The sequence below is a fragment of the Ramlibacter humi genome, from assembly GCF_004681975.1.
Classification (GTDB): Bacteria; Pseudomonadota; Gammaproteobacteria; order Burkholderiales; family Burkholderiaceae_C; genus Ramlibacter; species Ramlibacter humi.
The window spans coordinates 1-56665 of record NZ_SMLK01000002.1; the positions used below are offsets into that span (position 1 = coordinate 1).

Here is a 56665-nt window from a genome sequence, read left to right on the forward strand (position 1 = left end):
AAGGCCTGCGCTTCGCCATCCGCGAAGGCGGCAAGACCGTGGGCGCCGGCGTCGTCGCCAAGATCATGGAATAAGGCCGAAAGGCCGCGGAGGGGTATAGCTCAATTGGCAGAGCGTCGGTCTCCAAAACCGAAGGTTGGGGGTTCGATTCCCTCTGCCCCTGCCACCTGAAAGGTGGCGAGCGGCCCGCAAGGGCCCCCGGAAAACCAAGCCCGTCCGCGTGACGGGCTTCACCGTCTGTAGAAGGCGGTGGATTTGAAGCAGGAAACCAGCCTTTCATGGCCACTTCGCAAGTTGAAACCGTTTCCACGGGCGCCGACAAGGCCAAGCTCGGGGCGGCGATCGCCCTGGTGATCGCGGCCATCGCGGGCTTCTACCTGCTCGGCCGCCAGGGCCAGGCGGTCCAGTGGGGCGTGCTGGTGGTGGGTCTCGTCGCCGCGGTCGCCGTCTTCATGACGGCGGAACAGGGCAAGGCCCTCGTGGCGTTCGGCCGCGACTCCTGGAAGGAAGTGCGCAAGGTCGTCTGGCCCACGCGCAAGGAAGCGATCCAGATGACGGCCTACGTGTTCGGCTTCGTCGTCATCATGGCCCTGTTCCTCTGGCTGACCGACAAGTCCCTGGAGTGGCTGTTCTACGACCTGATCCTGGGCTGGAAGCATTAAATGAGCGACACCGACACCACCCCCGAAGGCGCCGAGCAGGCCGCCCCCGCCAAGCCGGTCAACCCCGACCTGCGCTGGTACGTGGTGCATGCCTATTCCGGCATGGAGAAGGCCGTCGAGCGCAACATCCGCGAGCGCATCAACCGCGCCGGCATGCAGGACATGTTCGGCGAGATCCTGGTGCCCACCGAGGAAGTCGTCGAGATCAAGAACGGCCAGAAGCGCACGTCCGAGCGCCGCTTCTACCCCGGCTACGTGCTGGTGCAGATGGTGATGAACGACGACACCTGGCACCTGGTCAAGCACACCAACAAGGTCACCGGCTTCGTCGGCGGCGCCAAGAACCGCCCCGCCCCCATCTCGGAAGAAGAGGTCGGCAAGATCCTCGGCCAGATGGAAGAAGGCGTGGAAAAGCCGCGCCACAAGGTCGAATTCGTGGTGGGCGAGTACGTGCGCGTCAAGGACGGCCCGTTCACCGACTTCAACGGCACGGTCGAGGAAGTCAACTACGAGAAGAACAAGGTACGGGTGTCCGTCACCATCTTCGGCCGCGCGACGCCGGTCGAACTCGAATTCAGCCAGGTCGAGAAGACCTGACCGGTCTCACGATCCGCGTTTCACGGCTCGCGCGGGTTTCAAGGAAGCAAGAGCTGCAACCCCGGGGAGCCGAGGCCTGAGTGCCGAGGCGTTATCACCCGCAAGGAGTAAGAAACCATGGCGAAGAAAATCGTCGGTTTTGTCAAGCTGCAAGTGCCGGCTGGCAAGGCCAACCCGTCGCCCCCGATCGGCCCCGCGCTGGGCCAGCGCGGCCTGAACATCATGGAGTTCTGCAAGGCGTTCAACGCGCAGACCCAGGGTGTGGAGCCGGGCCTGCCGCTGCCGGTGGTGATCACCGCCTACGCGGACAAGAGCTTCACGTTTATCATCAAGACCCCCCCGGCCACGACGCTGATCAAGAAGGCGATCAAGCTGGACAAGGGCTCCAAGACCCCGCACACCGACAAGGTCGGCAAGATCACCCGCGCCCAGCTCGAGGAGATCGCCAAGACCAAGCTGAAGGACATGAACGCCGCCAGCATCGACGCGGCGATCAAGACCCTGGCGGGCTCGGCCCGTTCCATGGGCGTCACGGTGGAGGGCGTGTAAATGGCCAAGCTGACCAAGAAGCAGAAGTCCCTCGAAGGCAAGGTCGACAGCAACAAGCTGTACGCCATCGGCGACGCCATTGCCATCGTCAAGGAAGCCGCTACCGCCAAGTTCGATGAGTCCATCGACGTGGCCGTGCAGCTGGGCATCGACGCCAAGAAGTCCGACCAGGTCGTTCGCGGCGCCGTCGTGCTGCCCAACGGCACCGGCAAGACCAAGCGCGTGGCCGTGTTCGCCCAGGGCGCCAAGGCCGAAGAAGCCAAGGCCGCCGGCGCCGACGTGGTCGGCATGGACGACCTGGCTGCCCGCGTGAAGGCCGGTGACATGCCGTTCGACGTGGTGATCGCCGCCCCCGACGCGATGCGCGTGGTGGGTACGCTGGGCCAGATCCTGGGTCCGCGCGGCCTGATGCCGAACCCGAAGGTCGGCACCGTGACCCCGGACGTCGCCACGGCGGTGAAGAACGCCAAGGCCGGCCAGGTGCAGTTCCGCGTCGACAAGGCCGGCATCGTGCACGGCACCATCGGCCGCCGTTCGTTCGACGCCGACAAGCTGCAGGGCAACCTGGCGGCGCTGATCGACGCGCTGAACAAGGCCAAGCCGGCGTCCAGCAAGGGCATCTACCTGAAGAAGGTGGCCGTGTCCTCGACCATGGGCGTGGGCGTCCGCGTGGACACCCAGTCGCTGGCGGCGCAGCAGGCGTAAGGAATTCCGGCCGGCCCCGAAAGGGGCGGGCCGGTGCGGTGGGCTGCCGGGCTCGCAAGGATCCGGCAGGCCATCGAAGACCGTTGGCGCGGGGCGACCCGCTTAATCGCAAGGCCCCCGGGCTTCGCGGCCAACGCAGATGGCGATCCCGCCGAGAGAAAGTTCGAAAGAGTTTCCTCGAGGTTTGGTCGCTGCATGAAGGGCGTGCCGTCCGCGCCCGCGAGGGCGAGGCGGCGCATTTGATAGGAGTAGACCTTGAGTCTGAATCGCAGTGAGAAGCAAGCGGTCATCGAAGAGGTGACCGGCCTCGCCGCTAAAGCTCAAACGCTGGTGATGGCGGAATACCGCGGCATCACGGTCGCCGACATGACGAAGCTGCGCAACGAAGCGCGCAAGCAGGGCGTCAGCCTGAGTGTTCTGAAGAACACCCTGGCCCGCCGTGCTGTCGCTGGCAGCGCCTTCGAAGTCGTCGGTGAGCAGATGACCGGCCCGCTGATCTACGGCTTCTCCGTGGACGCCGTGGCCGCCGCGAAAGTGGTGGCCGATTTCGCGAAGACCAACGACAAGCTGGTCATTCGCGGCGGTGCCTACGGTGGCAAGGCCCTGGACGCCAACGCGGTGAAGCAGCTGGCCAGCATTCCCACCAAGGAAGTGCTGCTGGCCCAGCTGTGCGGGCTGCTGAAGTCGCCGATCTCCCGCACCGCCGTGGTGCTGGGCGCGCTGGCGAAGAAGAAGGAAGAGGCGGCGGCTGCCTGAGCGGCAGCGGCCCACGTGTACCAACTTATCGAGGAATAGAGAAATGGCATTCGACAAAGACGCATTCCTGACCGCGCTGGACTCCATGTCGGTCATGGAACTGAACGACCTGGTCAAGGCGATCGAAGAGAAGTTCGGCGTGTCCGCCGCCGCGATGGCCGCTCCGGCCGCCGGTGGTGGCGGTGGCGGCGCCGCTGCCGCCGCGGAAGAGAAGACCGAATTCACGGTCCAGCTGGTGGAAGCCGGCGCGCAGAAGGTGGGCGTCATCAAGGCCGTGCGTGAAATCACGGGCCTGGGCCTGAAGGAAGCCAAGGACCTGGTCGACGGCGCTCCGAAGCCCGTCAAGGAAGGCATGAACAAGGCCGACGCCGAAGCTGCCAAGAAGAAGCTGGAAGAAGCCGGCGCCAAGGTCGAACTCAAGTAATTCGCCCCTGGACCGGAGGCTGGAGGCGCCCGAAAGGGCCTCCAGCCTTTGGTGCTTCTAGGACGGTGCCCTGAACGCACCTGAAAAGGCTGGGACAATCTCCGGTTCCCCAGCTTTTTCAAGTGTCTTCTGACCCCGACTGCAGAAGATGCCTTGGTTCGGGCCGCGTGCAACGCGCGGCCGTCCGCCATGGTTGGTAGTGGCCAACCCGCCAAGCAACGCCCCATCTCCCGCGAGGAGTCCCGCGAGGAATGAGGCGCGACAGTTGCGAAAGTGCTCATTCGCCCGGAGATCGCATGGCCTACTCTTACACCGAACGCAAGCGCATCCGCAAAAGCTTCGGCAAGCGCGACAGCGTGCTCGAAGTGCCGTACCTGCTGCAGATGCAGAAGGACGCCTACACCGCCTTCCTGCAGGCGGATCTCGCTCCCCAGAAACGCACCGTCGAGGGCCTGCAGGCCGCGTTCGACGCCGCCTTCCCCATCGTCTCGCACAACGGCTTTGTCGAGATGAAGTTCATCGAATACAACCTGGCCAAGCCGGCGTTCGACGTGCGCGAATGCCAGACGCGCGGCCTGACCTTCGCGTCGGCCGTGCGCGCCAAGGTGCAGCTGATCATCTACGACCGCGAGTCGTCCACGCCGCAGAGCAAGGTGGTCAAGGAAGTGAAGGAGCAGGAGGTCTACATGGGCGAGGTGCCCCTGATGACCGACAAGGGCTCGTTCATCATCAACGGCACCGAGCGCGTCATCGTCTCGCAGCTGCACCGCTCGCCGGGCGTGTTCTTCGAGCACGACAAGGGCAAGACCCACAGCTCGGGCAAGCTGCTGTTCAGCGCCCGCATCATCCCCTACCGCGGCAGCTGGCTGGACTTCGAGTTCGACCCGAAGGACATCCTGTACTTCCGCGTCGACCGCCGCCGCAAGATGCCGGTGACGATCCTGCTGAAGGCCATCGGCCTGACCCCCGAATCCATCCTGGCGAACTTCTTCGTCAACGACAACTTCCGCCTGATGGACAGCGGCGCGCAGATGGAGTTCGTGCCCGAGCGCCTGCGCGGCGAAGTGGCCCGCTTCGACATCACCGACAAGTCCGGCAAGGTCGTGGTGGCCAAGGACAAGCGCGTCACCGCCCGCCATACCCGTGAGCTGGAGCAGACCGGCACCACGCACATCAGCGTGCCCGAGGATTACCTCATCGGCCGCGTCGTGGCTCGCGCCGTCGTCGACCAGGACACCGGCGAGATCATTGCCAAGGCCAACGACGAGCTGACCGAAGCGCTGCTGAAGAAGCTGCGCACCGCCGGCGTGCAGGACCTGCAGGTCATCTACACCAACGAACTCGACCAGGGCCCGTACATCAGCCAGACCCTGCGCATCGACGAAACGGTGGACGAGTTCGCCGCCCGCGTCGCCATCTACCGCATGATGCGCCCCGGCGAGCCGCCGACCGAAGACGCGGTGCAGGCCCTGTTCCAGCGCCTGTTCTACAACCCGGACACGTACGACCTGTCGCGCGTGGGCCGCATGAAGTTCAACGCCAAGGTCGGCCGCGAAGAGAGCACCGGCCCGATGGTGCTGACCAACGAGGACATCCTCGCCGTCGTCAAGATCCTGGTGGACCTGCGCAACGGCCGCGGCGAAGTGGACGACATCGACCACCTGGGCAACCGCCGCGTGCGCTGCGTCGGCGAACTGGCCGAGAACCAGTACCGCACCGGTCTCGCCCGCATCGAGAAGGCCGTGAAGGAACGCCTCGGCCAGGCCGAGCAAGAGCCGCTGATGCCGCACGACCTGATCAACTCCAAGCCGATCTCCGCGGCGCTCAAGGAGTTCTTCGGCGCGTCGCAGCTGTCGCAGTTCATGGACCAGACCAACCCGCTGTCCGAGATCACGCACAAGCGCCGCGTGTCCGCCCTCGGCCCGGGCGGCCTGACGCGCGAGCGCGCCGGTTTCGAAGTGCGCGACGTGCACGTCACGCACTACGGCCGCGTGTGCCCGATCGAGACGCCGGAAGGCCCGAACATCGGCCTGATCAACTCGCTGGCCCTGTACGCCCGCCTGAACGAGTACGGCTTCATCGAGACGCCGTACCGCCGCGTGCGCGACGGCAAGGTCACGATGGAGATCGACTACCTGTCGGCCATCGAGGAAGGCAAGTACGTCATCGCCCAGGCCAACGCGGTGCTGGACGACCAGGGCCGCCTCACCGGCGAGCTGGTCTCCGCGCGTGAACGCGGCGAATCCATCCTGGTCGGCGCCGACCGCATCCAGTACATGGACGTGTCGCCGGCGCAGATCGTGTCGGTGGCCGCCTCGCTGGTGCCCTTCCTGGAGCACGACGACGCGAACCGCGCGCTGATGGGCGCCAACATGCAGCGCCAGGCGGTGCCGGTGCTGCGTCCCGAGAAGGCTTTCGTCGGCACGGGCATCGAGCGCGTGTCGGCGGTGGACTCCGGCACGGTGGTCACGGCCAACCGCGGCGGCGTGGTCGACTACGTCGACGCCACCCGCATCGTGGTGCGCGTCAACGACGACGAAGCCCAGGCGGGCGAAGTCGGCGTGGACATCTACAACCTGATCAAGTACCAGCGTTCCAACCAGAACACCAACATCCACCAGCGCCCCATCGTCAAGCGCGGCGACAAGATCGCCAAGGGCGACGTGGTGGCCGACGGCGCTTCCACCGACCTCGGTGAGCTCGCGCTCGGCCAGAACATGCTGGTGGCGTTCATGCCCTGGAACGGCTACAACTTCGAGGACTCGATCCTGATCAGCGAGCGCGTCGTCGCCGACGACCGCTACACCTCGATCCACATCGAGGAACTGGTCGTGATGGCCCGCGACACCAAGCTGGGCGCCGAGGAAATCACCCGCGACATCCCGAACCTGTCCGAGCAGCAACTCAACCGCCTGGACGAGAGCGGCATCATCTACGTGGGTGCCGAAGTCATGCCCGGCGACACGCTGGTGGGCAAGGTCACCCCTAAAGGGGAAACCACGCTGACGCCGGAAGAGAAGCTGCTGCGCGCCATCTTCGGCGAGAAGGCTTCGGACGTGAAGGACACGTCGCTGCGCGTCGACCAGGGCTCGCAAGGCACGGTCATCGACGTGCAGGTGTTCACCCGCGAAGGCATCCAGCGCGACAAGCGCGCCCAGCAGATCATCGACGACGAACTCAAGCGCTTCCGCCTGGACCTGAACGACCAGCTGCGCATCGTCGAGGCCGACGCTTTCGATCGCATCGAGAAGCTGCTGAACGGCAAGGTCGCCAACGGCGGCCCGCAGAAGCTGGCCAAGGGCACCAAGATCGACAAGGCCTACCTCCAGTCGATCGAGAAGTACCACTGGTTCGACATCCGCCCGGCGGAAGACGACGTGGCCGCGCAGCTGGAGTCCATCAAGAACTCCATCGAGCAGCAGCGCCACAACTTCGATCTCGCGTTCGAAGAGAAGCGCAAGAAGCTGACGCAGGGCGACGAGCTGCCCGCGGGCGTGCTGAAGATGGTCAAGGTGTACCTGGCCGTCAAGCGCCGCCTGCAGCCCGGCGACAAGATGGCCGGCCGCCACGGCAACAAGGGCGTGGTGTCCAAGATCGTCCCGGTCGAGGACATGCCCTACATGGCCGACGGCACGCCGTGCGACATCGTGCTCAACCCGCTGGGCGTGCCTTCGCGCATGAACGTGGGCCAGGTGCTGGAAGTGCACCTGGGCTGGGCCGCCAAGGGCATCGGCCAGCGCATCGGCGACATGCTGCAGCAGGAAGCCAAGACGGCCGAGGTGCGCAAGTTCCTCGACGAGCTGTACAACAAGTCGGGCCGCAAGGAAGACCTGCCGTCGATGACCGACGAGCAAGTCACCGAGATGGCCGGCGAGCTGGCCAAGGGCGTGCCCTTCGCCACGCCGGTGTTCGACGGTGCCTCCGAAGGCGAGATTCGCAACATGCTGCAGCTGGCGTTCCCCGAGGACATCGCCAAGCGCAAGGGCCTGACGGCCACGCGCACGCAGGCGTACCTGTACGACGGCCGCACCGGCGACCAGTTCGAGCGCGCGGTCACCGTCGGCTACATGCACGTGCTGAAGCTGCACCACCTGGTGGACGACAAGATGCACGCCCGCTCCACGGGCCCCTACAGCCTGGTCACCCAGCAGCCGCTGGGCGGCAAGGCGCAGTTCGGCGGCCAGCGCTTCGGCGAGATGGAAGTGTGGGCGCTGGAAGCCTACGGCGCTTCCTACACGCTGCAGGAGATGCTGACCGTGAAGTCCGACGACGTGCAGGGCCGCACCAAGGTGTACGAGTCCATCGTCAAGGGCGAGCACGCCATCGACGCCGGCATGCCGGAGTCGTTCAACGTCCTGGTCAAGGAGATCCGCTCCCTGGGCCTGGACATGGAACTCGAGCGTTCTTAATCCAGGGAAAGGTCAAGACACATGAAATCCCTACTCGACCTGTTCAAGCAGTTCACTCCGGACGAGCACTTCGATGCCATCAAGATCGGCATGGCCTCGCCGGAGAAGATCCGCTCGTGGTCCTTCGGTGAAGTCAAGAAGCCGGAGACCATCAACTACCGCACCTTCAAGCCGGAGCGCGATGGCCTGTTCTGCGCCAAGATCTTCGGCCCGATCAAGGACTACGAGTGCCTGTGCGGCAAGTACAAGCGCCTGAAGCACCGCGGCGTGATCTGCGAGAAGTGCGGCGTCGAAGTCACCCAGACCAAGGTGCGCCGCGAGCGCATGGGCCACATCGACCTGGCCGCGCCCTGCGCGCACATCTGGTTCCTGAAGTCCCTGCCTTCGCGCCTGGGCCTGGTGCTGGACATGACGCTGCGCGACATCGAGCGCGTGCTGTACTTCGAAGCCTACGTGGTCACCGACCCCGGCATGACCCCGCTGAAGAAGTTCGGCATCATGTCCGAGGACGACTACGACGCCAAGCGCAAGGAATACGGCGATGAGTACGTCGCCAAGATGGGCGCCGAAGGCATCAAGGACCTGCTGATGGGCATCGATCTCGACATCGAGATCGAGAAGCTGCGCGGCGACCTGACCGGCTCGGAAGTGAAGGTCAAGAAGAACGCCAAGCGCCTGAAGGTGCTGGAAGCGTTCAAGAAGTCGGGCATCAAGCCCGAGTGGATGGTCATGGACGTGCTGCCCGTGCTGCCGCCGGACCTGCGTCCGCTGGTGCCGCTGGACGGCGGCCGCTTCGCGACGTCCGACCTGAACGACCTGTACCGCCGCGTCATCAACCGCAACTCGCGCCTGCGCCGCCTGCTGGAGCTGAAGGCTCCGGAAATCATCGCGCGTAACGAGAAGCGCATGCTGCAGGAAGCCGTGGACAGCCTGCTGGACAACGGCCGCCGCGGCAAGGCGATGACGGGCGCGAACAAGCGCGCCCTGAAGTCGCTGGCCGACATGATCAAGGGCAAGAGCGGCCGCTTCCGCCAGAACCTGCTGGGCAAGCGCGTCGACTACTCGGGCCGTTCGGTCATCACCGTGGGCCCGACCCTCAAGCTGCACCAGTGCGGCCTGCCCAAGCTGATGGCGCTGGAACTGTTCAAGCCGTTCATCTTCTCGCGCCTGGAAGCCATGGGCATCGCCACCACCATCAAGGCGGCGAAGAAGGAAGTGGAAGCCGGCACGCCCGTGGTGTGGGACATCCTTGAGGAAGTCATCAAGGAACACCCGGTGATGCTGAACCGCGCGCCGACGCTGCACCGCCTGGGCATCCAGGCCTTCGAGCCGATCCTGATCGAAGGCAAGGCGATCCAGCTGCACCCGCTGGTCTGCGCGGCGTTCAACGCCGACTTCGACGGCGACCAGATGGCCGTGCACGTGCCGCTGTCGGTGGAAGCGCAGATGGAAGCCCGCACGCTGATGCTGGCGTCCAACAACGTGCTGTTCCCCGCCAACGGCGAGCCGTCCATCGTGCCGTCCCAGGACGTGGTGCTGGGCCTGTACTACACGACCCGCGAGCGCATCAACGCCAAGGGCGAAGGCATGATCTTCGCCGACGTCGGCGAAGTGGTGCGCGCCCTGGACGCCGGTGAAGTCGAGTTGACCGCGAAGATCAGCGTCCGCCTGACCGAGTGGACCAAGGACAAGGCCAACGGCGAGTTCGCGCCGTCCACCAGCCTGGTGCAGACCACCGTGGGCCGCGCGCTGCTGTCGGAAATCCTGCCCAAGGGCCTGCCGTTCTCCAACATCAACAAGGCGCTCAAGAAGAAGGAGATCAGCAAGCTGATCAACGTGTCCTTCCGCAAGTGCGGCCTGAAGGAGACCGTGGTCTTCGCCGACAAGCTGCTGCAGAACGGTTTCCGCCTCGCGACCAAGGCCGGCATCTCGATCGCCATCGACGACATGCTGGTGCCGCCGCAGAAGGCCGAGATCATCGGCCGCGCCGAGAAGGAAGTGAAGGAGATCGAGCAGCAGTACGTCTCGGGCCTGGTCACCGCCGGCGAGCGCTACAACAAGGTGGTGGACATCTGGGGCAAGGCCGGCGACGAAGTGTCCAAGGTCATGATGGCCCAGCTGGCCAAGCAGAAGACCACCGACCGCAACGGCAAGGAAGTGGAGCAGGAGTCGTTCAACTCCATCTACATGATGGCCGACTCCGGCGCCCGCGGTTCCGCCGCCCAGATCCGCCAGCTGGCGGGCATGCGCGGCCTGATGGCCAAGCCGGACGGCTCGATCATCGAGACGCCGATCACGGCCAACTTCCGCGAAGGCCTGAACGTGCTGCAGTACTTCATCTCCACCCACGGCGCCCGCAAGGGCCTCGCGGACACGGCGCTGAAGACCGCGAACTCGGGCTACCTCACGCGCCGCCTGGTGGACGTGACGCAGGACCTGGTCGTGACCGAGGAAGACTGCCAGACCTCCGAAGGCTCGCTGATGCGCGCCATCGTCGAGGGCGGTGAAGTCATCGAGTCCCTGCGCGACCGTATCCTGGGCCGCACCGCCGCGGAAGACGTGCTGCACCCCGAGTCGCGCGCGGTCGTCGTGCCGGCCGGCAGCATGCTGGACGAGGACACGATCGAGGAGCTGGAAGGCGCCGGCGTCGACGAGGTGAAGGTGCGCACCGCGCTGACCTGCGCCACGCGCTTCGGCCTGTGCGCCAAGTGCTACGGCCGCGACCTCGGCCGCGGCGGCCTGGTGAACGTCGGCGAAGCGGTCGGCGTCATCGCCGCCCAGTCGATCGGCGAGCCCGGCACGCAGCTGACGATGCGCACGTTCCACATCGGCGGCGCCGCGTCCCGCGCGGCCATCGCTTCGAGCGTGGAAGCCAAGTCCAACGGCATCATCGGCTTCAACAGCACGATGCGCTACGTGACCAACGGCAAGGGCGAGCTGGTGGTGATCGCGCGTTCCGGCGAGATCGTCATCCACGACGAGCACGGCCGCGAGCGCGAGCGCCACAAGGTGCCGTACGGCGCCACGCTGACGGTGAAGGCCGACCAGCAGGTCAAGGCCGGCGCCGTGCTGGCCAACTGGGACCCGCTGACCCGCCCGATCATCACGGAATTCGCCGGCAAGACGAAGTTCGAGAACGTCGAGGAAGGCCTCACGGTCGCCAAGCAGGTGGACGAAGTCACCGGCCTGTCGACGCTGGTCGTGATCGACCCGAAGCGCCGCGGCTCCGCCAAGGTGGTTCGCCCGCAGGTGAAGCTGATCGACGCCAACGGCGGCGAGGTGAAGATCCCCGGCACCGACCACTCGGTGACCATCGGCTTCCAGGTCGGCGCGCTCATCCAGGTGCGCGACGCCCAGGACGTGTCGCCCGGCGAAGTGCTGGCGCGCATCCCGATCGAAGGCCAGAAGACCCGCGACATCACGGGTGGCCTGCCCCGGGTGGCCGAGCTGTTCGAAGCCCGCTCGCCCAAGGACAAGGGCGTGCTGGCCGAAGTCACCGGCACCGTTTCGTTCGGCAAGGAGACCAAGGGCAAGATTCGCCTGCAGATCACCGATCCGGACGGCAAGGTCTGGGAAGATCTGGTGCCCAAGGAGAAGAACATCCTGGTGCACGAAGGCCAGGTGGTGAACAAGGGCGAAACCGTGGTCGACGGCCCGGCCGATCCGCAGGACATCCTGCGCCTGCTGGGCAGCGAGGAACTCGCGCGCTACATCGTCGACGAAGTGCAGGACGTGTACCGTCTGCAGGGCGTGAAGATCAACGACAAGCACATCGAGGTGATCGTTCGCCAGATGCTGCGCCGCGTCGTGGTCGAGAACCCGGGCGAGTCCGGCTACATCGGCGGAGAGCAGGTGGAGCGCTCCGAGATGCTCGACACCAACGACAGGCTGCGCGGCGAGAACAAGATCCCGTCGACCTACAGCAACCTGCTGCTGGGCATCACCAAGGCGTCGCTGTCGACCGACTCGTTCATCTCCGCGGCTTCCTTCCAGGAAACCACGCGTGTGCTGACCGAAGCGGCGATCATGGGCAAGCGCGACGAGCTGCGCGGCCTGAAGGAAAACGTCATCGTCGGCCGCCTGATCCCCGCGGGCACCGGCATGGCGTACCACCAGGCGCGCAAGGCGAAGGACGCGATGGACGAGGCCGAGCGCCGCGCCATCGCCGATTCCGAAGCCGCGGAACTGGCCGGCGTCACCGCCGAAGCCACCGCCCCGGAGACCACCGAAGGCGCCGGCGAGTAAGCAGCCTGCTTCGGTAAACTGAAGCGCCCCATCCGTTCGCGGGTGGGGCGCTTTTCTTTTTTTCTCATTTGCTCATGACTTCGTCGCTGGTCTGGTGGATCGCCGCGGCCGTCGCCCTGTTCTGGGCGATCGGCGCGTACAACCGCCTCGTGCGCCTGCGCGGCGACGCCAACGCCATGTTCGCGGCGCTCGACGAGGAGCTGACGCGGCAGGTGCGCCTGGTCGCGCAATTGCTGCCCGAAGGCCAGGAGCATCCCGCCTCGATGTTCGACGGGCAGGAAGGCTCGTTCTGGAGCGGCCTGGAAGGCGCGGCCACGCAGCTGGAGGCAGCGCTCGCTTCCGCGCGCGGCCGCCCGCTGGAACCCGAGCGCATCGCCGCGCTGGCTTCGGCGCAGTCGGTGCTGGCCAGCGCCTGGGAGCGTGCCGAGCGCGACGACGCGCACGACCTGGCGGGCCCGCGCCTGCCCGACACGCTCACGTCCACCCGCGCGCACATGACGGCGCAGTGCATCGCGGCCGCGGGCCGTTTCACCCAGGCGGTCGAGCGCTACAACGAGGCGATCGCGCAATTTCCCGCCGTGCTGCTGGCCTGGCTGTTCGGCTTCAAGCCGGGCCGTGGACTGGCGCCGATGAAAGGCCCTGCCGTTTGACAGCCTGCTGCACGGGTCGCATCATGGCCGCCCCTCAAGCTGCGAACACAGGAAGGAGAGCCGTCATGCTTCGGATCAACGACACCGCCCCCAACTTCACGGCCAACACCACGCACGGCAAGATCGACTTCCACCAGTGGATCGGCGACAGCTGGGCCGTCCTGTTCTCGCACCCGAAGGACTTCACGCCGGTCTGCACCACCGAGCTGGGCTACATGGCGCGCATCGAACCCGAGTTCACCAAGCGCGGCGCCAAGCTCATCGCGCTGTCGGTCGACCCGGTGGACAGCCACCAGCGCTGGCTGGGCGACATCGAGGAAACGCAGGGCGCGAAGGTGAACTACCCCATCATCGCGGACAGCGACCTGAACGTCTCGAAGCTGTACAACATGCTGCCCGCGGAAGAAACCGGCAGCGACGGCCGCACCGCCGCCACCAACCAGACCGTGCGCTCGGTCTTCATCGTCGGTCCCGACAAGAAGATCAAGCTGATGCTCACCTACCCGATGACCACCGGCCGCAACTTCGACGAGATCCTGCGCGTGCTGGACTCCATGCAGCTCACCGCCAAGCACAAGGTCGCCACGCCGGCCAACTGGAAGCAGGGCGAAGACGTCATCATCGCCGGCTCGGTGTCCGACGAAGACGCCAAGAAGCTGTTCCCGCAGGGCTGGAAGTCGCCCAAGCCCTACCTGCGCGTGACCAAGCAGCCGGGCACCTGAAGCCGCGTTGACGCTCTCGGCTCCCCTCTGGCGGCAGCTTCAGGCTGCCGCCGCCGTTTTGGCGGCGGTGCGCGGCGGCGAGTCCGCGACGCCGGTGCTCGCGCGCGTGCCCGCGGATCTGCGCGCGGCCGCGCAGTCGCTGTCCTTCCATGCCATGCGGCAGCTCGGACGCGCCGAAGCGTTGCGCCGCCGGCTGGCCAAGCGCCCGCCGCCGCCCGCGGCCGACGCGCTGCTTTGCACTGCACTGGCGCTGGCCTGGGACCCGCAGCAGGCACCGTACGAACCGTTCACGCTGGTCGACCAGGCCGTGGAAGCGGCCAAGCGCGATCCCGCCACCGCGGCGCAATCGGGCTTCATCAACGCTTGCCTGCGGCGGCTGCTGCGCGAACGCGATGCGCTGGTGGCGCAGACGGAAACTGATCCGGTCGCGCGCTGGAACCACCCGCGCTGGTGGATCGATGCGTTGAAGCGCGACCATCCGCAGCAATGGCAGCAAGTGCTCACCGCCGCGAACGAACCGCCGCCGATGACGCTGCGCGCGAACGTGCGGCGCACGACGCGCGACGAACTGCTGGCGCGTTTCGCGCAACAGGACGTGCAAGCCACGCCGGTAGGTGAGCACGGACTCATCGTCGATCGCCCGCGGCCCGTGCAGGAGCTGCCCGGTTTCGCGGAGGGCTGGTGGTCCGTGCAGGACGCCGCCGCGCAATTGGCCGCTCCGCTGTTGGTCGATGGACTCGCCCCGCGCGAAGACCAGCCGCTGCGCCTGCTGGATGCGTGCGCCGCGCCCGGCGGCAAGACCGCGCACCTGCTCGAACTCGTGGACGCCGAAGTCACCGCCATCGAGATCGATCCGCAGCGCTGCGAGCGCATCCGCGGCACGCTGGATCGCCTCGGCCTGCAAGCCAAGGTGCTGGCGGCGGACGCGGCGGACGTCCTGTCGTGGTGGGACGGTCAGCCTTTCGATGGCATCCTGCTCGATGCACCCTGCACGGCTTCGGGCATCGTGCGGCGGCACCCCGACGTGCGCTGGCTGCGCCGGCCCGGCGACCTGCAAGGCCTGGCCGCGCAGCAGACCCGGCTGCTGGAAGCGTTGTGGCCGCTGGTGAGGCCGGGCGGCCGGCTGCTGTACTGCACTTGCTCGGTGTTCCCGGCCGAAGGCCGCGAGCGCGTCCAAGCGTTTGTTGCGCACCACACAACGGCCGTTTTGCGCCCCGCGCCGGGACATTTGCTGCCCCGAACGGGGGAAGGGGGTGAGGGCGTCCGCAACAATCCCGTGGGTGACCACGATGGATTTTTTTACGGCCTGCTGGAGAAGACTTGAGCAGGCGCTGCGGCTGCTGGCCCTGGCCGGGCTGCTGGCCGGGACGGCCGTGCGCGCGGACGCGCCCGAGGTCACCCAGCTGCGCCTGGAGCGGTCCGACGAAGGCGTGTTGCTCAGCGCCAGCGTGAAGCTGGAGCTGCCGGCCGCCGTCGAGGACGCGCTGCTCAAGGGCATCCCCATGTTCTTCGTCGCCGACGCTTCCCTGATGCGCGACCGCTGGTACTGGTACGACAAGCACGTCACCGGCGCATCGCGCCACATGCGGCTGTCGTTCCAGCCGCTCACGCGGCGGTGGCGGCTGCAGGTTTCGTCGGGGCCGATCGGCAACGCCGGCCTGTCGCTGGGGCAGACCTTCGATTCCCAGGACGAGGCGCTGGCGGCGGTGCGCAACATCTCGCGCTGGAAGATCGCCGAGCTGGGCGACCTGGAGCCGGACGCGCGCTACAGCGTCGACTTCCGCTTCCGCCTGGACGTGTCCCAGCTGCCGAGGCCGTTCCAGATCGGCGCCGTCGGCCAGTCCGACTGGAGCCTGGTGGCCTCGCGCACACAGCGCCTGGCCGTCGAGAGTCCGCGGTGAGCACCACCCCGCCCCTGAAGCCGACCTTCGGCAACCAGCGCGCGGTGCGCTGGGCGCTGGCGGTGGGCGCGGCGGTGATGCTGGGCATCGCCATCGTGCTGATGTTCCTGCTGACGCAGGCCACCGGCAACCGCGAGCTGTACGAACGCAACTACGGCCGCCTGTTCGCGCTGAACATGGTGGTGGCGGGGCTGCTGCTGCTGGTCATCGGCTGGGTGGTGGTGCGGCTGGTCTCGCGGCTGCGGCGCGGCAAGTTCGGCAGCCGCCTGCTGCTGAAGCTGGCGGCCATCTTCGCGATGGTGGGCTTCATGCCCGGCCTGCTGATCTACGTGGTGTCCTACCAGTTCGTCTCGCGTTCCATCGAAAGCTGGTTCGACGTGAAAGTGGAAGGCGCGCTGGACGCGGGCCTGAGCCTGGGCCGTTCCACCCTGGACACGCTGGCCGCCGACCTGGCCAACAAGACGCGTGCCGCGGCCGCGCAGTTGTCCGAAGTGCCGGACACGTCGGCGCCGCTGGTGCTGGACCGCATGCGCGAGCAGCTGTCGGCCAACGACCTGATCCTGTGGAGCGGCAACGCGCAGCTCATCGCCAGTGCCGGCCAGTCGCGCTTCCTGCTGAACCCGGAGAGGCCCACCGTGCAGCAGCTGCGCACGGCGCGCAGCCAGCGCTCGATGTCGGTCATCGAGGGCCTGGACGAAACCCCGCCCACCGCCGGCCAGGCCCGCGTGAAGGCGCTCGCCATCGTGCCGGGTCCGGGCCTCGCCGCGCTGGCCGAGCCGCGCGTGCTGCAGGTCACCCAGAGCCTGCCGCCGACGCTGGTGGCCAACGCCACGGCGGTGCAGGAGGCCTACCGCGAATACCAGGAGCGAGCCCTCGCACGCGAAGGCCTGCGCCGCATGTACATCGGCACGCTGACGCTCAGCCTCTTCCTGTCGGTGTTCGGCGCCATCTTCCTGGCGGTGCTGCTGGGCAACCAGCTGGCTCGGCCATTGCTGCTGCTGGCGGCCGGCGTGCGCGAGGTGGCCGCCGGCGACCTGTCTCCCAAACCGGTGCTGCAGGGCAAGGACGAACTCGGCGGCCTCACGCGGTCGTTCGCCGAGATGACGCAGCAGCTGGCCGACGCGCGTGCCGCGGTGGAACAGAGCATGGGGCAGGTGAACGCCGCGCGCGCGCACCTGCAGACCATCCTGGACAACCTCACGGCCGGCGTCATCGTGCTGGACGAAGACGGCCGCATCGAAAGCTCCAACCCGGGCGCGACGCGCATCCTGCGCGTGCCGGTGGCCGCCAACGAAGGCCAGCCGCTCGCCTCGGTGGAAGGCCTGCAGTCGTTCGGGGCCGCGGTGCAGGCGCAGTTCGAGGAATACGCTCAGGAGAGGCGCCAGCACGGGCTGGACCACTGGCAGCAGTCGTTCGAGCTCAGTCCCTCGAACCCCGTTTCGCCCACGCAAGGCAACACCATCACGCTGGTGGCGCGCGGCGCCGAGATGCCTTCCGACGTGCCGGGCCGCTCGGCGCGCCTGCTGGTGTTCGACGACATCTCCGAGATCGTTTCGGCGCAGCGCGCGCAGGCCTGGGGCGAGGTGGCGCGGCGCCTGGCGCACGAGATCAAGAACCCGCTCACGCCCATCCAGCTGTCGGCCGAGCGGCTGGCGCACAAGCTGGACGCCAAGGTGGCCGAGCCCGAGCGCGTGGTGCTGCGCAAGTCGGTGCAGACCATCGTCGACCAGGTCGACGCGATGAAGCGGCTGGTGAACGAATTCCGCGACTACGCACGCCTGCCCGCGGCCGAACTGAAACCCCTGGACCTGAACCAGCTCGTGGCCGACGTGCTGAACCTCTACGTGCGCGATGGCGAGACCGCTGCCGGCTCGCATGTGCCGGTGCGCGCCGAACTGGACCCGGCGTGCCCGCAGATCCTGGGCGACGCGCAGCAGCTGCGGCAGGTCATCCACAACCTGCTGCAGAACGCGCAGGACGCCACGGAAGGCTCGGCCCGGCCCGAGGTGGTCATCCGGACGCAATGGAACGAAACCAGCCGCCGCGTGCGGATGACCGTGATGGACACCGGCGCCGGCTTTCCCGAGCACATCCTCAAGCGGGCCTTCGAGCCCTACGTCACGACCAAGGACAAGGGCACGGGGCTCGGCCTGGCGGTGGTCAAGAAGATCGCCGACGAGCATGGGGCCCGCATCGACCTGAAAAACCGGGTGGACGGCGGCTCGGTCGCGGGGGCGCAAGTCTCGCTATCATTCGCAGTTGCGGCCTGACAACACTTCGCTCCGCTGTCGCGGGCGCCGCTTCCTCGAGAACAATGGCAAACATACTGGTGGTCGACGACGAGCTGGGCATCCGCGACCTGCTGTCGGAAATCCTCAACGACGAAGGCCACAACGTCGAACTGGCGCAGAACGCCGCGCAGGCCCGCTCGGCCCGCGCGCGTGCCCGGCCGGACCTCGTGCTGCTGGACATCTGGATGCCCGACACCGACGGCGTGACGCTGCTCAAGGAGTGGTCCACCAGCGGCCAGCTCACCATGCCGGTGATCATGATGAGCGGCCACGCCACCATCGAGACGGCTGTCGAAGCCACCAAGATCGGCGCGCAGTCCTTCCTCGAGAAGCCGATCACCATGCAGAAGCTGCTGAAGGCCGTGGAAGGCGCGCTCACGCGCGATACCCCCGGCGGCCCGGCGGCACCCGGCGTGCGCCCCAAGCCCGGTCCCGGCTACGTCACCTCGCCCGCGCCTTCGATGGCCGAGCTCACGGTGGAAGCCGCGATGACCGGCGGCCAGACCATCCCGCCGCCGATGGAGATCGGCCCGCAGGCGCGCCAGATCTTCGAGCTGGACAAGCCCCTGCGCGACGCGCGCGACGAATTCGAGAAGAACTACTTCGAGTACCACCTGGCCAAGGAAGGCGGCTCCATGACGCGCGTGGCCGAGAAGACCGGCCTGGAGCGCACCCACCTCTATCGCAAGCTGAAGCAGCTGGGCGTGGACCTCTCCCGAGGGAAGCGCAACGCCGGCTAGGCTATAATTTCCGGCTCACGGCCCGGTAGCTCAGTTGGTAGAGCAGCGGATTGAAAATCCGCGTGTCGGTGGTTCGATTCCGCCCCAGGCCACCAGATCAGACGCCTCGGCACCTTCGGGTTCCGGGGCGTTGTCGCATGTGGACGTAAAAATGTTTCACATGCAATAAATCGTTTCCCATTTTCATGGGATGGGCGTCCTTCCGTGCTCCTCGTGTAATCCCGCTCGAGCCGGGGCGTCCCGGCCTTCGATTGAAGTACGAGGGGTCCCATGAGATTTGCATTCCTGAAACTGGCCGTGTCTTCCACGGCCGTGGCCTTGTTCCTGGCCGCCTGCGGTGGCGGTGGGGGCGGCTCGACGGCGGCCAGCAGCGCCCAGATCGTCGGCACGGCCGCCACGGGCGCGGCCTTGGCGTTCGCGCCGGTGACCATCACCAACAGCGCCGGCAACTCGCCTTGCGTGGAAACGGGCATCACCACGACCCTCACCGGCAGCTACACCTGCACGCTGAAGTCGGGCGAGCAGGCCCCGTTCTTCGTGGTGGTGACCGATCCCACCGGCAACACGGGCGCGCTGGTCAGCGTCACGACCACCACGCCGCCGGCCGGCTCGGCCCTCACCGTCAACGCCACCCCGCTGACCACGGCCATCGTGGCGCAGCTCGCCGGTGACGGCAATGCGCTGAGCGTCGTCAATGCTCGTTCGGTCGACGCGGGCGCGTTGAAGGCGGTGACCGCCAACGTGGTGGCGCAGCTGCAGGCGGTGCTTGATCGCATCGGCGTCCCCGCCGGCTACGACCCCTTCGCCACGTCCATCACGGCCGCGACCGCCGGCAACACGGGCAACACCGCCGACCTGGTGCTGGACGTCGTGAAGATCGTGAAGGACTCCGCCGGCAAGCTTGCGCTGGCCACCATCGACGATCCCACGCCGCGCACCTTGGCTACCGCCACCAGCAGCGGCACGGCGGTCCCTGCACCGTCCACGAGCGTGACCACGTTGTCGCAAGCCACGCAGCTCGTGGCGCAGAAGCTCGCCGGTTGTTTCGCGTTGCCGACGTCGAGCCGGGTGCTCAACGTCACGACGCACCCTGCCGACCAAGGCGGTCCGGAGGTGGACAACGTGGGCGACGCCTGCGAGGACTTCGTCTCCGATTCGAGCAACGCGGCTGGCATCGACTTCATGCACAACGGCTACTACGCCGGCCAGTTCTTCTACGGCCTGCTGACCGCCGACAGCATGACCGGCGCCACGTTCAGCGTGCCGGAAGTGCTGGCGTTCTACCCGGCTTCCAGCGCCGGTTCCAGTCCGATCAGCACCTATGACCGCGCGGTCCTGAACATCCGCTACATCGACGGCCAAGGCAACGCGGGCAGCGTCATCACCGTCGCGTCGCGCATCCCGGGCAGCTCCTCGAGCGGGCGCCCGACCGAGTGGTGGCTGACCGGCAACCAGTGGACGGTGGACATCGGCGTGCGCATGAACCTGCGCCGCGTCGAGCAGCTGAACTCCGCCAACACCGCCAAATTCAGCACGTTCCAGACCGGCGTTGTCTTCACCATCAGCCAGGTGGGCCCCGGCTCGCAGCGCGGCGGCCAGCAGCTCACGCTCGCCCGCGTCACGGGGCCTGGCCTGCCGGCGGCGGGCGTGGTCTACCGGTACTCCCCGACCAATCCCAGCCGGGCACTGGACGCCGTCAGCAAGACGGGCGACCTGACCGCCACCACCCTGTGCAACAACGGCTCGGTGAACTGCCCCAACTGGTGGTTCGAGCGCACGGCCGGTGTCAGCGGCAGCGGCGCGACCACGCTGGCCAGCAACCCGACCGGAGGCACGAACGACCTGATCTGGGCGCAGTCTGGCGATGGGTTCACCATGGCCAGCTTCAAGAAGGGCGCCCAGTACAAGTTCGAGCTGTTCTACGGCACGAATACGGGGACGGCCGACCTGACCGAATTCCGCACGCTGCTGACCGATGTCGTTCCCGCCACGCAGGCCATCAACCTGCCCTGGAACACGCCCGGCTCGAACACCCTCGCGGCCCTGAATCCGTCGGGCAGCCTGGCCGGTGCGCTGTCCACCGTGCTGACCGACTGGGTGCAGAACCCCGCCGCGCCGCAGATCAGTGGCATCACCTGGTCGACGGCCAGTGCCGGCTTCGGGTCCAGCCAGTCGGTGGCGCGCGGCGTGACTTCTGCCACCTACGCGAACGGTGCTCCTGCGTTCTTGGCCACGACGCCCCCGAACGTCCGCTTCGTGCTGATGTCCTACCGCTCCGGTGACAGCAGCAACCGCTCCGCCGTCTACACCTACAACTAACCTTCGTGTTAAGTGAATCCCCCGCACGCGAGCCGCGTGCGGGGGATTGCCATTTCCGAATCTTTCGTTACATGATGGGCACGTCGTAAAGCTTTAGGTGACCACCCCCAGATGGCGGCACCCCCAAGATGTCGCGCTCGCCACTGACGGAATTCAGCCGCCTCGTTCTCACCCTCTACCGCTACGCCCAGGAAGTGCCCGTCCACGAGTTCCAGGACGCGGTCTTCGAAAGTCTCAAGCCGGCCCTTCCTTTCGACGCCTCCATCTGGGGCACGGGAACGATGACGCCGGAGGGCATCGACATTCACAGCTTTCACCGCTACCGGTTCCCGGACGCGATGTTCGAAGCCTTCCAGCGCGTGCGGCACCAGGACACGTCGGCGGCCCGGGTCACCAGCCAGCCCCGCATGACCATCGGCTTTTCGGCGGCGGAGGAGTTCACCCGGGAAGACCAGGCGGAAATCCGCGCCTTCGCGCGCGACTACAGCCAGCATCACTGCATCGTGACAGCGGACATCAACCCGATGACGAAGTTCACGCAGTGGGTGTCGCTGTTCCGCTCGGAGCCCGAGCGCCGCTGCATGCCGGCGGAAATCGAATTCCTCGACGCGCTGGCGCCGCACCTGATGCAGGCACTGGCGATCAACCGCTTGGTGCACCTCGACAAACTGGTCGGCGACACGGCGCGCGAGAGCTGGGCGGTGGCCATCGCCGATCCGCGCGGCGTCGTCTACCACGCCGACCAGCGCTTCAAGACCTTGATGGGCGAAGAGTGGCCGCTGCACCGGCAGGAAGGGCGGCTGGCGGACGGTCTGCTGGACCAGCTGCAAGGCGGCGAGACTCACATCGTTGGCGAGAACGTGATCGTGCAGCGCTCACTGGAGCAGGGCCTGTTCTTCCTGAAGGCGCGCCCGCGGCGGGCGGTCGACAGCCTCAGCCCGCGCGAATTCGTGGTCGCGAAGATGCTGGTGAGCGGCATGACGCAGAAGCAGATCGCGGCGGGGGTGGGCCGCTCGCCCGAGACCATCCGTTCCCAGGTAAAGGCGATCTTCGCCAAGCTGGACATCAACAACGTGACGTTGCTGCCGCCGCTGCTGGCGCTGCGGCAGTAAGCCCGGACGGGGTCAGCCCGGCACCGCACACTTGTTCGCGCGCTTGTCCGGGGCCAGCCTGACGCAGGCGGGCCTGGGGCAAGGCTATCCGGGGTGGAATGCCATTGAATGCAGCCGGGCGGTGCAATTCAAACTTTCAGGTGATCGCCTGCGCCGGAGAACAACATGACCGCGCAAGTTGAGGCGTCCGAGAGCCCCATTCCTCGCGCGAACCGGCATCTGCCGATACTCTCCTTGTATAAGAACGCCGTCAGGGAGGGCAGCAACGATGAATGAAATCATGATCAAGGACGCCGCGGTGGTCCTTGAGGACAGTGCGTTCCGGGTCGTCACGGCCGACCAGCGCAGCGCGCGCGACCAGATCCCCATCCGCGCATTCCTCTCGCGCGTGCGGCATGCGTTCGGCATGGACGTGGTCTTCGTGTCGCGTTTCGCGGACGGGCACCGCATCATCCGCTTCACGGACGCGGATCTCGACGACGAGTACGCGGTGCCCGAAGGTGCTTCGGACCCCTTCGAGGAGTCCTATTGCCACCACATCGTCGAGGGACGCCTGCCGCAGGTGATCCGCGACACCAACGACGTGCCGCTCGCGCTGGCCATCACGGGCACCCGCATCTGCCGGGTGGGCAGCCACCTCGGCGTGCCGATCGTCGCCTCCGACGGCAGCGTGTACGGCACGGTGTGCTGTTTCTCGCACGCGCCCAAGCGCAGCCTCGGCGAGCGCGAAGAGCTGGAGGCATTGCGTGAGATCGCAGTGCTGCTGGCCGACGTGTTGCTGGACGACGAACGCGGCTGACCGCGCGGGGGCTCAGGCGGGCATGAATCGCTGCCACGCGAGCAGCAGCACGGCGGCGGCGCCGAGCAGACATTTGAAGAGGAGGGCTGGCAAGGCGGTGTCCGGGAAAGCGACAGGGCGCGATTCTAGGAACGCGTTCTTGACGGCATTCCGCGCCGGGACATCTGGCATGAGATTCATGCATGTGAATGATCGAGGCGCTTTGCGTGATCACCTCGCCACATGAGTTGGCCGAATGTCGCTGGCGGCGGCCTCAGCTTCAGGTGCGCGCCGCGGCCACGCGCCCGGCGCGCAGCGTGGGCCAGAGGATGTTGATGGCCAGGCCGCCGATCACCAGCGCGGCGGCCAGCAGCTTCCAGCCGGGCAGCGGTTCACCCAGCCACAGCGCCGAGGCGCCCATGCCGAACACCGGGATCAGCAAGGCCAGCGGCGTGACCGTGGCCGCGGTGTAGCGCGAGAGCAGCCAGTTCCAGGCCGCATAGCCGAACAGCGAATTGGCCCACGACTGCCAGGCCACCGCGGCCCACGTGCCCCACGATGCCTGCTGCACGCTGTGCGCGATCCTGTCCCAGCCGTCGAAGGCCAGTGACAGCACGAACAGCACCGGCACCGAGAACGCCGACGACCACACGACGTAGGCCACCATGTTGATGTTGCCCGCGCGCTTGCTCAGGATGTTGCCTGCGGCCCATGACGCGGCGGCGCAAAGCACCAGCCCCAGCCCCGCGACGGTGGTCGTGGTGTCGGTGTGCCAGCCGACCACGCCCAGCCCCGCCGCGGCCACCAGCACCGCCAGCGCCTGGAACCCGCGCAAGCGCTCGCCGGCCAGCCACATGGCCAGGCCGATGGTGAAGAACACTTGCGTCTGCACCACGAGGGACGCCAGTCCGGGTGAGATGCGGCGGTCGATGGCGATGTACAGCAAACCGAACTGGCCGGCGCCGATCAGCAGACCGTAGCCCGCCAGATTGGCCAGCGGCACGCGCGGGCGTGGCAGGAAGAACATCGCCGGCAACAGAGCGAACAGGAAGCGCAGCGTGGCGAACAGCAGCGGCGGCAGTTCGTGCAGCGCGGCCTTGATGACGACGAAGTTGGTGCCCCACACGACGACGACGGCCAGCGCCAGCAGCAGGTGGGCGGGAGAGATGCGCGACATCGCACGAGCATAAGGTCGCGCCGCTCATGCATTCATGCAAACTGCGACAGCGAATGATGCGTGGCAGGAAGGAGAGCCGGCTCGCTAAACTGCCCCGATGGACTCCCAGCCCCCCGGCCTGGACGCCGTTCAGGTGCTCGCGTTCGACATGTTCGGCACCGTGGTGGACTGGCACGGCAGCATCGTGCGCGAGATGCGCGATCGCCACCCGCAAGTGGACGCCGATGCTTTCGCGCTGGCCTGGCGCGCGGGCTACCGGCCCGCGATGGCCCGCGTGATGAGCGGCGAGCTGGGCTGGACGCGCATCGACGAACTGCACCGCCTGATCCTGGACGGCATCCTGGTGCGCTTCGGGCTGGCCAGCCTGGACGAGGCCGAGCGTCGCGACCTGAATCGCGTGTGGCACCGGCTCGATCCCTGGCCTGACGCGGCGGACGGGCTCGCGCGGCTGAAGCGCCGCTACACGATCTGCACGCTGTCCAATGGCAACGTGGGCCTGCTCACCAACATGGCCAAGCGCGCCGGGCTGCCGTGGGACTGCATCCTCTCCGCCGAAACCTTCCGCGCGTACAAGCCGGCGCCCGCGGCTTACCTCGGCGTGGCGCAAACCTTTGATCTGGCGCCGGGGCAGGTGATGCTGGTGGCGGCGCACCACGACGACCTGGCCGGTGCGCGGGCCTGCGGCCTGCGCACCGCGTACGTCGAGCGGCCGCTGGAGTTCGGCGCGAGCCAGCCCAAGGATGTGTCGCCGCAGCCAGGCAACGACCTGCACGCGCGCGATTTCCTGCACCTGGCCGACCTTCTTGGCGTCGGCTGAGCCGCTGTCGGCGAGGGCTGACAGCGATCGGCGGCATGCGCCGAAGGCGGTTTGGTGCGGCCCGGATCAGCATGGAAGGAAGCGAAGAAGGAGCCCACCATGCCCAGCGATACCACGCCGGACCCGCGCGACATGGAACGCATGCCCGAGCGCCAGCGGATCCCCGACGCTACCCGCGGTGGCGAAGCCGGCAAGCCCGACATCGAGCACCGCCCCTCGCTGCCGGACCATCCCAAGCAGATGACTGCCGACATCGAGGATGAGGACGACGACCCCGTGGTCGACAGCGGCCCCGGCATCGCCGACGGCCCGGAGCGCCAGCGATGAGCCAGCGCTTGCACGAGGTGCCGGGGCCGGACAACGTGCCGCCCGTCAACAACCCCGACCCGCAGCCCGGGGACGGCAAGCCGAAGATGCCTCCTTCGGAGGACGAGCGTGAGAAGGCGCCGGTGGAATTGCCGGGCCAGCCGCATGCGCCGGAACGCGTGAACTGACGCCGCGGCTCAGTCGCGCGTGACGCGCAGCACTTCCTCGGGCGAGGTGATGCCCTCGCGCACCAGCCGGTCGCCGTCGTCGCGCATCAGGCGCATGCCGCCGGCGATGGCCGCTTCGCGGATTTCGGCTTCGGCCGCGCGGTTGTGGATCAGCGCGCGGATGCTTTCGTCGGCCACCATCAGTTCGAACACGCCGGTGCGGCCCTGGTAGCCGCTCTGGCCGCACTCGCCGCAGCCGGCGCCATGGCACACGGGGCACAGCTTGCGCACCAGGCGCTGCGCCAGCACGCCCAGGATGGACGAGCTGAGCAGGAACGGCTCCACGCCCATGTCGGTGAGGCGGGTGACGGCGCTGGCCGCGTCGTTGGTGTGCAGCGTGGCGAGCACCAGGTGGCCGGTGAGCGAAGCCTGGATCGCGATCTGCGCCGTCTCGTAGTCGCGGATCTCGCCGATCATGATGATGTCCGGGTCCTGGCGCAGGATGGCGCGCAGGGCCTTGGCGAAATCGAGGTCGATCTTGGGGTTGACCTGCGTCTGGCCGATGCCGGGCAGCTCGTACTCGATCGGGTCTTCCACCGTCATGATGTTGCTGGTGGTGGCGTCCAGCCGCGACAGCCCCGCGTACAGCGTGGTGGTCTTGCCCGAGCCGGTGGGCCCGGTCACCAGGATGATGCCGTGCGGCTGCGACACCAGGCCCAGGAAACGCTGCAGCGTGTCGCCGACCATGCCCACCGATTCCAGGCTGAGCTTGCTCTCGCTCTTGTCCAGCAGGCGCAGCACGGCGCGTTCGCCGTGCGCGCTGGGCAGCGTGGACACGCGCACGTCGACGGCGCGCGTGCCGATGCGCAGCGAGATGCGGCCGTCCTGCGGCAGGCGCTTCTCGGCGATGTCCAGGTCGGCCATGATCTTCAGGCGCGAGATCAGCGCGGCGTGCAGAGCGCGGTTGGGCTGCACCACTTCACGCAGCGTGCCGTCGACTCGGAAGCGCACCGAGGAGTGCCGCTCGTAGGGCTCGATGTGGATGTCGCTGGCGCCGTCGCGCGCGGCCTGCGTGAGCAGCGCGTTCAGCATGCGGATGATGGGCGCGTCGTCGCTCGTTTCCAGCAGGTCTTCCACCGCCGGCAGCTCCTGCATCATGCGCGAGAGGTCGGCGTCGTTCTGCACCTCGCTCACGATGGTGGCGGCACTGGACTCGCCCTGCGCGTAGGCGGCGCTGATGCGCTGCGCCAGCGCGTTGGCGTCCAGCTGCTGCAGCGACCGCACCGGGTACTTGCGCATCACCTCGCTCCACGCGCCCGGCGCGGGCGCGGCCGCGTGCCAGAGCGTGAACGCGCCGCCGTCGTCCTCCAGCAGCAGCTGGTGGCTGCGGGCGAAGCCGTAGGGCAGGGGGTAGCGCGGCATCAGCGGGCAGGAGCGGGGGCTGGGGCGACGGGGGCCGGCGTGACGTTGCCCGGCGCCACGGCACCGGGCGTGACGGGGGCGGCCGGCGCGGGCGTTGGCACCGGCGGCGCGGCAGGCACGGTGACGGCGTCGCCGACGGGCGCGGGCACACCGGTCCGGGGCGTGGTGGCAGGCAGGACGGCGGCGCCGTTGATCGGCACCACCAGGCTGGAGCTGGGCTGCCCCGCCTGCTGCTTCAGCCGCATCAGGTCGTAGCGGTCCAGCGAAAGCTCGTCGCTCTGCGGGGCATCGCGCAGCACGATGGGTCGCAGGAACACCATCAGGTTGGTCTTGTTGCGGCTGCGCGATTCGCTCTTGAACAGGTTGCCCAAAACGGGCACGTCGCCCAGGCCCGGCACTTTGTCCTGGCTGCCGTTGTATTCGTCCTGGAGCAGTCCCCCCAGCACGATGATGGAGCCGTCCTCCACCAGCACGTTGGATTCGATCGAGCGCTTGTTGGTGATCAGCCCGGTGGCCGAGTTGAGGGTGTTGGCCTGCACGCTCGACGCCTCCTGGAAGATCTGCATCTTCACGGTGCCGTTCTCGCTGATGGTCGGCCGCACGCGCAGGGTGATGCCGACGTCCTTGCGCTCGATGGTCTGGAACGGGTTGACCGAGCCGTTGCTGGCGCCCGTGTTGGTGAACTGGCCCGTGACGAACGGCACGTTCTGGCCGATGACGATGCGCGCTTCCTCGTTGTCCAGCGTCAGCAGGTTGGGCGTGGAGAGGATGTTGGCGTCGGCGTTGGACTCCAGGAATCGCGCCAGCGCGCCGAGCACATAGTGGCCGCTGATGTTGCGCACCACGCCGATGTTGAAGCCGGTGGCGGGCGTGGCGGTGCCGGCGGCCGCGCCGCTCTGCAGGCTGATGATGTTCGTGTTGGTGCCGGTGCTGAAGTTCGTGCCGGCGAAAGGCAGGTTCTTGTCGCCCTGCTTGCCGAAGATGTTCTGCCATTGCACGCCGAACTCGGCGGCCTTGTTGGCGTTGACCTCGACGATCAGGCTTTCGACGAACACCTGCGCGCGGCGCGAGTCCAGCTGGTCGATGACGGCGCGCAGCTGCCGGTATTGCGGTTCGGGCGCGGTGATGATCAGCGCGTTGGTCGCGGGATCGGCCTGGATCTGGCCGCCGGTGGACACCTGCGCCGCCGGCTGTGCCGCGGCCGCAGCCAGGTTGCTGGTGCCGCCGGCGCTGGCGGACGCGGTGTTCGCGGCCGTGTTGACCGCCTGCGGCGCCGCGGAGGTGATGCCGGTGGCGCCCGTGAGTCCGCCCGTGGCGCCAGCCGCCGTGGTGGGCATGCTCGCCAGCGCGGCGCGCAGCGTCGTGGCCAGCCGAACCGCGTCGGCGTTCTTCAGGTAGACCACGTAGATGTTGCCCATCGGGTTCTGCGCCCCGGGCTGGTCCAGGCGCTCGACCACGCTGCGCACCAGGTTCATCCGCGCGGGATTGGCGGCCCGCACGATGAGCGCGTTGCTGCGCGGCTCGGCGATCACCGTGGTGCGGAAGGACGTGTCGGCCTGCCCCTGCGCGGCGGCGGGCGTGCCGGCGGCCCCGCCGCCACCGCTGTCCACCAGCCGCTGCACCACCGGCGCGAGGTCGGGCGCCAGCGCGTTCTTCAGCGGCAGCACCTCGACGTCGGTGGCGTTGGAGACGTCCAGCGCCGCGATGATGCGGCCGATGCGCTGCAGGTTGTCCGAGTAGTCCGTGATCACCAGCGAGTTGTTGCCGGGGTTCACGTTGATGGTGTTGTTGGGGCTGATCAGCGGCCGCAGGATCGGCACCAGGTTGTTGGCCGTCTCGTAGTTCAGGCGGAAGATCTGCGTGGAGATGCCCGGGCCCGCAGGCGAAGGCGCCACCGACACCGCGCCGCCCTGCAGCTTGGCGTCGGCCTCGGGCACCACCTTGTACAGGCCGGCCGATTCCACCACGGTGAAGCCCGACAGGCGCAGCGTGGACACGAACTGGTTGAACGCGGCCTGCGGCGTGACCGGCCGCTCGGTGGACAGCGACATCGTGCCCTTCACGCGCGGGTCCACCACCACGTTGCGGCCGGTGATGGCGCCCATGGTGCGCGCCACCGCCTCGATCTCCGCGTTGACGAAGTTCAGGGTCACCGGCTCGCGCGACGAACGCTGGGGCTGCTGCGCCTGGGCGGCGCCGGTGCCCGCGAGCACGGCCGCGGCCACCAGGGGGATGAGGGCACGGGAGATGTTCATGACGGTCAGCCTATGGTGATGATGGAGCGCGCGCCGTTGCGGCGGCCGATGATGTTGAGCAGGTTGGCCAGCGCGGCTTCGCGGTCCGGCGCGGCGCTGGCCTCGCCGGTGAAGCGAAGGCGCTGGCCCACCCACTGGCCGTTGCCTTTCAGCTGCAGCGCGCCCTCCAGCGTGGACAGCTGCACCCGCGGCGAGGCGCCGCCGGTGAGGTCGACGCGGTAGCTGCCCAGCGGGCGCAAGGTGGAGATGCGGGAAGCCAGCCGCTGCGCCGTGAGCTGCGCGCCGCCGGCCATGGTGAAGCGGCCCTCGGCCCAGTCGAGCGCCAGCGCGGTCGTCTGCAGCGCCAGGTCGCCGTCCAGCTGCAGCGTGTTCCAGGGCGTGCCCAGGCCGGAGAGGATGGCCGCGGGCCATTGCGATTGGCCGTCGCCGACGCGCAGGCTGGCGCCGTGCCAGCGCGGGCGCCACTCCAGCGCCACCGGCGTGGGGATGCAGCACTCGGTGCTCAGCTCCACGTGCAAGCCGCCCCAGGCAGGGCGCAGGCGCCACGACAGGCGGGTGGGCAGCGCGGTGGCATCGTGGCTGCCAGCGCCGCCGGACAGCACCAGTTGCGCGGAGCCGTTCCACACGGTGCCGCGCGCGTCCTGCAATTGCACCTGGCCGCCGCTGGCCTGGCCCACCTGGTTGGCCAGCCACGGCGCGGGCAGCGCCAGCACCCATGCGAGCACCAGGCCCACGAGGCCGCCTAACGCGGCCCAGAGCCAGGGCGCGGACGCGGCGGGAGCGATTCGGCGGGCCACCCTCTGCACCTTGCGCTAGCGGGGCGGCAGGGTGAGCACCAGGGTGCCGTCCCAGCCTCCGCCGGCGTTGCGGGTGAGATGGGCTTCGCCCGGCACGGCGCGCGCGTTGACGCGGGCCTGGGCCAGCCAGGCCGCGAGCGCGTCGGGCGGCGTGGCGGCGAGGGTGAGGGTGACTCGGTCGCCGGCGACGGTCATGCGGGCGCCGGTGCCCAGCCGCTGGCGCACCGCGGCGTCCAGCTGGCGCATGGATTCGTCGTAGCCCTGTTTGGGCTGGGCCTGCAGCGATTGCGCCTGCTGCTGCAGCGCGCGCATGCGTGCGAGCTGCGCGTCCAGTTCGCGGTGCTGCTCGCCGGACGTGCGTAGCGTGGACAGCGCGGGCGCCACCAGCACCCACCAGAAGATGGCGAGTCCGACGAGCGCGGCGGCGCCGATGACCATCAGCTTTTCGCGCGCGGCGAGGCCCGACCAGGCGGCGACGGAAGCGGGCGGCAGTTTCATGGCTGTCCCTCCGCGCGCACGACCAGCGTGTCGCCCTGCAGCGAGGCGGAATAGCCTTGCGTGCGCAGCCCCTGGACGATGGGCCGCGCTTCGTTCTCGTTGGCTGCCAGCCCGCGCAGGCGGACTTCGCTGCCGTTGTAGTCGATGCCGGTGGCGCTGCGGCCCTGTGCGAGATTGGCGACCACGCCCAGCACGGTTTCCAGGTCGCGGCCGGAAGGCGCGCCGGTCAGCTGGCGAAGCGCGGCGACTTCGCGGTCCATCTGCACCGGCGGATCGACCACCGCGCGCACGTTCGGGAACGTCTGCGTGAGGACCGAGCGCACCGCCTGGCGCTTGTCGGCCAGCGAGGAGCGCTCTTTCCAGGCCCAGGCGTTCAGGCCCACCAGCTGCACCAGCACCAGCAGCGCCGTGCCCCAGCGGGCGGGCCGCCATTGCGGCGCGCGCAGCAGGTCGCCCCAGCCGGCGGAGAGCTTCTTCAGTGCGCGCTGGCGGCCCGAGCTGGAGAACTCGAACTGCGCCAGGTCCCAGCCGGTGCGGCCGGCCAGCAGCAGCCGGTCGGCCGTGCCGACGATGCGCGGCGTGTGCTGCAGCAGTTGCTCGGCCTGCGCCGCGGCGGCGGGTTCCGCGTACACCGGCGTGCCTTCGGGCAGGGACGGCAGCAGCGGCAGCGACGCCGCGGCCAGCGGCAGCACCAGCACTCCTTCTTCGCCCGCGCAGACCAGTTGAGTGGCGTCGGCCTCGCCGAGCGCATAGACCGCGGGCGAGCCTTCGGGCGCGAATTCAGGGACGACGCGCGAGACCGGGCGCTGCGCCGACTCGAAGACCTGCAGCGCTTCGCGCAGCCAGGACCGGTCGCACACCGCGACCCAGGCAGCGGATTCCGCCGCGGCGCCGGGTGCGATGGCGAAGTGCACCTGGTCGGGTTCGTCCAGCAGGCGGTCTTCCAGCAAGCCTTCGAGCACGGCGCGAAGGCGCGGCGACCTCGGCCCCACACCCTTGGGAAGTTCGACGCGGTGCCACGACAGCGCGGCGGCGGGCGCGACCAGCACCACCTGGCCGCCCGCGCCGCTGGCGGGCGGCAACAGCGCCGCCTGCGTCACGCCCTGGCGGGCGACCGTGCGCCCATCGGCGGAGACCGCGTACGGCAGCTCGGTTTGCGCGCCGATGCGCGATGCCGGAAGCAGGACGAAGAGCGAACTCATGAGACGGACGATTGTAGGGAGAGCGGCAACTCTGCCGTACCGTCCGTGCGTACTAGCGCGTTTGGGCACCCTGCCCAAGAGAGCCAGGGTCGACGACGCCACGTTCGCGCTGCAGCGTTCGCACGTCCAGGCCGTCACGCTGGACCAGGGACCTTTCCTCCACGATGAGCTGGTCCATGCGGATGCGGCCGCGCACCTGGAAGAAGCGCGAGGACACGCTGACGGTGCCTTCCGCGAACGCCGCCGCGTGCTGCGGCATGGCCTTGGTGGCGTCGCCGATGTTGCGGAAAGGCGAGGCGGCGCGCAGGGCGACCAGTTGCTGCGCATCGGCCATGCTGATGCCGCTCGTGGCCGCATAGATGACCTCGGGGCCCGCGGTGTTCAGGTTCACCGGCGTGCGCGCGGGCAGCAGCGTGACGTAGGGCTGCAGCGCGGCGACCGTCTGCGGTGACAGCCCCAGCCAGGCGAGCTGGTCCACGGTCTGCGGCATCAGGGGCGCCTGCGAAGAGGACTGGTTGTCGTTGCTGATGTCCGAAGCGAAGCGCAGGTTTTCGGCGAGCAGGTTGAGCTGCGACTGCGGCAGCCCGAGCACGTCGAACAGGCGCCCGAAGCTGCGCATGCCGGTTTCGGACACGCGGCCGGCTTCCACCAGGTTGGTGACGTTGAGCAGCGATTGCTGGTCGATCACCTGGCCGGAGAGGAACACGTTGTCGGCATCGGTGCCGGCGGACGCGTCGCCGCCCGCGCCGAGGAAACTGGACAGCCGGGCTTCGCTCAGGGGCACGGCCCACGGCTCCGACAGGTTGTCGGCGCCGCCCGAGCGGGCGTCCTCGCGCAGGATCAGCCGGGCCCAGTCGAGCGCGCCCGTGAGCACCCACGAGGCCTGCATGCGCGAGCGTTCGGCCGATTCCACTTCGACCGCGCGCCACTGCTGCCACAACGCGGTGGCCGCGAAGGTGGCCACCAGCGTGACGGTGAGCATGGCCGTGAGGATGGCCGCGCCGCGCTGGCGCTTCATGACTTGCCTCCGCCGACGGTGGGTCGCACCCAGTCGCGCGTCAGCTCGCCGCTGATGGCCTGCCCGGGTGCGAGGTTCAGCACGATGCGCACGCCATCGGGCAACTGCGCGGTGCGTGTGCCCGAAGTGGTTTGCTGGGCCGCGGTCGCGGTGTCCGGGGTGGTGCCGGTTGCCGCGGTCGTGCCGGTGCCTGTGACGGGGATCGTCGGAGTGACGGTGACCTGCTGCGTCGCGTCGCTGGACAGCGGGTTGGTCCACGCGTCGGCTCGGTAGAAGAACACTTGCCAGTCGAGCAGGCCGGTGATCGCCACCTCGTTGGCGGAGCCGGTGCCGGCTTGGTCCTGGGCCCATGCATCGGCGCGCGACCAGGCCTGGTCGACCTGGCCGCGCGTGGTGAGCGGCGGCGACTGCCAGCGCATCCAGCGCGGCGCACCGCCACCGGCGCGGCGCGCCCAGCCGACCACCACCACGCCTTCGGCCTGCGCGCCGGGCGAGCGCCGGGTCAGGCGCAGCACACGGCCGTTCCAGTCCAGGGCGGTGATCTGCGGCAGTTGCACCAAGGCGTCGAGGTCGGCCGTCCATTGCGCCAGTCCGACCTGCAGCGCCTGCACTTCGTCGGCCCGCGTGCGCGTCTGCTCCTGCGCGCGGACCATGCCGTCCAGGCCGCGCCAGCTGAGCACCGCGATGAGCGCCAGGACGAACAGCGCCACCATCAGCTCGACGAGCGTGAAGCCGCGCGCGCGGCGGGCCGGCGCCATCAATACCTCCCGACCACGGTGGATACGCGCAGCACGGGTGAGGCGGCCTCGAACACCTGCGCGTCCACGCGCAGGAAGTTCGGGTTGGGGGTCGGCGCGGTGATGACCGCGACTTCGAAGTCGACGTTGCCTTGCCGGCAGCCCACGCGGCGTTCGCCGATGCCAGGCAGCTGCTTGGCGAGGCGCACCCGGACCAGTTCGTTCTCGGCGCACAGCTGCGCGAGCATGACGCTGGACTGCCGGATGGAGTTGGTCGCAAGGGAACTGGCCGCCTGCGCACCCGCGGCGAGCGCGATGGCCACGATGGCCAGCGCGACCAGCACCTCGACCAGCGTGAAGCCGGCGTGGGCGCGGGGTTTCATGGCGTGGCGGCCTCGACGCCGAACGGCCGCACGCCGTCGGTGGCGATGCGAAGCGAGTTGCCCGGCGAGGCGCTGGAGCCGATGACGACTTCCTGCGGGCCGATGACCGGCTCCGGGCCCAGCACGATGCGGCCGCCATCCTGGACGACGGTGGTGTCCCGCAGCCAGTGGTCGGGCAGCGCGCCCGCGGGGACCCCTTCGAACCGGAAGCCGCCGGGGAAGGAATGCCACACGACGGGCATGCCCGTGCTGCGTGACTGCGCGCGGGCCGATTCGAAAAGCGCCGAGAGGCGCCGCGCTTCCTGTTCGAGCTGCGCGCCGCTGTTGTCGCGCAGCGCGAAGGTGACGCCCACGGTGGCGACGGCCACGATGGCCACCACCACCAGGAGTTCGATCAGCGTGAAGCCGGTGCTGCGGCGCCGGGCGTCACTGCCAGGAACCGATGTCCGCATTCTTGCCCTCGCCGCCCGGCTGTCCGTCGGCGCCCAACGACATCACGTCGATCTCGCCTTTCACGCCGGGGTTGAGGTACTGGTAGGGGCGGCCCCAGGGGTCGTTGGGCAGCTTCTCCAGGTAAGGCTTCCAGTTGGGCGGCACCGGGGCCGCGGTGGGCTTGGTCACCAGCGCCTGCAGGCCCTGTTCGGCCGTGGGGTAGCGCTGGTTGTCCAGGCGATACAGCTTGAGCGCCTGCATGATGTTGTTGACGTCGGTGCGCGCGGCGGTGACGCGAGCGTCGTCGGCGCGCTCCAGCACGTTAGGCACGATCAGCGCGGCGAGCACGCCGATGATCACCAGCACGACCATCAGCTCGATGAGCGTGAAGCCGGCCTGCAGGCGGCGGCGAAAAGCGAAACGATGCGAGGTCATCGGTCCCTTCGGATGAAAGCGATCAATGATAATGGCCGCCATGGTGAGCAATGCGGCGTCCAGCTGGACAGTAAGAGGTGTGACATTCCTCTTGTGGGCGCTCGCCGCCGCCAGCGCGGCGTATTGGGGGCTGAAGCTGGCGACCAGCTCATCCGGTGGCGGCGTTCCCGCCACTGTGCGTGTGCCCACACCCGCGGACCCCGCGGTGGTCGCGCGCCTGCTCGGGCAATCCAACGCGGCCGTGGCCAGCCCCATGGCTGTCGTGCCGACGTCCAGCCGCTTCAATCTGGTGGGCGTGGTGGCCGACCGCAGCGAGCAGGGCGCGGCGCTCATCGTGGTGGACGGCAAGCCCGCCAAGCCTTACCGCGTCGGCACCCAGATCGAGGATGGGCTGGTGCTGAAATCGGTTGCCGCGCGCCGCGCCGTGCTGGCCGCATCGATGGATGGCCCGCCGGTGGTGACGCTGGAACTGCCGCTGCCCGCCATGCCGGCTGGCGCACCTGCGCCTGCTGCGCGTTAGAAAACCTCGTGCGGTTCGCCGGCGCCGAACGGCGCTGGAGTGCTGGGCCAATCCATCGCTGAGCGGATTTCGGTTGCGCCGGCCAGGCAGAGGCGCGCCGCGCGGATGACGCCGGCGTGCGTGACCCATACCGCTGCTTCGCCAAGCGCCCGTTCTTCATTCAATGCTTGCGAAACGCGCGCGAGCATTTCGCGCACGTTCTCGCCGCCACCCGGCCGGTGGCCGGCGAAATCCGCGGTCCACTGCGACATCGCGGCTTCGCCGATGTCGTCCCAGAGGCGGTTCTCCCAGGTGCCGAAGTCCATTTCCCGCAGCGCAGGGTCGATGGTGATGGCCAACCCCGGCCGATGGCGTGCCATCGCATCCGCGAGCACGCGGCAGCGTGACGCGGGAGAGCACCGGACGCGGACGGAGGGCGGCAGCTGAGAGTGCAGCCGGGCCGCGGCTTCTTGGGTCTGCGCCGGATCGGCCACGACGTCGGTGCGGCCATAGCAAAGGCCTTCGCGCGCGGTCGTGCGCGCGTGGCGCACCAGCCAGAGCTTCACCGCGGGCCGGCCAGCGCAAGCGCCGCGCCGAGGTAGAAGGCGAGTTCGCAAGCCTGCTGCGTGGCGCCCAGCGCATCGCCGGTGAAGCCGGCCAGCCGGCGCGCGAGCCACTGCCGCATGAGCGCGAAGGCGACGCCGCTGGCGGCCAGTGCGCTCGCGACGAAGGGCAACCCCTGCGCGAGGGCGGCGATGGCCAGCGGCACGACGCACCACGCCGCGGCGACCGCCAACGCCTGGCTGCTGATGCGATCGGCGAGCGGCTTGCTCTTCGATCCGGCCAGGTCCGCGACATACGGCAGCGTGCGCACGATCAGCAGCGGCCAGAAGCGCGAGACCACGTGCGCGGCCAGCAGCGCGGGAAACACCGAGGCGGGCGATGCTGCGGCCAGCACGGCGAGCAGGCCCACCTTGGTGAGCAGCGCCAGCACCAATGCGATCGCGCCGAACGTGCCGATGCGCGAGTCCTTCATGATCTCCAGCGCACGCTCGCGGTCCAGGCTGCCGCCCAGGCCATCGGCGAGGTCGGCCAGGCCGTCTTCGTGGAAGGCGCCGGTCAGCAGCACCGTGCACGCGGTCGCGGCGACGGCCGCCACGAAATGCGTGAACGGCGTGGCGGGCAGCGCGAACGCGAAAAGCGCGAACGCCGCGCAGGCCGCCAGTCCCACGAGCCAGCCTACGCCGGGAAAGTGCGCCGCGCTGGCGCGCAGGCGCTCGGGTGAGTAGCCCACCCATTCGGCCAGGGGGCCGGTGACCGGCAGGCGGGTGAAGAACTGCACCGCCAGCAGGTAATGGCGCGCGAAGGCGGCCGCCCGCTGCCTCGGTGCCATCAGCTGCGCAGGAACAGCCGGTAGGCCGGGTTGTCGGTTTCCTCGACGTAGGGATAGCCCAGTTCGTCGAGGAAGGCCTGGAACGCCGCGCGCTCGGCGCGCGGCACCTGCAGGCCCACCAGGATGCGGCCGTAGTCGGCGCCCTGGTTGCGGTAGTGGAACAGGCTGATGTTCCAGTTGGGCCGCATGTGCGAGAGGAATTTCATCAGCGCGCCGGGGCGCTCGGGGAAGATGAACCGCAGCAGGCGTTCGTCGCTGGCCAGGGCGGAGGGGCCGCCGACCATGTGGCGCAGGTGCTCCTTGGCCATCTCGTCGTGCGTGAGGTCCAGCGCCTCGAAGCCGTGCCGGGTGAAGTTGGCCGCGATGCGCGCCGATTCGCCCTTGCCGTGCGTGGTCAGGCCGACGAAGACGTGCGCGCGGCTCTGGTCGCTGATGCGGTAGTTGAACTCGGTGACGTTGCGCGCGCCACCGGGCAGTTCGCCGATGAGCGCGCAGAAGCGGCGGAAGCTGCCGCGCTCTTCGGGCATGGTGACGGCGAACAGCGCCTCGCGCTCCTCGCCGACTTCGGCCCGCTCGGCGACGAAGCGCAGGCGGTCGAAATTCATGTTGGCGCCGCAGAGGATGGCCGCGTAGGTCTCGCCGCGGGTCTTGTGCTCGGCGACGTACTGCTTGATGGCGGCCACGGCCAGCGCGCCGGCGGGCTCGACGATGCTGCGCGTGTCGACGAACACGTCCTTGATCGCGGCGCAGACCGCGTCGGTGTCCACCGAGACGAATTCATCGACGAGTTCGCGCGCGAGGCGGAAGGTTTCTTCGCCGACCAGCTTCACCGCGGTGCCGTCGGAGAACAGGCCGACGTCGTGCAGCGTCACCCGCTTGCGCGCGTTGACCGATTGCGCCATCGCGTCGGAGTCGTTCATCTGCACGCCGATGACGCGCACTTCGGGTCGCACGGCCTTGATGTAGCTGGCCACGCCGGACACCAGGCCGCCGCCGCCGATGGCGACGAACACCGCGTGCAGGGGGCCTTGGTGCTGGCGCAGGATTTCCATGGCGATGGTGCCCTGGCCGGCGATGACGTCCGGATCGTCGAACGGGTGGATGAAGGTCAGGCCTTCGCGCTCGCACAGGCCGACCGCGTGGCCGTAGGCGTCGGAGTAGCTGTCGCCGTGGAGCACCACTTCGCCGCCGAGCGACTTCACGCCGTCGATCTTGAGCTGCGGCGTGGTCACGGGCATCACGATCACGGCGCGGGTGCCCAGGCGATGCGCGGCCATCGCGACCCCTTGCGCATGGTTGCCCGCGCTGGCACAGATGACGCCGCGCTTGAGTTCGTCCGGCGTGAGCTGCGCCATCTTGTTGTAGGCGCCGCGCAGCTTGAAGCTGAAGACGGGCTGCTGGTCCTCGCGCTTGAGCAGGACCTTGTTGTGCAGGCGGCGGCTGAGGGCCTTGGCGGGCTCGAGGGCGGATTCGACCGCGACGTCGTAGACGCGCGCGGTCAGGATCTTCTTGAGGTAGTCCTCCGGCTTCAGGTGCTTTTTCATCTACTGGAATGATACGGGCCGGGCTCTGCCATGCCGCGCCGCCGCAAATCCCAGAAAAAAGCCCCCGGATTTTGCGATCCGGGGGCTAAATCCACCATTGGAGAAGGTGGAGGAGACAAACGGTGCACAACGAGGTTTTCGTTATGCTCGTGAATCAGTATAGCGGCTCTTTGCTGCAATGCAGCAAGCGAGAAGCACGTCCGTAAACCTACTTATCGCCGGTTGGGCCGGCAGGAAATCAGTCCATGGAATGCACCGTCACCTGGACCGGCGCCGCCGGTACCCGCTCCGGCATGGGGTTCGTCGCGGAAACGGGCAGCGGGCACGTGCTGGCGATGGACGGGGCACCGGACGAGTCGCGGCCGGAGAACGGCGGACGCAACCTCGCGCCGCGGCCGATGGAAACCGTGCTGGCCGGCACCGGCGGTTGCACGGCCTATGACGTGGTGCTGATCCTCAAGCGCGGGCGGCACGAGGTGAAGGGCTGCTCGGTGCAGCTGAAAGCCGAGCGCGCCACCACCGACCCGAAGGTGTTCACCAGCATCCACATGCACTTCACCGTCACGGGCAAGGCGTTGCCGGCACCAGCGGTGGAGCGCGCCATCGCCATGAGCCACGAGAAGTACTGTTCCGCGACGGCCATGCTGGCCAAGACCGCGGCGGTGACCACCAGCTTCGAACTGGTCGAAGGCTGATTCAGATGTAGTAGGCGGTCGTCGTCATCACGCGCGCGGCGGTGCGCATGAGCGCTTTCGCCGGTGCGGGCAGGTTCAGCGCGCCGGCCGCCTCGGCCTGCGCGGCGTGGGTGGCTTCGTCGGTCTTCATCTGGGCGACGATGGCGCGGGAAGCGTGGTCCGTCGCCGGCAACCGGTCCAGGTGGCTGGCGAGGTGGGCTTCCACCTGGCGCTCGGTTTCCATCACGAAACCCAGGCTGGCTCGGTCGCCCAGCCGTCCGGCGGCCAGCCCCAGGGCGAAGGCGCCGGCGTACCAAAGCGGATTGAGGACCGACGGCCGCGCGCCCAAGTCGTCCAGTCGGGCGCGGGTCCAGGCCAGGTGGTCGGTTTCCTCGCGGGCGGCACGCTCGAAGTGCTGGCGAAGCGCCGGATCGGCGGTGGCGGCAGCCTGGGCGGTGTACAGGGCTTGCGCGCACACCTCGCCCACGTGGTTCACCCGCATCAAGCCAGCGCTTTCGCGCCTTTCCGGCAAAGTGAGCGCTGTCTCATCGCCAGCCACGGTGGGGCAGGGGCGAACGGCCCGGTGATGTGCGAAGAGCGTACGCAAGGCGCTGTCGGCGGCTCCCAGGAGGCGGTCCATGGCGGCAGTTTAGCGGCTGGCGGCGAGGTGGGGTTCGCGCAGGAAATCACGCTGGAACAAGGGCTTAGGATCGTTGTGTTGCGCCGCGCCCACTGTTCACAAACCCGATGTTGCCGCTGTGCAACGAATCGCCGGGCGCCGGGCTAAATGCTTTGCGTAAGAAAAGACGGTCTGGTGCAATAGCGCCAGCTTCCCAAAAGGAGGTTGGCCCGGGGATCCGGCGGGAGCACATGTGTGCCTGCATCGCGTGAGCCCATCGAACCGGAGCCCTATGTTTAACCTTGGAGAAACTTGCATGAAAAAGTCCCTCATTGCCCTGGCTGTGCTGGCCGCCGCTGGCGCTGCCTCCGCGCAGTCCGGCAACCTGAACGGTATCCCCGCCGCTGGTTCGGTGCAGATCTTCGGTGTCGTTGACGCCACGTGGCAGCACGGCTCCGGCAGCGTCGCCAGCAAGACCCGCCTGGGCAACTCTGGCCTGAACAGCTCGCGTCTGGGCCTCCGTGGCACGGAAGACCTGGGCGGCGGCATGTCCGCTTCGTTCTGGCTGGAAGCTGGCGTCAACAACGACGACGGCACGGGTTCCGCTTCCAACAACAACAACCAGGCTGCCGCCGCTGCCCTGGGTAACGGCCAGCAAGGCCTGACCTTCAACCGTCAGTCCTGGGTCAGCCTGAACGGTGGCTGGGGTTCCGTGCGTCTGGGCCGTGACTACACGCCCCAGTTCGTGAACCTCACGACGTACGATCCGTTCGGCACGAACGGTGTGGGCACCACCCTCACCAACGCTGCCGCCGGCGCCGGTACCCCCACCTTCGTCCGTGCTTCCAACAGCATCGCCTACCTGACGCCCTCCAACCTGGGTGGCTTCAACGGCACGCTGCAGTACTACATGGGTGAGAACGCTTCGAACGCCGCTGGCGGCACGAACAAGGATGGCACGGGCTACGGCCTGAAGGTCGGCTACGCTGCCGGTCCGCTGGACGTGGGTGTCGCCGTGTCCAACACGAAGTACGCCGCTGGCGACCAGAAGGTGTGGAACATCGGTGGTCAGTGGAACTTCGGCGTTGCCACGCTGCAAGCCCAGTACAACCGCGACCGCATCGACGGCGTCGCCGGTGCTGCCAACTCGACCGCCAACAGCTGGCTGATCGGCGGCCTGGTCCCCGTGGGTGCTGGCCTGATCCGTGCGTCCTACTCGACGATCAAGACCAATGCAGGCGCCGGCACCTCGCCGCGCGCGCGCCAGCTGGCTCTGGGCTACGTGCACAACCTGTCCAAGCGTACGGCTCTGTACGCGACGGTTGCTCGCGTGACCAACAGCAACGGCTCGGCCATTGCGCTGAACGGTTCGACGACTGGTGTCAACCAGCACTCGACCGGCTACGACATCGGTCTGCGCCACTCCTTCTAATTTCCGAAGCCGGGCAACCGGCTGAAGAAAAAAGAAACTTGAAAAAGCCGCCTTTGGGCGGCTTTTTTTATGGAGATGCACGCTGTGGAGACGAAATCCAGTCATTTGCGCAGGGCGGCTGCCTTTGCACTGGCGTGCGCTTGCGTCTTCGCGGCCGGCTGCGCCGGCCCGCAATCACATCATGACGACGCAGTCGATGACCATCAACCTCACGTCCCCTTGGCGGACAGCTCGTGGGCGCGCGCTTCCGGAGGCGCCGGCCTTGATCCTCTTTCGTGGGAACACCAGCGTCTACCCGGCAAGGCGCCGGTGACCTTCCGCCCAGTGCGCCTGGACGGGCGGGATGCCTTGTCGGCGACCGCCGTTTCCGCAGCCAGCGTCGTGCGCAACAAGGTCCGCATCGAACCGCAGGAGCTCGCTGCGGTTCGCTTCTCGTGGAAGGTTCCCGCACTCACGCCCTCGGCCGATCTCGCCCTGCGCGATGCCGACGATTCGCCGGTGCGCATCATCCTGGCGTTCGAAGGCGACCGCTCGAAGTTCTCCACCAAGAACGCGATGCTTTCGGAGCTGATGCGCGCCCTCACCGGCGAGGAAATGCCGTACGCCACCCTGATGTACGTGTGGTGCAACAAGCGCCAGCCCGGCACTGTGATTCCCAATCCGCGCACCGATCGCATCCGCACGATGGTGCTGGAATCGGGTCCCGGTCAGCTCGGCCGCTGGCTGGACTACGAGCGCAATATCCGCGCCGATTTCGAGAAAGCCTTCGGCGAAGCGCCCGGCGCCCTCGTGGGCGTGGCGGTGATGACCGACAGCGACAACACGCGAAGCACGTCACGGGCCTGGTACGGCCCGCTGACCTTCACTCAGCGCACCGTCTCCGCCGCGCCATAGCGCCGGCGATACGCTCCCCGTTTTTCCGTTTCGCGAGCAACTCAGCCCGCGTGTCCGCCCGCTCGTTTTCACCGGGGCTGGCCCGCAGTTTGCTCTGCTAGCATTCCCGCCGCTCCTGACAACGATGCTCGCGTTCATTCTTCGCCGTCTCCTGCAGGCCGTGGTGGTCATGGTCGCCGTGGCGTTCATCGCCTTCCTGCTGTTCCAGTACGTGGGAGACCCCGTGGTCTTCCTGCTGGGCCAGGACGCCAAGCCCGACCAGATCCGCCAGCTGCGCGCCGAGCTGGGCCTTGACCAGCCGTTCTTCGTCCAGTTCTGGCACTTCCTCATCAACGCGGTGCAAGGCGAGTTCGGCCTCAGCCTGCGCCAGGGCGCCAAAGTGTCGCGCCTCATCGGCGAGCGGTTTCCCGCCACGCTGGAACTCTCGGTGGTGGCTGCTGCACTGGCGCTCGTGGCCGGCCTGCCGATGGGCGTCTACGCGGCGTTGCGCCGCGGCAATTTCCTCAGCCAGACATTCATGACGCTCTCCCTGCTGGGCGTCTCATTGCCGACGTTCCTGATCGGCATCCTGCTGATCCTGGTGTTCTCCGTGCACCTTGGCTGGTTCCCAAGCTTCGGGCGTGGCGAAACGGTGCAGCTGGGTCCGTGGAGCAGCGGCCTGCTCACGCCGGATGGCTGGCATCACGTGGCGCTGCCGGCCATCACGCTGGCCATCTTCCAGCTGACGCTCATCATGCGGCTGGTGCGCGCCGAGATGCTGGAAGTGCTGCGCACCGACTACATCAAGTTCGCCCGCGCGCGGGGCCTGTCCAACCGTGCCATCCACTTCGGCCATGCGCTGAAGAACACCCTGGTGCCGGTCATGACCATCACCGGCCTGCAGCTCGGTGGCTTGATTGCTTTTTCCATCATCACGGAAACGGTTTTCCAGTGGCCCGGCATGGGCCTTCTCTTCATCCAGTCCGTGACGTTCGCCGACATCCCCGTGATGGCGGCTTACCTGTGCCTCATCGCACTGATCTTCGTCGTCATCAACCTGGTGGTCGACTTGTTGTACTTCGCCGTCGATCCGCGACTTCGCGTCGGCGGCGCCAAGGGACATTGATGCTTGCCTCGATGCCTACGCCCCGCCTGAAGGCCAATGGCCGCGCCTTCGCGCACATCGCGCAGTTCCACCCGGAGCTCACCGCCTTCCGCCGCGACCTGCATGCCCATCCCGAGATCGGCTACGAAGAGGTCTACACCGGCGGCCGCGTGCAGGAAGCGCTGAAGCTGTGCGGCGTGGACGAGATCCACACGGGCCTGGGCAAGACCGGCCTGGTGGGCATCATCCGCGGCAAGCAGAACAGCGGCGGCCGCATGATCGGCCTGCGCGCCGACATGGATGCGCTGGCGATGGCGGAGACCAACGACTTCGCCTGGCGTTCCACCAAGCAGGGCAAGATGCACGGCTGCGGCCACGACGGCCACACCGCCATGCTGGTGGGCGCCGCGCGCTACCTGGCCGAGACGCGCAACTTCGACGGCACCGCGGTGCTCATCTTCCAGCCCGGCGAGGAAGGCTACGCCGGCGCCAAGGCCATGATCGAGGACGGCCTGTTCGACCGCTGGCCGGTCGAGGCGGTCTACGGCATGCACAACTGGCCGGCCATGCGCCCCGGCACCGTCGGCCTGAGCCCCGGCCCGATGATGGCCGCCGCCGACAAGGTCACCATCGAGATCACCGGCAAGGGCGGTCACGGCGCGCACGCGTACATGGCCATCGACCCCGTGCTCGTGGCGGCGCACATCATCACGGCCGTGCAGAGCATCGTCTCGCGCAACGTGCGCCCGCTCGACGGCGCCGTCATCAGCCTTTGCGCCATGGACGCGGGCGACTTGCATTCGATGAGCGTCATCCCCGGCAAGGCCACGCTGGTGGGCACCGTTCGCACCTTCACGCCCGCGGTGCAGGACCTCGTGGAGCGCCGCCTCACCGAGCTGTGCAGCGCCGTGGCCCTGGGCTTCGGGGCCACGGCATCGGTGCACTACGAGCGCATGTACCCGGCCACGACCAACACGCAGCAGGAAGCGATGTTCGCCGCCGACGTCGCCGAGTCGCTGGTCGGCGCCGACCACGTCGTGCGCGACCTGGAACCCAGCATGGGCGCGGAGGACTTCTCCTTCATGCTGCAGGTCAGGCCCGGCGCCTACATGCGCATCGGCCAAGGCGGCGAAGGCAGCTGCATGCTGCACAACAGCCGCTACGACTTCAACGACGAGATTCTGCCCCTGGGCTCCGCGCTGCACGCGAGCCTGGTCGAACAAGCCATGCCGCTGCACGCGGCCTGAACCGCTCACCCCGTAGCTAAAGGAGCTGCACCATGACGATGAAGAAAACACTGCTGACCGCCGCGCTGCTGGGCGCCCTGGCCTTCGGGGCGTCCGCCCAGACGGTGCGTGTCGCCAACCAGGGCGATGCGCTGTCGATGGATCCGCACTCGCTCAACGAGTCGCTGCAGCTGTCGGTGACCAGCAACGTGTACGAACCGCTGGTGGGCCGCAACAAGGACCTGTCGCTGGCGCCCGCGCTGGCCACCGCGTGGAAGCAGACCTCACCCACCGTCTGGCGCTTCGAGCTGCGCAAGAACGTCCAGTTCCATGACGGCACGCCCTTCACCGCCGACGACGTGCTGTTCACCATGGCCCGCACCCAGCAGGACGGGTCGGACATGAAGAGCTACACCAACGACGTGAAGGCCGTTCGCAAGATCGACAGCCACACGGTGGAGATCGAGACCAACGCGCCATTCCCCATCCTGCCGGACGTGCTGACCAACGTGTTCGTCATGAGCAAGAAGTGGTGCGAGGACAACCAGGCCACGCGCCCGGTCGACCGCCGCAAGGGCATCGAGAACGCCGCCTCGTTCCGCGCCAACGGCACCGGCCCGTACCGCCTGCGCGAGCGCCAGCCCAACGTGCGGACCACGTTTGTCCGCAACGGCAACTACTGGGGCAAGATCGAAGGCAACGTCCAGGAAGTCATCTTCACGCCCATCGGCAACGATGCCACCCGCGTGGCCGCGCTGCTGTCCGGCGAAGTCGACGTGATGGAGCCGGTGCCGGTGCAGGACATCGACCGCGTCTCCAATTCCCCCAACGCCAAGGCCATGGTCGCGCCCGAGCTGCGCACCATCTTCCTGGGCATGGACCAGAAGCGCGACGAGCTGCTGTACTCCAGCGTGAAGGGCAAGAACCCCTTCAAGGACAAGCGCGTTCGCCAGGCCTTCTACCAGGCCATCGACATCGAAGGCATCAAGCGCACCGTCATGCGCAACGTGTCGCTGCCCACCGCGCTGATGTACGGCCCGGGCATCAACGGCTTCACGCAGGAGCAGAACAAGCGCCTGCCGTACGACCCGGACGGTGCCAAGAAGCTGATGGTCGAAGCCGGCTACCCGCAGGGCTTCGAGGTGACGATGAACTGCCCTAACGACCGCTACGTGAACGACGCGCGCATCTGCCAGGCCGTCGCCGCCAATCTGGCGCGCATCGGCGTCAAGATCAACCTGCAGGCCGAGACCAAGGGCACCTACTTCCCGAAGGTCCTGCGCCGCGACACCAGCTTCTACATGCTCGGCTGGACGCCCAGCACGTATGACGCGCACAACGCGATGAATGCGCTGATGGCCTGCCCGGACGACAAGGGGGCCGGCCAGTTCAACCTGGGCAGCTGGTGCAACGCCGAGTACGACAAGCTGACCAAGGCCGTGCAGTCGGAAACCGACAAGGTCAAGCGCCTGGAGATGATCAAGAAGGCCAACGAGATCCACGCCAACGAGATCGGCCATCTGCCCCTGCACCAGCAGTCGCTGGCCTGGGGCGTGAGCAAGAAGGTGACGGTCGTCCAGCGCGGCGACAACTACCTCGACTTCAAGTGGATCACGGTCAAGAAGTAAGCCGCTGACGCAAGCCCGAGCGCCGCGCCAGGCGATCCGCCGCGCGGCGCTTGCTTCTTCCGCTTCTCCCGAATGAAACAAACCCTCGCCCGCTGGTTCGACGGCGACGTCGGCCACAGCTTTCGCACCTCGCCGATGGCGATCGTGGCGGCGCTCATCGCGCTCGCATGCGTGTTCTGTGCCGCGTTCGCGGACTGGGTCGCGCCGCACAACCCGTTCGACCTCACCACGCTGGTGCTGTCCGATGCGCGGCTGCCGCCGTTCTGGAGTCCCGAGGGCAGCACCAAGTACCTGCTGGGCACCGACGACCAGGGCCGCGACATCCTGTCCACGCTCATGTTCGGCGCGCGTATCTCGCTGGTGGTGGGCGTGGTGTCGGTGCTGCTGTCGATGGTCATCGGCGTGGCGCTGGGCTTGCTCGCCGGCTTCAAGGGCGGCTGGGTCGACGGCTTCCTGATGCGCCTGTGCGACGTGATGCTCAGCTTCCCTGCCATCCTGGTGGCGCTGCTCATCGCCGGCGTCGGCCGTGCGCTGTTTCCCAACGCGCACAACACGGTGGCATTCGGCGTGCTGATCGTGGCGATCACGCTCACGGGCTGGGTGCAGTACGCGCGCACGGTGCGCGGCTCCACGCTGGTCGAGAGGAACAAGGAGTACGTGCAGGCCGCCCGCGTCACCGGCGTGGCGCCGCTGCGCATCATGGTGCGGCACGTGCTGCCCAACGTCACCGGTCCGGTGCTGGTGCTGGCCACCATCCAGGTGGCCACGGCCATCATCACCGAAGCCACGCTGTCGTTCCTCGGGGTCGGCGTGCCGCCGACATCGCCTTCGCTGGGCACCTTGATCCGCGTGGGCAACGACTACCTGTTCTCGGGCGAGTGGTGGATCACCGTGTTCCCCGGCCTGATGCTGGTGCTGATCGCGCTGTCGGTGAACCTGCTGGGCGACTGGCTGCGCGACGCGCTCAACCCGCGCCTGCGCTGAGCAAGAAGGAAAGCGCGCGATGAGCCTGCTGGAAGTCCAAAACCTGATCGTCGAGTTCCCCAACCGCCGCGGCACGCTGCGCGCCCTGGACGACATCTCGTTCTCCATCGCGCCGGGCGAAGTGCTGGGCGTGGTGGGCGAGTCCGGCGCCGGCAAGAGCCTGACGGGCGCCGCCATCATCGGCCTGCTGGAGCCGCCCGGGCGCATCGCCTCCGGGCAGGTGCTGCTGGAAGGCCAGCGCATCGACAACCTGCGCTACGAGCAGATGCGCCACATCCGCGGCCGCAAGATCGGCGCGATCTTCCAGGACCCGCTCACTTCGCTGAACCCGCTGTACACCATCGGCCGCCAGCTGGTGGAGACCATCCAGGCGCACTTGCCGGTGGGCGCGGCCGAGGCGCGCCGCCGCGCCGTCGCGCTGCTGGAAGACACGGGCATCCCCGCCGCGGCCGAGCGCATCGACCACTACCCGCACCAGTTTTCCGGCGGCATGCGCCAGCGCGTGGTCATCGCGCTCGCCCTCGCGGCGGAGCCCAAGCTCATCGTCGCCGACGAGCCCACCACCGCGCTGGACGTCTCCATCCAGGCGCAGATCATCCAGTTGCTCAAACGCATCTGCCGCGACCGTGGCGCCGCGGTGATGCTCATCACGCACGACATGGGCGTCATCGCCGAAACCTGCGACCGCGTGGCCGTGATGTACGCGGGCCGTATCGCCGAGATCGGGCCGGTGCACGAGGTGATCAACACGCCGGCGCACCCATACACGATGGGCTTGATGGCCTCCATACCCGACATGGAAAGCGACCGTGAGCGGCTCAACCAGATCGACGGCGCGATGCCGCGGCTGAACGCCATCCCGCCCGGTTGCCCCTACAACCCGCGCTGTCCGCGCGTGTTCGAACGCTGCACCCAGGAACGTCCCGAACTGCTGTCCGCCGGCGCCACGCGCGCGGCCTGCTGGCTGCACGACGCGCATTCGTCCACTGCCGCCGCGAAGGCTGCCGCATGAGCGCCGTGACGAACAGCACCGCGTTCGTCCAGGCGCGCGACCTGGCCAAGACATTCGACGTTTCCGCGCCTTGGCTCAACCGCGTGCTGGAGCGCAAGCCGCGCCAGCTGCTGCACGCGGTGGACGGTGTCAGCTTCGAGATCGAGAAGGGCCAGACGCTGGCGCTGGTCGGCGAATCCGGCTGCGGCAAGAGCACGGTGGCCCGCCTGCTGGTCGGCTTGTACGAACCTTCCCGCGGTGGCTTCACCTTCGACGGCACCGACGCCCATGCCACGTTCCGCGGCGGCGACAGCCGCAAACTGCGCCGCCGCATCCAGATGATCTTCCAGGATCCCTATGCCAGCCTGAACCCGCGCTGGAAGGTGGAAGACATCGTGGCCGAACCGCTGCGCGAACACGGGCTGCTGTCGGATCCCGCGCAGCTGCGTGACCGCGTGGGCCAGCTGCTGCAAAGCGTCGGCCTGTCGCCGCTGGACATGGCCAAGTACCCGCACCAGTTCTCCGGCGGGCAGCGCCAGCGCATCTCCATCGCGCGCGCACTGGCCACCGAGCCCGAGTTCCTGGTGTGCGACGAGCCCACCAGCGCGCTGGACGTCAGCGTGCAGGCGCAGGTGCTCAACATCATGAAGGACCTGCAGCGCAAGCAGGGCCTCACGTACCTCTTCATCTCGCACAACCTGGCCGTGGTGCGCCACGTGGCCGACCAGGTCGGCGTGATGTACCTGGGCCGCGTGGTGGAACTTGCCGGCAAGCACCACCTGTTCGGCAGCCCGCGCCACCCGTACACGCGCATGCTGCTGGACGCGATCCCGAAGATGCACGACACGGGCCGCGCGCGCACGCCGGTGCAAGGCGAGGTGCCCAATCCGTTGAACCCGCCCGCCGGCTGCGCTTTCAATCCGCGCTGCCCGCACGCCAACGACCGCTGCCGCAACGAGAGGCCGGCGCTGCTGTCCATCGGCGGCATCCGCATCGCGTGCCACGCGGTGGAGGAAGGGCGGATCTGAATCGCGGCGGACGCGGCTTTACGCGTACCGCTGAGGCATGAAATGGATCCCCGCCTGCGCGGGGACTTGGGACTACGCGTACCGCTTCGTCCTCAGGTTGTTCTTCATCTCGCGCAGCAGCGGTTGCAGCCGCGCGCCACCGATCTTCAGCGCGACGCAGGTGGCCAGCACGTCGATGATCATCAGGTGCAGCAGCCGCGACACCATCGGGCTGTAGCGGTCGTACCCTTCGGGATGATCCGCCGCCAGATGGATGTGTCCCGCCGTCGCCAACGGCGAACCGCTTGCCGTGATGACGATGGTGGTCGCGCCGTTCTTGCGCGCGATGTCGCAGGCGTCCATCAGGTCGCGCGTGCGGCCCGAGTTGGACACGATCACCGCGCAGTCGCCCGGCCCCAGCAGCGAAGCGCCCATCACCTGCATGTGCCCGTCGCTGTACGCGATGGTGTTCACGCCCAGCCGGAAGAACTTGTGCTGGCCGTCCTGCGCCACGATGCCCGAGTTGCCGGCGCCATAGAACTCGATGCGCCGCCCCGTCTGGTACGTCGCGGCCAGCGCTTCGGAGGCGCGCTCGATCGCCCAGGTGGACGCGTCGTTGCGGTACTTCAGGAAAGCGGCGACCGTGTTGTCGATCACCTTCACCAGCACGTCGCCGGCCTTGTCGTCGGGGTCCACGCTGCGGTGGATGAACGGCACGCCTTCGCTCACGCTGCCGGCCAGCTTCAGCTTGAAGTCCGACAGGCCGTCGTAGCCCATGCTGCGGCAGAAGCGCACGACCGTGGGCTTGCTCACGTGCGCGCGCTCGGCGAGCTCGCTGACCGGCAGGTTGGAGAAGGCGCGCGGGTCTTCCAGCACCAGCTTCGCCACGCGTTGCTCGGCGGCGGCCAGCGAAGGCAGGGAGGCCTTGATGCGGTCCAGCATCGTGCCGCCCGTGCCGGCGTTCATTGCTCCTCGCTCCAGCAGAAACCGTCGCGCGCGATCATCGCGCTGGCGGCGCTCGGCCCCCAGCTGCCGGCCGCGTAGGGCCGCAGGCCCGATTCGTTGCCTTGCCACGCATCCAGCAGCGGCTCCACCCAGCGCCATGCCGCTTCCTGCTCGTCGCTGCGGACGAACAGGTTCAGGCGCCCGTCGATCACGTCCAGCAGCAGGCGTTCGTAGGCGCCCACGCGCTCGGAACCGAAGCGCTTGTCGAAGTCCAGGTCCAGGTGCACCGGCGCGAGCGACTGGTCGTTGCGCCGGTTCTCCTGCCCCTGTGCCAGCAGATGAAGCTGCAGGCCGTCGCGCGGCTGCAGCTGGATCACCAGGCGGTTGGCGCCGCCCAGCGGCGTGCGGAAGATCGCGTGCGGCGCGGCCCGGAAGTTCACCACGATGTGCGCGTCGCGCGCGGCCAGCCGCTTGCCGGTACGGATGTAGAACGGCACGCCGGCCCAGCGCCAGTTGGCGATGACGCCACGCAGCGCGACGAATGTCTCGGTCGTGCTCGCGGGATTCACGCCCGGCTCGTCGCGGTAACCCGGAACTGACTCGCCACCGACGTTGCCGGCGGCATACTGGCCGCGGACGGCGAACTGGTTGATGGCCTCGGGCGTCCAGGGCCGCAAGGACCGCAGCACCTTGAGCTTCTCGTCGCGGATGGCGTCGGCGTCGCTGCTGATGGGCGGCTCCATCGCCAGCGCGCAGACGAGTTGCAGCGCATGGTTCTGCACCATGTCACGCAGCGCGCCGGTCTGGTCGTAGAACGCGCCGCGCTTTTCCACGCCGATGTCCTCGGCGATGGTCACCTGGATGTTGGCGATGTGCTCGCGGCGCCAAAGCGGCTCGAAGAGCGAGTTGCCGAAGCGCAGCGCGAAGAGGTTCTGCACCGCCGGCTTGCCCAGGTAGTGGTCGATGCGGAACACCTGCTGCTCGCTGAAGCCGCGCCGCACCACGGCGTTGATCTCGCGGTTGCTTTCCAGGTCGTGGCCGAGCGGCTTTTCCAGCACGATGCGCGTGCGCGGCGTGTTCAGCCCGGCGGCGGCGAGTTGCTCGCAGGCCTGCATGAAGAGGCTGGGCGCCGTGGCGAGGTACATCACCACCTGGTCGGCATTGCGCTGCTCCAGCCGGTCCTTCAGTCGCGCATAGTCTTCGGGCCTGGACAGGTCCATGCGCTGGAACTGCAGCAGCTGCGCGAAGCGGCCGAACTCCTCGGGGCTGGGCCGCTTGGCCAGGTCGACGTGGCCGAAGCGCTGCTGGATGAGTTCGCGGTACTGCTCGTGGCTGAGATCGTCGCGCGCCACGCCGATGATGCGGCCGTCTTTCGGCAGCGTGCCGTGGCGGAAGGCCTGGAACAGCGCCGGCAGCAGCTTGCGCCAGGCCAGGTCGCCGGTGCCACCGAACAGGACGAGGTCGAAGCTCATGGACAGGTCCTTGGAATGAATGAGCGACTGTAACTTGGTTTCAGGTTTGGTGCCGGGCGCGCGTCGCGCTGCTGCCAGATGTACAAAGCATTTCGCCAGGCACGGCCGTAATCGAGTTACGCCTTTATGGGCACTCCGTTCGCCCCCACCGGCGGCGCTGCTGCGCCTATCATCGGCGCATGAACCAACTCGAAGCCCTGAAGCAGTTCACCACGGTGGTGGCCGACACCGGCGACTTCCGCCAGCTGGCGCAGTTCCACCCGCAGGACGCGACGACCAACCCTTCGCTCATCCTCAAGGCCGTGCAGAAGGCCGACTACGCGCCGCTGCTCAAGGAGACCATGGCCAGGTACCGCGCCAAGCCGCTGGACGAAACCATGGACCGGCTGCTGGTGCGTTTCGGCCGTGAGATTCTCGCGCTGATCCCGGGCCGCGTGTCGACGGAAGTGGATGCGCGCCTGAGCTTCGACACCATGGCCACGGTCTCGCGCGGCGAGCGCCTGATCGAGATGTACCAGGCCGAAGGCGTGCCCACCGAGCGCGTGCTGATCAAGGTGGCGTCGACGTGGGAAGGCATCCAGGCCGCGGAAAAGCTGGAGCGGCGCGGCATCAGCACCAACCTCACGCTGCTGTTCTCGTTCTGCCAGGCGGTGGCGTGCGGGCAAGCCAAGGTCCAGCTGGTCTCGCCCTTCGTCGGCCGCATCTACGACTGGTACAAGAAGTCGGCGGGCGCATCGTGGGACGAGGCCGCCAGCTCGGGCGCCAACGATCCCGGCGTGAAGTCCGTGCGGCAGATCTACCTGCACTACAAGCACTTCGGCATCAAGACCGAGGTGATGGGCGCCAGCTTCCGCAACACGGGGCAGATCATCGCGCTGGCCGGTTGCGACCTGCTCACCATCAGCCCGGAGCTGCTGGCGCAACTCGCCACTTCCGATGCACCGGTGGCGCGCGCGCTGGATCCCGACCATGCGAAGAAGCTGGACCTCGCGCCGGTCAACTACGACGAAGCCGGCTTCCGCTACGCGCTGAACGAGGACGCAATGGCCACCGAGAAGCTCGCCGAAGGCATCCGCGCGTTCGCGGCCGACGCCGTGAAGCTCGAAAAGCTGTTGAAGGAGGCCTGAGCATGGCCAGCTCCGCTCAGCGCTGCGACGAGACGCAGGCCTGGGGATCGCTGCGGCTGCACTTTGAGGCCGCGGGTCGCGACTTCGACGTGCGTGACGCTTTCGCGAAAGATCCGGCGCGGGCCGCCGCTTTCAGCTTCGAGGCGCCGCACGTGTTCGCGGACCTCTCGAAGAACCGCGTGGACGTGCAAGCCGATCGCCTGCTGTTGCAACTGGCGCGCGACTGCGCGCTGGAAGCGCAGCGGGACGCGATGTTCGCCGGCGCCACGGCGAATGCGACCGAAGGCCGCCAGGTCATGCACTGGCTGCTGCGCACGCCGAAGGATGCGGCGGCCGGCAAAGAAGTGGCAGACGAGCTTGCGAAGGTGCACGAGACGTTGGACGCGATGCTGGCGTTCGCGCAACAGGTGCGTGCCGACGGGCAGATCACCGACGTGGTGAACATCGGCATCGGCGGCTCCGACCTGGGGCCGCAGATGGCGGTGATCGCGCTGGATGAATTCGTCGCGCCGGGCAAGCGCTTCCACTTCGTCTCCAACATCGACGGGCACGAGCTGGCTTCGGTGCTGCGGCAACTGAAGCCGCGGAACACGCTGTTCCTCATCGCTTCCAAGACGTTCACGACGCTGGAGACGATGACCAATGCGCGCTCGGCCAAGCGCTGGTTCGAGCAGAACGGCGGCACCGACGTCGCGCGCCATTTCGCGGCGCTTACCACCAACGTGGAGGCCGCCGCGGAATTCGGCATCGAACGCACCTTCGGCTTCTGGGACTGGGTGGGCGGCCGCTACTCGGTGTGGTCCGCCATCGGCCTGCCCATCGCCATCGCGGTGGGAGCTGGCCGGTTCCGCGACATGCTGGCCGGCGCGCACGCGATGGACCAGCACTTCCAGCACGAGCCGCTGGAGCGCAACTTGCCCGTGCGCCTGGCCTTGCTGGACGTCTGGTACCGCGACTTCCACGGCTTCGCCAGCCGCAGCGTGGCGCCGTACCACAGCGCCTTGCGCCGGCTGCCCGCGTACCTGCAGCAGCTGGAGATGGAAAGCAACGGCAAGCGCGTGGACCGCGACGGCCGCGAAGTGCCCTATGGCACCTCGCCCGTGGTGTGGGGCGAGCCCGGCACCAACGGCCAGCACGCGTACTTCCAGATGCTGCACCAGGGCACCGACGTCGTGCCGGTGGAGTTCATCGCGGTGAGGCGGCCCGCGCACGAGTTGGCCGAGCACCACCCCCAACTGCTGGCCAACGTGCTGGCGCAAGCCGCCGCGCTGATGCGGGGCAAGAGCGACCCCGGCGGTCACAAGCATTTCCCCGGCAACCGTCCCAGTACGATGTTCGTGCTGGACCGCCTGGACCCGGCGAGCTTCGGCGCGCTGATCGCGCTCTACGAACACCGCGTGTTCTGCGCTGGCGCGATCTGGGGCATCAACAGTTTCGACCAGTGGGGTGTGGAATTGGGGAAGGTGCTGGCGAAGGACATCGCGCCGCGATTGCAGAGCGCTGATACGAACGGACTCGATCCGTCGACCGCGCAGTTGATCAAACGCCTTCGGTAGCACAACCGCCGGAGCGCCCCCACCCCGACCCTCCCCCAGAGGGGAGGGAGGAAGAAGAAACATGACCGCAGGTCGAACCGTTCGCGCGGAATAACATGCAGCGCGAACACCCTTTGAGGAAGGATCCGGCTTCGCCGGTCCTTCCTCAACTGATCAACCAAAAGAAAAGGCCGGGCAGAGCCCGGCCTTTTCTTTTGAGCCACCTGCAAATCGCTGCGCGATTTGCAGGTGAGGACACCTTACATGTCCATGCCGCCCATGCCGCCCATGCCGCCGGGCATGCCGCCCGCGGCCGGAGCTTCTTCCTTCGGCGCCTCGGCAACCATGGCTTCGGTCGTCAGCATCAGCGACGCGACGGACGCGGCGTTCTGCAGGGCCGTGCGGGTGACCTTGGTGGGATCCAGGATGCCCATCTCGATCATGTCGCCGTAGGTGTCGTTCGCGGCGTTGAAGCCGTAGTTGCCCTTGCCGCCCAGCACGGCGTTGACCACCACGGAGGCTTCGCCACCGGCGTTGTAGACGATCTCGCGCAGCGGGGCTTCGATGGCCTTCAGGACCAGCTTGATGCCGGCGTCCTGGTCGGCGTTGTCGCCCTTGATCGTGCCCGCGGCCTGCTTGGCACGCAGCAGCGCCACGCCGCCGCCGGCCACGATGCCTTCTTCCACGGCAGCGCGGGTGGCGTGCAGCGCGTCTTCCACGCGAGCCTTCTTTTCTTTCATCTCGACTTCGGTGGCGGCACCGACCTTGATCACCGCAACGCCGCCGGCCAGCTTGGCCACGCGCTCTTGCAGCTTCTCGCGGTCGTAGTCGCTGGTCGCTTCCTCGATCTGCACGCGGATCTGCTTGACGCGCGCTTCGATGTCGGCCGCGGCGCCGGCGCCGTCGATCAGGGTGGTGTTTTCCTTGCCCACTTCGATGCGCTTGGCCTGGCCCAGGTCGGCCAGGGTCACCTTCTCGAGCGTCAGGCCCACTTCCTCGGCGATCACCTTGCCGCCCGTCAGGATGGCGATGTCTTCCAGCATGGCCTTGCGGCGGTCGCCGAAGCCCGGCGCCTTGACGGCCACGACCTTCAGGATGCCGCGGATGGTGTTGACCACCAGGGTGGCCAGCGCTTCGCCTTCGACTTCTTCGGCGACGATCAGCAGCGGACGGCCCGCCTTCGCCACCTGTTCCAGCGTGGGCAGCAGGTCGCGGATGTTGCTGATCTTCTTGTCGTACAGCAGCACGAACGGGTTCTCGAGGATCGCGCTCTGCTTCTCGGGGTTGTTGATGAAGTAGGGCGACAGGTAGCCGCGGTCGAACTGCATGCCTTCGACGACGTCCAGTTCGTTCTGCAGGGACTTGCCGTCCTCGACGGTGATCACGCCTTCCTTGCCGACCTTGTCCATCGCGTCGGCGATGATCTTGCCGATCGACTCGTCGCTGTTGGCGGAGATGGAGCCGACCTGGGCGATCTCCTTGGAGGTCGTGGTGGGCTTGGAGGCCTTCTTCAGCTGCTCCGTCAGGGCCAGCACGGCCTTGTCGATGCCGCGCTTGAGGTCCATCGGGTTCATGCCGGCGGCCACGTACTTCATGCCTTCGCGCACGATGGCCTGGGCCAGCACGGTGGCGGTGGTGGTGCCGTCACCGGCGTTGTCGCTGGTCTTGGAAGCCACTTCCTTGACCATCTGCGCGCCCATGTTCTGCAGCTTGTCCTTCAGCTCGATTTCCTTGGCCACGGACACGCCGTCCTTGGTCACGGTGGGGGCGCCGAAAGAGCGCTCGAGCACCACGTTGCGGCCCTTGGGGCCCAGGGTCACTTTCACCGCGTTGGCGAGGATGTTCACGCCTTCGACCATGCGGGCGCGGGCATCACCGCCGAAAACCACGTCTTTTGCTGCCATGTTCTTGACTCCGAAAATTCAGTTGGGGAGGAGGTTGGCGGGGATTACTTCTCGACGACCGCGAACAGGTCGTCTTCCTTCATCACCAGGAGCTCGTCGCCGTCGACCTTGACGGTCTGGCCGCTGTACTTGCCGAACAGCACGCGGTCGCCGACCTTGACGTTCAGGGCGATGAGGTCGCCCTTGTCGCTCTTGCGGCCGGGGCCCACGGCCAGCACTTCACCCTGGTCGGGCTTCTCGGCGGCGTTGTCCGGGATGACGATGCCAGAGGCGGTCTTGGTCTCGTTTTCCAGGCGCTTGACGATCACGCGGTCGTGCAGCGGACGAAGTTTCATTGGATCTCCTTGGAAGGCTTCGTTGACATCAAAAGGCGCCAACGAATGTTAGCGCCTCTTAACTTGTGGGAGGAATGCCAAGCTCATGTGTTAGCACTCAACTCTCGCGAGTGCTAATGATAGGGCATTCGATGTCGGTTTCAAGACCCCCGGCATGTAGGACGGCTACAGGCTCTTCCAGCCGATGGGTCGATCTGCAGCCGCGGGGCGCGAGCAGGCAAGCAGCGCGGAGGGCGCTGGACGCTTTCATGCATACGCATGACGTGGACTCGAGGTCCGTGATTTGTTCGGCAGGCCGGGCAGGAACGTTGTACTGACCATGCACGATTTGAAGCAGCCGGGCTGCGCACCATCATGGAAGACCAAGCCGCGCACGAGAGCGTGCGCCCACCGTCCTGCCCCGAAGCCTCCATGACATCCCCCAGCCGCATTCCCTCCTGCCGCCCGCGTGGCACCCATCTCCATCTGGCCGTGACGCTCCTGTCGGCCGCCATGATCGCCAGTTGCGGCGGTGGCAGCGGTGGCGGCGGCAGCGCAGGTGGCAGCGACAGCGCGCAGCAGACCCTGTCCTCGGCGACGTTCAGCAAGGCGCCTCCCGCGCTGGCCAGAACGGACACGGTCGTGATCCGCTTCGACGCGCCGGCCGACACCGCCAGTCTGGTGCTCGGCGGAGGCCTGTCCGCCGAAGCGACCGGCACATGGTCCAGCACTTCGGCCGAGAACGACACGTACACGCTCTCTCCCGCGTCTGGCAACTGGACGGTCGGCGAAGGCAAGGACATCACCGTGTCGGTCAAAGGCAAGGCCGGCGGCAGCGCGTCGGCGGCCGCCAGCTACGTCGTGCCGCTGGCCATCGCGAATTTCGC

General features: G+C 67.9%; 54 protein-coding genes and 2 tRNA genes (1 of these 56 cut by a window edge). 36 read left to right on the forward strand and 20 right to left on the reverse strand.

Annotation, left to right across the window (positions count from 1 at the left end):
- From EZ216_RS07530 to EZ216_RS07625, 20 genes are all read left to right on the forward strand, one after another.
- The coding region (locus tag EZ216_RS07530) for an EF-Tu C-terminal domain-related protein (RefSeq protein ID WP_500690378.1) at positions 1–74 on the forward strand (74 nt) is incomplete at its 5' end.
- 16 nt (positions 75–90) lie between these two features.
- Positions 91–166: transfer RNA gene (locus tag EZ216_RS07535), tRNA-Trp, on the forward strand.
- 112 nt (positions 167–278) lie between these two features.
- Positions 279–662, forward strand: a complete 384-nt coding sequence (gene secE / locus EZ216_RS07540) for a preprotein translocase subunit SecE (RefSeq protein WP_135249144.1) — start codon at positions 279–281, stop codon at positions 660–662.
- Positions 663–1259, forward strand: coding sequence for a transcription termination/antitermination protein NusG (gene nusG / locus EZ216_RS07545; protein ID WP_135249145.1), 597 nt, complete (start codon positions 663–665; stop codon positions 1257–1259).
- A 117-nt stretch (positions 1260–1376) separates the two neighbouring features.
- Positions 1377–1808, forward strand: a complete 432-nt coding sequence (gene rplK, locus EZ216_RS07550) for a 50S ribosomal protein L11 (RefSeq protein WP_135249146.1) — start codon at positions 1377–1379, stop codon at positions 1806–1808.
- The gene (gene rplA, locus EZ216_RS07555; RefSeq protein ID WP_135249147.1) at positions 1809–2513 is read left to right on the forward strand and encodes a 50S ribosomal protein L1; all 705 of its coding nucleotides are present in this window, start codon (positions 1809–1811) and stop codon (positions 2511–2513) included. It begins immediately after the preceding gene.
- Between the two features lie 255 nt (positions 2514–2768).
- The gene (gene rplJ, locus EZ216_RS07560; protein ID WP_135249148.1) at positions 2769–3269 is read left to right on the forward strand and encodes a 50S ribosomal protein L10; all 501 of its coding nucleotides are present in this window, start codon (positions 2769–2771) and stop codon (positions 3267–3269) included.
- A 43-nt stretch (positions 3270–3312) separates the two neighbouring features.
- Positions 3313–3693, forward strand: coding sequence for a 50S ribosomal protein L7/L12 (gene rplL, locus EZ216_RS07565; protein ID WP_135249149.1), 381 nt, complete (start codon positions 3313–3315; stop codon positions 3691–3693).
- Between the two features lie 296 nt (positions 3694–3989).
- A complete protein-coding gene (gene rpoB / locus EZ216_RS07570) occupies positions 3990–8102 on the forward strand; it encodes a DNA-directed RNA polymerase subunit beta (RefSeq protein ID WP_135249150.1) in 4113 nt (1370 codons plus the stop codon).
- A 21-nt stretch (positions 8103–8123) separates the two neighbouring features.
- Entirely contained in the window at positions 8124–12347 is a 4224-nt protein-coding gene (gene rpoC / locus EZ216_RS07575) for a DNA-directed RNA polymerase subunit beta' (RefSeq protein ID WP_135249151.1), read from the forward strand.
- A 74-nt stretch (positions 12348–12421) separates the two neighbouring features.
- A complete protein-coding gene (locus EZ216_RS07580; RefSeq protein ID WP_135249152.1) occupies positions 12422–12997 on the forward strand; it encodes a LemA family protein in 576 nt (191 codons plus the stop codon).
- A gap of 65 nt (positions 12998–13062) precedes the next feature.
- Positions 13063–13719 carry a peroxiredoxin gene (locus EZ216_RS07585; protein WP_239024308.1) on the forward strand — a complete coding sequence of 219 codons (657 nt, stop codon included), beginning with the start codon at positions 13063–13065 and terminating at the stop codon, positions 13717–13719.
- 7 nt (positions 13720–13726) lie between these two features.
- On the forward strand, positions 13727–15043 hold the full coding sequence (rsmB, locus tag EZ216_RS07590) for a 16S rRNA (cytosine(967)-C(5))-methyltransferase RsmB (RefSeq protein ID WP_135249154.1): 1317 nt from the start codon (positions 13727–13729) through the stop codon (positions 15041–15043).
- A complete protein-coding gene (locus EZ216_RS07595) occupies positions 15009–15620 on the forward strand; it encodes a DUF4390 domain-containing protein (protein ID WP_135249766.1) in 612 nt (203 codons plus the stop codon). Before rsmB ends, EZ216_RS07595 begins: the two co-directional genes overlap by 35 nt.
- Positions 15617–17890 (forward strand): ATP-binding protein, encoded by a 2274-nt coding sequence (locus EZ216_RS07600; RefSeq protein WP_239024310.1) that lies wholly within the window; start codon positions 15617–15619, stop codon positions 17888–17890. The genes EZ216_RS07595 and EZ216_RS07600 overlap by 4 nt, the downstream gene beginning before the upstream one ends.
- Positions 17891–17934: 44 nt before the next feature.
- Positions 17935–18651, forward strand: coding sequence for a response regulator (locus EZ216_RS07605; RefSeq protein ID WP_135249155.1), 717 nt, complete (start codon positions 17935–17937; stop codon positions 18649–18651).
- A gap of 19 nt (positions 18652–18670) precedes the next feature.
- Positions 18671–18746: transfer RNA gene (locus EZ216_RS07610), tRNA-Phe, on the forward strand.
- 175 nt (positions 18747–18921) lie between these two features.
- A complete protein-coding gene (locus EZ216_RS07615; RefSeq protein WP_135249156.1) occupies positions 18922–20970 on the forward strand; it encodes a hypothetical protein in 2049 nt (682 codons plus the stop codon).
- A gap of 128 nt (positions 20971–21098) precedes the next feature.
- Complete coding sequence (locus EZ216_RS07620) at positions 21099–22082, forward strand: helix-turn-helix transcriptional regulator (RefSeq protein WP_135249157.1); 984 nt, start codon at positions 21099–21101, stop codon at positions 22080–22082.
- A 268-nt stretch (positions 22083–22350) separates the two neighbouring features.
- Positions 22351–22881, forward strand: a complete 531-nt coding sequence (locus EZ216_RS07625) for a GAF domain-containing protein (RefSeq protein WP_135249158.1) — start codon at positions 22351–22353, stop codon at positions 22879–22881.
- Between the two features lie 12 nt (positions 22882–22893).
- On the opposite strand, the gene EZ216_RS21290 is transcribed toward EZ216_RS07625, so the two are convergent.
- On the reverse strand, positions 22894–23061 hold the full coding sequence (locus EZ216_RS21290) for a hypothetical protein (protein WP_167772851.1): 168 nt from the start codon (positions 23059–23061) through the stop codon (positions 22894–22896).
- Positions 23062–23140: 79 nt separating this feature from the next.
- A complete protein-coding gene (locus tag EZ216_RS07630) occupies positions 23141–24037 on the reverse strand; it encodes an EamA family transporter (protein WP_135249159.1) in 897 nt (298 codons plus the stop codon).
- A 97-nt stretch (positions 24038–24134) separates the two neighbouring features.
- Between EZ216_RS07630 and EZ216_RS07635 the strand changes: the two genes are divergently transcribed.
- The 3 genes from EZ216_RS07635 (at position 24135) to EZ216_RS21295 (ending at position 25348) form a co-directional block, all read left to right on the forward strand.
- Entirely contained in the window at positions 24135–24854 is a 720-nt protein-coding gene (locus EZ216_RS07635) for a haloacid dehalogenase type II (protein WP_135249160.1), read from the forward strand.
- 99 nt (positions 24855–24953) lie between these two features.
- A complete protein-coding gene (locus EZ216_RS07640; RefSeq protein ID WP_135249161.1) occupies positions 24954–25181 on the forward strand; it encodes a hypothetical protein in 228 nt (75 codons plus the stop codon).
- Complete coding sequence (locus EZ216_RS21295) at positions 25178–25348, forward strand: hypothetical protein (protein WP_167772852.1); 171 nt, start codon at positions 25178–25180, stop codon at positions 25346–25348. Before EZ216_RS07640 ends, EZ216_RS21295 begins: the two co-directional genes overlap by 4 nt.
- A gap of 9 nt (positions 25349–25357) precedes the next feature.
- On the opposite strand, the gene EZ216_RS07645 is transcribed toward EZ216_RS21295, so the two are convergent.
- The 10 genes from EZ216_RS07645 to gspG are packed head-to-tail and all read right to left on the reverse strand — an operon-like array spanning position 25358 to position 34506.
- Complete coding sequence (locus EZ216_RS07645) at positions 25358–26749, reverse strand: GspE/PulE family protein (RefSeq protein WP_135249162.1); 1392 nt, start codon at positions 26747–26749, stop codon at positions 25358–25360.
- A complete protein-coding gene (gene gspD / locus EZ216_RS07650; protein WP_135249163.1) occupies positions 26749–29004 on the reverse strand; it encodes a type II secretion system secretin GspD in 2256 nt (751 codons plus the stop codon). Before gspD ends, EZ216_RS07645 begins: the two co-directional genes overlap by 1 nt.
- A gap of 5 nt (positions 29005–29009) precedes the next feature.
- Positions 29010–29801: a type II secretion system protein N gene (gspN, locus tag EZ216_RS07655; RefSeq protein WP_135249164.1), complete on the reverse strand. Its 792-nt coding sequence runs from the start codon at positions 29799–29801 to the stop codon at positions 29010–29012.
- Between the two features lie 15 nt (positions 29802–29816).
- Positions 29817–30299, reverse strand: a complete 483-nt coding sequence (locus EZ216_RS07660) for a type II secretion system protein M (protein WP_135249165.1) — start codon at positions 30297–30299, stop codon at positions 29817–29819.
- Positions 30296–31501, reverse strand: a complete 1206-nt coding sequence (gspL, locus tag EZ216_RS07665) for a type II secretion system protein GspL (protein ID WP_135249166.1) — start codon at positions 31499–31501, stop codon at positions 30296–30298. Before gspL ends, EZ216_RS07660 begins: the two co-directional genes overlap by 4 nt.
- Before the next feature lie 52 nt (positions 31502–31553).
- Positions 31554–32519, reverse strand: coding sequence for a type II secretion system minor pseudopilin GspK (gene gspK, locus EZ216_RS07670; RefSeq protein WP_135249167.1), 966 nt, complete (start codon positions 32517–32519; stop codon positions 31554–31556).
- On the reverse strand, positions 32516–33277 hold the full coding sequence (locus tag EZ216_RS07675) for a PulJ/GspJ family protein (protein WP_135249168.1): 762 nt from the start codon (positions 33275–33277) through the stop codon (positions 32516–32518). The genes gspK and EZ216_RS07675 overlap by 4 nt, the downstream gene beginning before the upstream one ends.
- Positions 33277–33639 (reverse strand): type II secretion system protein GspI, encoded by a 363-nt coding sequence (locus EZ216_RS07680; RefSeq protein WP_135249169.1) that lies wholly within the window; start codon positions 33637–33639, stop codon positions 33277–33279. Before EZ216_RS07680 ends, EZ216_RS07675 begins: the two co-directional genes overlap by 1 nt.
- A complete protein-coding gene (locus EZ216_RS07685; RefSeq protein ID WP_135249170.1) occupies positions 33636–34091 on the reverse strand; it encodes a prepilin-type N-terminal cleavage/methylation domain-containing protein in 456 nt (151 codons plus the stop codon). The genes EZ216_RS07680 and EZ216_RS07685 overlap by 4 nt, the downstream gene beginning before the upstream one ends.
- On the reverse strand, positions 34066–34506 hold the full coding sequence (gene gspG, locus EZ216_RS07690) for a type II secretion system major pseudopilin GspG (RefSeq protein ID WP_135249171.1): 441 nt from the start codon (positions 34504–34506) through the stop codon (positions 34066–34068). The genes EZ216_RS07685 and gspG overlap by 26 nt, the downstream gene beginning before the upstream one ends.
- Positions 34507–34585: 79 nt before the next feature.
- Between gspG and EZ216_RS07695 the strand changes: the two genes are divergently transcribed.
- Positions 34586–35026, forward strand: a complete 441-nt coding sequence (locus tag EZ216_RS07695; RefSeq protein WP_239024311.1) for a type II secretion system protein N — start codon at positions 34586–34588, stop codon at positions 35024–35026.
- Here the strand turns inward: EZ216_RS07695 and EZ216_RS07700 are convergent.
- From EZ216_RS07700 to ilvA, 3 genes are read right to left on the reverse strand one after another with little or no spacing between them, the layout of a single operon-like run.
- On the reverse strand, positions 35023–35571 hold the full coding sequence (locus EZ216_RS07700; protein ID WP_167772853.1) for a histidine phosphatase family protein: 549 nt from the start codon (positions 35569–35571) through the stop codon (positions 35023–35025). The two genes, EZ216_RS07695 and EZ216_RS07700, sit on opposite strands and share 4 nt — an antisense overlap.
- Positions 35568–36398, reverse strand: a complete 831-nt coding sequence (cobS, locus tag EZ216_RS07705) for an adenosylcobinamide-GDP ribazoletransferase (RefSeq protein WP_135249174.1) — start codon at positions 36396–36398, stop codon at positions 35568–35570. Before cobS ends, EZ216_RS07700 begins: the two co-directional genes overlap by 4 nt.
- On the reverse strand, positions 36398–37942 hold the full coding sequence (gene ilvA / locus EZ216_RS07710) for a threonine ammonia-lyase, biosynthetic (RefSeq protein ID WP_135249175.1): 1545 nt from the start codon (positions 37940–37942) through the stop codon (positions 36398–36400). The genes cobS and ilvA overlap by 1 nt, the downstream gene beginning before the upstream one ends.
- A 245-nt stretch (positions 37943–38187) precedes the next feature.
- On the opposite strand from ilvA, the gene EZ216_RS07715 reads away from it, so the two are divergent.
- The gene (locus tag EZ216_RS07715; RefSeq protein WP_135249176.1) at positions 38188–38637 is read left to right on the forward strand and encodes an OsmC family protein; all 450 of its coding nucleotides are present in this window, start codon (positions 38188–38190) and stop codon (positions 38635–38637) included.
- A gap of 1 nt (position 38638) precedes the next feature.
- Here EZ216_RS07715 and coq7 read toward each other — a convergent pair whose 3' ends face one another.
- Complete coding sequence (gene coq7 / locus EZ216_RS07720; protein WP_135249177.1) at positions 38639–39256, reverse strand: 2-polyprenyl-3-methyl-6-methoxy-1,4-benzoquinone monooxygenase; 618 nt, start codon at positions 39254–39256, stop codon at positions 38639–38641.
- Positions 39257–39551: 295 nt separating this feature from the next.
- Between coq7 and EZ216_RS07725 the strand changes: the two genes are divergently transcribed.
- The 8 genes from EZ216_RS07725 to EZ216_RS07760 all read left to right on the forward strand — a co-directional run bounded on the left by EZ216_RS07725 (position 39552) and on the right by EZ216_RS07760 (position 48502).
- On the forward strand, positions 39552–40667 hold the full coding sequence (locus tag EZ216_RS07725) for a porin (RefSeq protein ID WP_135249178.1): 1116 nt from the start codon (positions 39552–39554) through the stop codon (positions 40665–40667).
- Between the two features lie 84 nt (positions 40668–40751).
- Positions 40752–41561 carry a DUF3047 domain-containing protein gene (locus EZ216_RS07730; protein ID WP_239024312.1) on the forward strand — a complete coding sequence of 270 codons (810 nt, stop codon included), beginning with the start codon at positions 40752–40754 and terminating at the stop codon, positions 41559–41561.
- A gap of 124 nt (positions 41562–41685) precedes the next feature.
- Complete coding sequence (locus tag EZ216_RS07735; RefSeq protein ID WP_135249180.1) at positions 41686–42666, forward strand: ABC transporter permease; 981 nt, start codon at positions 41686–41688, stop codon at positions 42664–42666.
- A gap of 11 nt (positions 42667–42677) precedes the next feature.
- Positions 42678–43892, forward strand: coding sequence for a M20 aminoacylase family protein (locus EZ216_RS07740; RefSeq protein WP_135249181.1), 1215 nt, complete (start codon positions 42678–42680; stop codon positions 43890–43892).
- A 32-nt stretch (positions 43893–43924) separates the two neighbouring features.
- Positions 43925–45499: an ABC transporter substrate-binding protein gene (locus EZ216_RS07745; RefSeq protein ID WP_135249182.1), complete on the forward strand. Its 1575-nt coding sequence runs from the start codon at positions 43925–43927 to the stop codon at positions 45497–45499.
- 72 nt (positions 45500–45571) lie between these two features.
- Positions 45572–46483: an ABC transporter permease gene (locus EZ216_RS07750; RefSeq protein ID WP_135249183.1), complete on the forward strand. Its 912-nt coding sequence runs from the start codon at positions 45572–45574 to the stop codon at positions 46481–46483.
- Positions 46484–46502: 19 nt separating this feature from the next.
- Positions 46503–47495 carry an ABC transporter ATP-binding protein gene (locus EZ216_RS07755; protein WP_135249184.1) on the forward strand — a complete coding sequence of 331 codons (993 nt, stop codon included), beginning with the start codon at positions 46503–46505 and terminating at the stop codon, positions 47493–47495.
- Entirely contained in the window at positions 47492–48502 is a 1011-nt protein-coding gene (locus EZ216_RS07760; RefSeq protein ID WP_135249185.1) for an ABC transporter ATP-binding protein, read from the forward strand. The genes EZ216_RS07755 and EZ216_RS07760 overlap by 4 nt, the downstream gene beginning before the upstream one ends.
- A gap of 72 nt (positions 48503–48574) precedes the next feature.
- On the opposite strand, the gene EZ216_RS07765 is transcribed toward EZ216_RS07760, so the two are convergent.
- Positions 48575–49423, reverse strand: coding sequence for a MurR/RpiR family transcriptional regulator (locus EZ216_RS07765; protein WP_135249768.1), 849 nt, complete (start codon positions 49421–49423; stop codon positions 48575–48577).
- Between the two features lie 20 nt (positions 49424–49443).
- Positions 49444–50898 carry a glucose-6-phosphate dehydrogenase gene (gene zwf / locus EZ216_RS07770; RefSeq protein WP_135249186.1) on the reverse strand — a complete coding sequence of 485 codons (1455 nt, stop codon included), beginning with the start codon at positions 50896–50898 and terminating at the stop codon, positions 49444–49446.
- 179 nt (positions 50899–51077) lie between these two features.
- Between zwf and tal the strand changes: the two genes are divergently transcribed.
- Both tal and pgi read left to right on the forward strand, forming a co-directional pair.
- Complete coding sequence (gene tal / locus EZ216_RS07775) at positions 51078–52025, forward strand: transaldolase (protein WP_135249187.1); 948 nt, start codon at positions 51078–51080, stop codon at positions 52023–52025.
- 2 nt (positions 52026–52027) lie between these two features.
- On the forward strand, positions 52028–53581 hold the full coding sequence (gene pgi, locus EZ216_RS07780; protein WP_135249188.1) for a glucose-6-phosphate isomerase: 1554 nt from the start codon (positions 52028–52030) through the stop codon (positions 53579–53581).
- Positions 53582–53820: 239 nt separating this feature from the next.
- Here pgi and groL read toward each other — a convergent pair whose 3' ends face one another.
- On the reverse strand, positions 53821–55464 hold the full coding sequence (gene groL, locus EZ216_RS07785; protein WP_135249189.1) for a chaperonin GroEL: 1644 nt from the start codon (positions 55462–55464) through the stop codon (positions 53821–53823).
- A 44-nt stretch (positions 55465–55508) separates the two neighbouring features.
- Complete coding sequence (groES, locus tag EZ216_RS07790) at positions 55509–55799, reverse strand: co-chaperone GroES (protein ID WP_135249190.1); 291 nt, start codon at positions 55797–55799, stop codon at positions 55509–55511.
- 354 nt (positions 55800–56153) lie between these two features.
- Here groES and EZ216_RS07795 point away from each other — a divergent pair, with 354 nt between their 5' ends.
- Positions 56154–56665, forward strand: the 5' end (the start) of a protein-coding gene (locus EZ216_RS07795) for an NHL repeat-containing protein (protein WP_135249191.1). Its footprint extends 1147 nt past the window's final position; the window shows 512 of its 1659 coding nt (coding positions 1–512); the start codon lies at positions 56154–56156; its stop codon lies off the right edge, out of view.

Excerpts from the sequence above, each read along its gene's own strand:
- secE (WP_135249144.1), top strand. The coding sequence starts at position 279 with ATGGCCACTTCGCAAGTTGAAACCGTTTCCACGGGCGCCGACAAGGCC.
- nusG (WP_135249145.1), top strand. The coding sequence starts at position 663 with ATGAGCGACACCGACACCACCCCCGAAGGCGCCGAGCAGGCCGCCCCC.
- rplK (WP_135249146.1), top strand. The coding sequence starts at position 1,377 with ATGGCGAAGAAAATCGTCGGTTTTGTCAAGCTGCAAGTGCCGGCTGGC.
- rplA (WP_135249147.1), top strand. The coding sequence starts at position 1,809 with ATGGCCAAGCTGACCAAGAAGCAGAAGTCCCTCGAAGGCAAGGTCGAC.
- rplL (WP_135249149.1), top strand. The coding sequence starts at position 3,313 with ATGGCATTCGACAAAGACGCATTCCTGACCGCGCTGGACTCCATGTCG.
- rpoB (WP_135249150.1), top strand. The coding sequence starts at position 3,990 with ATGGCCTACTCTTACACCGAACGCAAGCGCATCCGCAAAAGCTTCGGC.
- rpoC (WP_135249151.1), top strand. The coding sequence starts at position 8,124 with ATGAAATCCCTACTCGACCTGTTCAAGCAGTTCACTCCGGACGAGCAC.
- EZ216_RS07580 (WP_135249152.1), top strand. The coding sequence starts at position 12,422 with ATGACTTCGTCGCTGGTCTGGTGGATCGCCGCGGCCGTCGCCCTGTTC.
- EZ216_RS07585 (WP_239024308.1), top strand. The coding sequence starts at position 13,063 with ATGCTTCGGATCAACGACACCGCCCCCAACTTCACGGCCAACACCACG.
- EZ216_RS07595 (WP_135249766.1), top strand. The coding sequence starts at position 15,009 with ATGGATTTTTTTACGGCCTGCTGGAGAAGACTTGAGCAGGCGCTGCGG.
- EZ216_RS07605 (WP_135249155.1), top strand. The coding sequence starts at position 17,935 with ATGGCAAACATACTGGTGGTCGACGACGAGCTGGGCATCCGCGACCTG.
- EZ216_RS07615 (WP_135249156.1), top strand. The coding sequence starts at position 18,922 with ATGAGATTTGCATTCCTGAAACTGGCCGTGTCTTCCACGGCCGTGGCC.
- EZ216_RS07620 (WP_135249157.1), top strand. The coding sequence starts at position 21,099 with ATGTCGCGCTCGCCACTGACGGAATTCAGCCGCCTCGTTCTCACCCTC.
- EZ216_RS07625 (WP_135249158.1), top strand. The coding sequence starts at position 22,351 with ATGAATGAAATCATGATCAAGGACGCCGCGGTGGTCCTTGAGGACAGT.
- EZ216_RS21290 (WP_167772851.1), bottom strand. The coding sequence starts at position 23,061 with ATGAATCTCATGCCAGATGTCCCGGCGCGGAATGCCGTCAAGAACGCG.
- EZ216_RS07630 (WP_135249159.1), bottom strand. The coding sequence starts at position 24,037 with ATGTCGCGCATCTCTCCCGCCCACCTGCTGCTGGCGCTGGCCGTCGTC.
- EZ216_RS07635 (WP_135249160.1), top strand. The coding sequence starts at position 24,135 with ATGGACTCCCAGCCCCCCGGCCTGGACGCCGTTCAGGTGCTCGCGTTC.
- EZ216_RS07640 (WP_135249161.1), top strand. The coding sequence starts at position 24,954 with ATGCCCAGCGATACCACGCCGGACCCGCGCGACATGGAACGCATGCCC.
- EZ216_RS21295 (WP_167772852.1), top strand. The coding sequence starts at position 25,178 with ATGAGCCAGCGCTTGCACGAGGTGCCGGGGCCGGACAACGTGCCGCCC.
- EZ216_RS07645 (WP_135249162.1), bottom strand. The coding sequence starts at position 26,749 with ATGCCGCGCTACCCCCTGCCCTACGGCTTCGCCCGCAGCCACCAGCTG.
- gspD (WP_135249163.1), bottom strand. The coding sequence starts at position 29,004 with ATGAACATCTCCCGTGCCCTCATCCCCCTGGTGGCCGCGGCCGTGCTC.
- EZ216_RS07660 (WP_135249165.1), bottom strand. The coding sequence starts at position 30,299 with ATGAAACTGCCGCCCGCTTCCGTCGCCGCCTGGTCGGGCCTCGCCGCG.
- gspL (WP_135249166.1), bottom strand. The coding sequence starts at position 31,501 with ATGAGTTCGCTCTTCGTCCTGCTTCCGGCATCGCGCATCGGCGCGCAA.
- gspK (WP_135249167.1), bottom strand. The coding sequence starts at position 32,519 with ATGAAGCGCCAGCGCGGCGCGGCCATCCTCACGGCCATGCTCACCGTC.
- EZ216_RS07675 (WP_135249168.1), bottom strand. The coding sequence starts at position 33,277 with ATGGCGCCGGCCCGCCGCGCGCGCGGCTTCACGCTCGTCGAGCTGATG.
- EZ216_RS07680 (WP_135249169.1), bottom strand. The coding sequence starts at position 33,639 with ATGAAACCCCGCGCCCACGCCGGCTTCACGCTGGTCGAGGTGCTGGTC.
- EZ216_RS07685 (WP_135249170.1), bottom strand. The coding sequence starts at position 34,091 with ATGCGGACATCGGTTCCTGGCAGTGACGCCCGGCGCCGCAGCACCGGC.
- gspG (WP_135249171.1), bottom strand. The coding sequence starts at position 34,506 with ATGACCTCGCATCGTTTCGCTTTTCGCCGCCGCCTGCAGGCCGGCTTC.
- cobS (WP_135249174.1), bottom strand. The coding sequence starts at position 36,398 with ATGGCACCGAGGCAGCGGGCGGCCGCCTTCGCGCGCCATTACCTGCTG.
- ilvA (WP_135249175.1), bottom strand. The coding sequence starts at position 37,942 with ATGAAAAAGCACCTGAAGCCGGAGGACTACCTCAAGAAGATCCTGACC.
- EZ216_RS07715 (WP_135249176.1), top strand. The coding sequence starts at position 38,188 with ATGGAATGCACCGTCACCTGGACCGGCGCCGCCGGTACCCGCTCCGGC.
- coq7 (WP_135249177.1), bottom strand. The coding sequence starts at position 39,256 with ATGGACCGCCTCCTGGGAGCCGCCGACAGCGCCTTGCGTACGCTCTTC.
- EZ216_RS07725 (WP_135249178.1), top strand. The coding sequence starts at position 39,552 with ATGAAAAAGTCCCTCATTGCCCTGGCTGTGCTGGCCGCCGCTGGCGCT.
- EZ216_RS07735 (WP_135249180.1), top strand. The coding sequence starts at position 41,686 with ATGCTCGCGTTCATTCTTCGCCGTCTCCTGCAGGCCGTGGTGGTCATG.
- EZ216_RS07740 (WP_135249181.1), top strand. The coding sequence starts at position 42,678 with ATGCCTACGCCCCGCCTGAAGGCCAATGGCCGCGCCTTCGCGCACATC.
- EZ216_RS07745 (WP_135249182.1), top strand. The coding sequence starts at position 43,925 with ATGACGATGAAGAAAACACTGCTGACCGCCGCGCTGCTGGGCGCCCTG.
- EZ216_RS07750 (WP_135249183.1), top strand. The coding sequence starts at position 45,572 with ATGAAACAAACCCTCGCCCGCTGGTTCGACGGCGACGTCGGCCACAGC.
- EZ216_RS07755 (WP_135249184.1), top strand. The coding sequence starts at position 46,503 with ATGAGCCTGCTGGAAGTCCAAAACCTGATCGTCGAGTTCCCCAACCGC.
- EZ216_RS07760 (WP_135249185.1), top strand. The coding sequence starts at position 47,492 with ATGAGCGCCGTGACGAACAGCACCGCGTTCGTCCAGGCGCGCGACCTG.
- EZ216_RS07765 (WP_135249768.1), bottom strand. The coding sequence starts at position 49,423 with ATGCTGGACCGCATCAAGGCCTCCCTGCCTTCGCTGGCCGCCGCCGAG.
- zwf (WP_135249186.1), bottom strand. The coding sequence starts at position 50,898 with ATGAGCTTCGACCTCGTCCTGTTCGGTGGCACCGGCGACCTGGCCTGG.
- tal (WP_135249187.1), top strand. The coding sequence starts at position 51,078 with ATGAACCAACTCGAAGCCCTGAAGCAGTTCACCACGGTGGTGGCCGAC.
- pgi (WP_135249188.1), top strand. The coding sequence starts at position 52,028 with ATGGCCAGCTCCGCTCAGCGCTGCGACGAGACGCAGGCCTGGGGATCG.
- groL (WP_135249189.1), bottom strand. The coding sequence starts at position 55,464 with ATGGCAGCAAAAGACGTGGTTTTCGGCGGTGATGCCCGCGCCCGCATG.
- groES (WP_135249190.1), bottom strand. The coding sequence starts at position 55,799 with ATGAAACTTCGTCCGCTGCACGACCGCGTGATCGTCAAGCGCCTGGAA.